This window comes from Cytobacillus kochii (assembly GCF_020171845.1).
GTDB lineage: Bacteria > Bacillota > Bacilli > Bacillales > Cytobacillaceae > Cytobacillus > Cytobacillus kochii.
On record NZ_JAIVAM010000009.1, the window covers coordinates 172,720 to 230,390 of the forward strand.

A 57,671-nucleotide genomic window follows, 5' to 3' on the forward strand; every position below is an offset into this window, starting at 1 on the left:
AGCCCCCTGTTCCCCCGAAGAAGGTCATTCCTGCTGCTGCCCAAATAAGGGCGATGATTCCTTCGCCAATCATTGCTCCGTAAAACACTTTTCTTCCATCAGACTCTTTCTTTAATGTTTTTGATACAATTGGACTTTGTGTGGCGTGGAAACCAGATATTGCTCCACATGAAATGGTAACCATTAATAGTGGCCAAATCGGCAATTCTTCAGGGTGTAAATTGCTAAAAGTTAAATTTGGAATAGGTTGGCCATTAAATAGTAAAGCGATACCAATGGACACAGCCATAAAGATTAAAATTGCACCGAATATCGGATAAATTCTACCAATAATTTGGTTAATCGGGAGAACCGCTGCAATAATGAAATAAGCAAATACAATCATTAAAGATACAGTAAAACTAAGTGGAGTAATAGAAGAAATCAATTGGGCTGGGCTTGCTGTAAAAGCAGCAGCTACCAAAATCATTAATATAATGGATAATATATTAATAAAAACCTTCATTCCATTCCCTAGATATCTACCAACGAGATTAGGAAATTGTTCTCCCTTATGTTTGAGTGAAAGCATTCCTGAAAAATAATCATGTACAGCTCCAGCGAAAATACAGCCAATAACAATCCATATAAACGCGACGGGCCCGTATAATGCCCCCATTAATGCGCCAAATATCGGACCGGTGCCGGCAATATTTAATAGTTGAATAAGATTTCCTTTCCACCAGCTCATTGGGACAAAGTCCATGCCGTCTGCCTCCGTATATGCTGGGGTTTTTCTGCTATCATCGATACTAAAAACTTTCTCTACGAATTTCGAATAAAACATATATCCAAGAATAAGTAATACAATTGCTACAAGGAATGTTACCATAGTTAAGTGCCTCCTGCTGATGTGAAATATTTCTGAAACTTTGGAATATATGATGTATTGTAAGTGCTTTTTCGCTGTAAAGCAATACTTTTTCAGAAAAATGTTATTTTTATATAATTTTCTAATAGATGAACTTATTATTGGCTATTATGAACCTCTGAACGGGGCAGAACATAATTTGGTATTATATGTTGTCAGAAGAAAAATAAATAAAGGGAGGTAAGTGTTTATGACCATTATTATTCAGTCACAGGAGAAGCCCCCTATTCATTCATTTAGTCCTATACAACAAGATATTTATAGAGCGCTTGATTCTTCACCACAGCAATTTTTTTATGATTCTGCTTTTGTTTTTGAATTTGAGCTACTATTAAGAGAAAAACTAATTCAAGCCGCTTACCAATTACATGAAAGTAAAGCAGAGTTCGCTCCATTTGATGTATCAAGATTTAATCCTCAGATTTGGACAAAAACGAAGTACGGTTATGTATTAAAACCATATATATTACCCTCGGATGCGATAATGGACGTGTTTCATAATAGCCACTTATATGCATTTGAATGTTCTACAGCTATTGTATTGTTATTTTATAAATCAGTATTGGATTCGATTTCGATTAGTCGATTTAACACGTTATTTCAAGGTCTTTTAGTTTGGGATTGGAATTATGATCAAGACTTAGGTATAGATACACGGATAGGAAGAGATTTCATACCAGGAGATGTTGTTTACTTTTATAATCCCGATTTCGAACATCCAATATGGACGGGAGAAAATGCAGTCTATTTAGGTAATGACCGATACTTTGGACACGGAGTAGGATTGGAAAGTGAGAGAGGGATGATAGAAGCATTGAATACGCTAAGAAAGCCAGGATCGACACAGGATGCGTATCTTATTTCACAACATAGTCGCTTAAGTTACAAATACCTTTCACAATTTGCACGTAGAGTACCACATCAGAATTACGATTCTTCTATTTTCCAATTACTTTAATAGTAATACTTAATATGTCTCATAAAGGCATATTTTTTTTGTTCGTGGGCATACAAAAAATAGTAACTTTATTGGTGCCTTAAGGAGTTTTTTATATGAAATTAATTGATGTATTTAACTTATTACAAACGGACTTAAAAGAAAGTGATCATGAACTAGTGAAAGGTTTAACAACAGATTCAAGGAAAGTAAAAGGAGGATATTTATTTATTGCCATTTCCGGTTTTGAAAAGGATGGGCATAAATATATAGAAGAAGCAATTAAAAATGGAGCGATTGCTGTGATAGGGGAAAAGCGATTATCGCTCACTGTTCCATATATTACAGTTCGGGATTCTAGAAAAACATTAGGCATTTTAGCAAGCATATTTTATGCGCACCCCAGCAAAAAACATCGCTTAATTGGGATAACGGGCACAAATGGTAAAACAACTACAGCTTATCTCATCCACCATCTCCTGAAAGAAGCAGGGTATTCTTGTGGAATGATAGGCACGATAGAAAATAATATTAATAACCAAACAAAAAAAGCTAAAAATACAACTCCAGACGCATTAGAACTACAATCTTTATTAGCCGAAAGTAGGGATGATTTTATCATACTAGAAATTTCATCCCATGCACTCCATCAACATCGTACAGAAGGATTACAGCTTGATATAGCTATTTTTACAAATTTAACTCATGACCATATGGATTATCATCATACGATTGAAGAGTATTACAGCGAGAAAAAGAAAATCTTTTCTCTACTAAAAGATGAAGGTGTTGGATTAGTAAACATTGAGGATACATGGGGAGCGAAAATAGCACTTGAGCAGGAGCATAATAAAATAAAAACAATTGGTACAACTGGGGATTATGAGTTGCAGCTCATGTTTAAAGATGCAAAATATCAGTTGAAATTATCAAATGTTAAAAGAGATACTATTGTAGCAGATTCACCATTACCGGGGAAACATAACCTTTATAATACAGCTATCGCTATTGCTGCTTGTCTTGAATCGGGCATATCAAAAGAGGTAATATCGCAAGGATTAATGAATTTTAGAGGAGTACCTGGTAGATGGGAGAGATTTCATAATAAGAAAGGGGCCGTATTTATTATTGATTATGCTCATACAGAAGATGCTCTCACCTACCTTCTTCAAACAGCTAAGGAAAATAGAGCAAAAAAAATATATATGGTTTTTGGATTTCGAGGGAAAAGGGATAAAAGCAAGAGAGTTAAAATGGTGAAGGTGGCATCTACTTATTGTCGGCAGTTTATCCTGACATCAGATGATATAAATGGGGAGAGTAAAACGGTTGTAGAAGAAGAGTTAAATAACTTAACAAAACCATTTACAAATGGGGAAGTCATTATGGATCGAACAATGGCTATAAAGAAAATGTGGGAAATAGGAGGAAGTGGTGATTGGATATTTGTTATTGGGAAGGGGCATGAGAATTACCAAGATATTTTTCACCTTCAAACGAAAAATGACATTGAAACCATCCAATATTTAATAGAATGGGAAAAAGGTGAAGATCGTTAATATTTATTCCTCACTTTGAGCTAATAACGATAAATGATCAGTGACAATTGCGTCAATATCCCAACACCTCACACTAGCGAATTGTTTTTTAGTATTAATTGTCCAGATAATTGTTCTTAATTGAGCTTGTTTCATTGCGGACATCACTTTTTTGTTTACCATTGTCCACTTCAAACTCACATAATTAAATTCCTGCGCTATTCTTTTTATGTCTTTAGTTTGAAGGGGGTAATTGACTAATAAGGCCAATTTCACCGAGGGCATGAGCGTTTTTATCTTCCTTAGTGAGTCGAGGTTGAAAGACTGAATTATGATTGAATCAGTAGAATATTGCATCAGTAAAGAATGTAGTAAGCTTTCAATGCCTGGGTTTTTTTCAGGCTTTTTTAATTCAATTAAAATACCTATCTGATTGTAATATTTATTCAATACATCTTTGAGTAATGGAATTTTTTCACCTTGGAAGGTTTGAGAGAACCAACTCCCGGCATCAAATTGGCATAACTCTTCATATGTATAATCAGATACTTTACCTGTCCCATTTGTTGTTCGATCAATTGTTGCATCATGTATGACAACGATTTGTCGGTCTTTAGTTAACTGGATATCTAATTCAATCATGTCAGCACCTAATTGAAGCGCACGCTCAAAAGCAATCATGGTATTCTCTGGACATGTTCCGGCAGCACCTCTATGAGCAATTTTTTGAAAGCTGGGATGAAAGAACTTGTTTTGTTTCTTAAACATTAATGCCAATTTAGCATTAATCGTATGATAAGCTCTTCTCACTTGTCTCATTCTGATGCCCCTTTCTCATGATTTTTGCTTATCGTAAATGACGATGACACCTGTTGTCAATCCCAGTCCTCATATTTAATTTTACCACCAGTCAATGCGATTGTTTGATGTTCCCCTTGATATATTAGCTTACCATCCTTCTTTACTACTAATTTTTCATAGGTAAACACTTTTTGCCCTGAAGGTAGTTGAACAACAATTTTCTCGCCATAATCAGTCTTAGGTGCTTCAATAACAATGATACTTCTACTATAAAAGTAAAGTGATGTAATAGCAGTAATCATAAGTGCTATGAGAAGAATCAGTATTTTATCTAAATTAAAATGTTGCTTTCTATTCCTTTCTTGACGTGTCAAACCGTTCCCTCCTATTCTATATTCAACATATTCAGATGGAAGAAAATCATGACAAATAATGAAAAATTTGAAACCAATCGCCCGCTCATTCGTATGTATGTTACAACCTATTTTTTTTACGAGGGGGAGTGTGAATTTGTGTGAAAGAAAGGAAAGTATAGAAAACAAGGATGATGATGATGGAAGTTTTTTTAAACCTATCCGTTGAAACACTGTATTTGTATGCGTTGATTATCTCAGGAGTACTAATTATTCTTTTATTCTTTTTTGGGGATGTATTAGGTGGAATAGAGGAGGCTAGCCCTTTTCTTAATCCAATATTAATACTTGCCTTTATCGTCTTTTTATCAGCAAGTGGTTATTTATTTGAAGTATTAACTTCGTTGAATAGTATTCCCATTGCATTAATCTCTGTAATTATTGCCTTTATTTTTTCCGTACTATTAAATGTGTTTATACTTGTTCCAATGTCATCTGCTGAAGAATCGCTTGTCTATTCAGAAGACTCGTTAAGGGGACGGGTAGGAGTTATTATCATACCAATCCCAGAAAAGGGCTATGGTGAAGTATTGATTGAGAGCTATTCAGGTAGAATTTCTAAAACAGCTGAAAGCCTTAATGGGCAGGCAATCGCTAATGGCGAAAAAGTATTAGTCATTGAGGTAAAAGAAAGTCGAGTCATTGTTACGACACATGAACAGATATAAAGGAGGAGAAACCTATGCTTTTAATATGGATTGTTATAGGAATTGTAGCGGTTTTAATTGTTGCGCTATTAGGAATTTTTGTTACGAAATATCGTACTGCTGGACCAGATGAAGCTTTAATTGTGACAGGTAGTTACTTGGGCAATAAGAATGTACATGTAGATGAAGCAGGTAATCGTATTAAAATTATTCGTGGTGGAGGAGCGTTTGTATTACCTGTTTTCCAGCAAGCAGAGCCTCTTAGCTTATTATCAAGCAAATTAGAAGTCTCAACTCCAGAAGTATATACAGAACAGGGTGTACCTGTTATGGCAGATGGAACGGCTATTATTAAGATTGGTGGCTCGATTGGTGAAATTGCGACTGCGGCAGAACAATTCTTAGGAAAAACGAAAGAAGATCGTGAAAATGAAGCGAAAGAAGTATTAGAAGGTCATTTACGCTCAATACTTGGTTCAATGACAGTAGAAGAAATTTACAAAAATCGTGATAAATTTTCACAAGAAGTTCAGCGCGTCGCTTCGCAAGACTTAGCGAAAATGGGTTTAATTATCGTTTCATTTACTATCAAAGATGTAAGAGATAAAAATGGCTATCTGGATTCATTAGGTAAACCGAGGATTGCCCAGGTAAGAAGAGATGCAGACATTGCTACGGCAGAAGCAGAAAAAGAAACGCGAATAAAGCGAGCAGAAGCCGATAAAGATGCACAAAAAGCAGAATTAGAAAGAGCGACGGAAATCGCTGAGGCTGAAAAAGAGAATCAAATGAAAATGGCGGATTATCGTCGTGATCAAGATATCGCTAAGGCACGAGCTGACCAAGCCTATGATTTAGAAACAGCGAGAGCAAAACAAGAAGTAACAGAGCAAGAAATGCAAATTAAAATTATTGAGAGACAGAAATCGATTGAATTAGAAGAAAAGGAAATACTACGAAGAGAAAGACAGTACGATTCCGAAGTCAAGAAAAAAGCAGACGCAGATCGTTATTCAGTGGAACAGTCAGCAGAAGCTGAAAAACGGAAACAAATTGCCCAAGCAGATGCGCATCAATATCGAATAGAATCAGAGGCGCGTGCAGAAGCAGAAAGAGTACGTGCAGATGGGTTAGCCAAAGCAGAAGCACAAAAGGCACAAGGTGAGTCAGAAGCTGAAATTATTCGCCTGAAAGGTTTAGCAGAAGCAGAAGCAAAAAGAAAAATCGCTGAGGCATTTGAGCAGTATGGGCATGCAGCGATTATGGATATGGTTATTCAAATGTTACCAGCATACGCGAAAGAAGTGGCAAGTCCACTATCTAATATTGATAAAATTACAGTTGTAGATACTGGTAGTGGAGCAAAAGGTGGAGCGAATAAAGTGACAGGCTATGCCACTGACCTAATGACAACAATGCAAGAATCTGTGAAGGCATCGTCAGGCTTGGATATTAAGGAATTAATTGAAAATTTCTCAGGCAAATCTAATATTAAACAAAGCATTGAGCAATTAGGCATGGATATTAAAACGGAAAATCATAAAAAGGAAGCGTAATAGTGGGTGAAAAAAACAGCAGTGAGCATTAACTCACTGCTGTTTTGTATTCATTTATTCAGCTGTTTTTAAATCTTCAATAGAATCAATATCCATATATTCAGGTACAACTATTCCTAATTTCGTTCCTTCTAAGTTAGAACCGAGATCTTCAAATTTACCTTCAAATTTATCATAATAATCAGCATGAGTTAAAGGTAACCATCCAGCAACATGGGCATCAAGACTACCTTCAGCAACACCAGTCCACATTGGACCCGCCTCAACTTGACTAAGAGTTACATCGTAACCTAAATCAGTTAAAACTTTACTGATAACATTTGTACTTGCGATTTCAGTATCCCAAGCAACATAGCCTAAGCTAAGTTTTTCACCATCAACGGATTCAACACCATCAGTCCATTCTGATACGAGGTCTTGGTTATTCTCAACCCATTCAGCTGCTGCTTCTGCAGGATCTTGTCCTTCCGAAATCTTCACCATCACATCATTCATGTGTTCTTCATCCCAATTGAAAGCATCTAATACTTGATAAGCGCTTGGCTTGTCTTCAGCTAGACCATTTCTAACGATTGTATGGATATTTTCCTCTTCTCCAAAAGTACCTTTAGGGTCTTCTAAATATTTTAGATCAAATTGTGAGAACATCCAATGTGGACTCCAGCCTGTAATAATAATAGGTTCTTCGGCATTATAAGCCTTTTTCAATGAAGCTGTCATTGCCGCACTAGAGCCTTCAACTAAAGTCCAATCACTTAATTCATATTCTTCAAGTGTTGAATTTGCCGCTTTCATAATGCCTGCACCAGGGTCGATACCAATAATTTCGTGATCAACCTGATCTCCTACAGTTGCATTTTCGTCTGTTTCATTTGATCCACATGCTGCTAGTCCTAATGCGACAGCTGGAACCATTAAGTAAGATAACCATTTTTTCTTCATGTTAGAGTCCTCCTAGTTTTTTTTCTTTCCTATATTTTGAGTAAGCCTGTCAAGGATAATAGCCATAACGACAATCGCAAGACCTGCTTCAAAACCTGTACCAATTTGAATCTGTGTTACTGCACGATAAACATCCGCACCTAAACCTGGCGCACCAACCATTGATGCGATAACAACCATTGATAAAGAAAGCATAATACTTTGGTTAATACCTGCCATAATCGTCGGTGTTGCTAACGGTAGTTGTACTTTTAGTAATCGTTGTTTTACAGTTGATCCAAAAGCTTCAGTTGCTTCAATAATATCGGTAGGGACTTGTTGAATCCCAAGAATGGTTAAACGGATAGTCGGTGGTACAGCAAAAATGACAGAGGCAACTACACCTGGTACAACCCCAATACTAAAGAAGAATATAGCTGGAATTAAATAAACGAATGCCGGCATAGTCTGCATAAAGTCAAGAATGGGTGTAACAATTTGTTGTACAGTTCTTTTTTGTGAAGCCCAAACACCTATTGGTAGTCCAATAATGACGGTAATAATAACCGATGTTAAGACAAGGGATAGAGTTTGTAACATACCTTCCCAATAGCCGAGATTTTGTATTAATAACAGTCCAATCAATGTGAAAAGAGCAATGCCCTTGCTAGCCAATTTCCACGCAAGTAATGCTAAAATAATGATTAAAATCAATGCTGGGATAACCATTAACACTGTATTCATACCATTTACAATCGCTTCAAGTGCAATCGTAATACCGTCAAATACAATCGCAAAAGTAACAGTCAGCCAATCTACAAAGGCATCTATCCAGCTTGCGACGGGAATTTTAGGAATAAAGCTTTCTTCCATGATTAGTACACCTCCTTAATAGATTGATCTTGAGTTGTACTCGTATCATGTTCAAAATCATTAATGGCATCGTTATTGCCTGCGAGTGCAGCAATTACCGCACCACGAACGAGAATACCGTTCAAGCGGCCATTTTCGTTTACCACAGCTACAGGAATGGAGGCAGTAGAAACAATATCAAAGAGATCTGTAAGTACGGTATCTTCCGTTACTGTTTGATAACTTGTATCTAATATCTCTTCGATTGTTTTTCCTGAATCAACTGCTTCTTTTGCTGCTGTTGCATGGACAATACCGCGAATATTTTTCTTTTTATCAACAGCATAAATACTTGAAATACCTAGTTTCTTCATTAATTGTAGGGCTACTCTTGGTCCTTTATCTACCTGCACAGTTTCCGCTCTCTTCATTACATGTTGAGCTGTAAGTACTTTCGATAAATCCACATCTTCAACGAATCTTTCAACATATTGATTAGATGGGTTCATCAAAATCTCTTCAGGTGTACCAATTTGTACAATGGCACCATCTTTCATCAATGCAATCCTATCCCCGATTCTTAGCGCTTCATCTAAGTCATGTGTAATGAAGACAATCGTTTTTGCCATCGAGCTTTGTAAATCAAGGAGTTCATCTTGCATATCTTTTCGAATTAACGGGTCAAGAGCGCTAAAAGCTTCATCCATTAATAAAATATCCGTATCATTTGCTAAAGCTCTTGCTAACCCAACACGCTGTTGCATACCACCACTTAGTTGATCAGGATATTGATTCTCATAACCTTCAAGTCCAACAAGTTTTAATGCATCAAGTGCTTTTTGTTTACGGGTATCCTTGGCCATTCCTTGAATTTCTAAGCCATATTCTGTATTTTCTAGAATGGTACGATGGGGGAGTAGGGCAAACTTTTGAAAAACCATGCTTATTTTCTTTCTTCGAGTTTCTCTTAGTTCGTCCTTGGACATTTTTGTAATGTTCTTTCCATCAATAAAAATGTCTCCAGTTGTTGGTTCGATGAGTCGGTTGAGGGTTCTTACTAATGTAGATTTACCACTACCAGAAAGTCCCATTATGACGAAAATTTCACTATCATAAACATCAAAATTGGCTTGGTTAACACCAATGGTTGCACCCGTCTGTTTAAGAATTTCATTTTTACTTTGGCCCTCATTTAAGAGTTGAGTGGCCTTTTTAGTGTTTTTGCCAAATATTTTTGATACTTGACTTACGCTAATTTTTTTTGCTCTCTCATCCATTGTTTCACCTCGTTTTAAACTTATATATGTTTGTTTTTACAGGATTTGGATCATATTCGAATGTAATGGTTTTTGTTATTAGGTACTTTTTGTATTTACCTACTTTGTGAAATATACGCAATCAAACCGTTATATTATTAATCATTTTGTAACAAAAACTACAAAATGAGACAATTTTCATCATTCTTAATTATGAATCCTCGTTCTATTTTCCTGTGAATTACGACCTCCTTAATTGTAGGAGTTTAGAGAAATAAGAGCAAAGTTCATATAGTAGCATATTCTATAATATAGTTTGTACAGTAAAAACTGTACGAACTGTATACAGTGAATTCTTATAAATGCTCTCGAATGCTCGATATTCCAATTGTTGTGCTTTCTTTACATAGGAGGAAAAAATGATAAGCTAAAATTATAAGTTTCTCGACATGACAGGTTTTAGTTAACTATAATGAACAATAATTAATATCAATGAAATAAAAATGGGTGTGATGATGTAACAATGTATGAAGAAAGGTTAGACAAAGCAAGAGAAAGAGTAATTGAAACCATTTCTCAAAATATGAATTTATACGGGATAACGCCATCTGTGGGTAGATTATATGGTTTATTATATTTTCAAGCAGTACCAATGACGTTAGATGAAATGAAAGAAGAATTAGGTATGAGTAAAACCAGTATGAGTACCTCTGTAAGAAATTTATTAGAATTAAAAATGGTGGAAAAAGTATGGAGAAAAGGGTCAAGAAAAGATCAGTATCAAGCGGAAGAAGATTGGCATCAAACATTTGTTGATCTTTTTACAACGAAGTGGAGACCGAGTATTTCCATGAATATTTCCGCAATCGAGAAATCATTAAAGGAAATCAATTTATTATTAGAAGAGGAAAATGCTCCAGAAGAGGTTTTAGCAGCAGCTCGTGAAGATGTAACAAAATTACACGAGGCGCTAAATTATTATGATTGGTTAGGGCGATTAGTGAATAGCTTTGAAACAGGTGAAATTTATCAACTTGTGCCAAAGGAAAGAAATTCTTAAATAACGTTTTTTATAATTACTAACCTATCAATATATGGTGTTGTTACGTAACAGAAACCACCAAATATATAACTAAAAAAGAAACAAAACCCCTTTTTCTTCAAATGAATTTTTGAAAAAGAAGTTTGTCTACACTCTGAAAGCCACAGCTCTAGTTGTTGTGGCTTTTAATGTTGGTTCACATAAAATGGTCTCAGTTACGGAGATAGAGGGGGTGGACAAAAAAGGAGTGTCTCAGTATGGAGAATCACCGTTCTCAGGAGAAAAGGAAGATAGCTTCATAGGTGCATACATAACTAATAACCATATATATATTGTTAGATTACATTAAACATGCGCTGCATTCAGGGGATGAGAATATTAGGAACGCCGAGCAGAATGGATTTGCGCGTATTCAGAAGGAAAACGATGAAAGAGAGGTACGGAAAAGGGGTTAGTAAGTCACTCGGAAGGAAATCGATGAGTGAGTGCTTCGCAAAAAGGATTAGCAAGTCACTCAGAAGGAAAACGATGAAAGAGAGGTACGGAAAAGGGATTAGCAAGTCACTCAGAAGGAAAACGATGAAAGAGAGCTACGGAAAAGGGGTTAGCAAGTCACTCAGAAGGAAATCGATGAAAGAGAGGTACGGAAAAGGGGTTAGCAAGTCACTCAGAAGGAAAACGATGAAAGAGTGCTTCGCAAAAGGGATTAGCAAGTCACTCAGAAGGAAAACGATGAAAGAGAGCTACGGAAAAGGGGTTAGCAAGTCACTCAGAAGGAAAACGATGAAAGAGAGCTACGGAAAAGGGATTAGCAAGTCACTCAGAAGGAAATCGATGAAAGAGAGCTACGGAAAAGGGGTTAGCAAGTCACTCAGAAGGAAAACGATGAATGAGTGCTTCGCAAAAAGAATTAGCAAGTCACTCAGAAGGAAACCGATGAGAGAGAGCTACAGAAAAGGGATTAGCAGTTCACTCAGTAGAAAATTGATAAATGAGTGCTTCACAAAGTAGGTTAGCAAGACATTCTTCAGAACGTAAACCAGAAAAGAAAGCCGAGCAATTTATATATAAACCGGTAAGAGTTGGATGAAGGGGTTCAAGAGACAGAATATACACTCCTCTTGGATAAGCCTATAGTTATTTGCCCTAAAAATGTGCATTTGACTATCGCACATATTAGGTTAGTTGAATAGGATATATAGAATCAAGATAAAGGAGGTTATTCAAATGTCAGAAGGATTTGGATACGGTGGAGGCTTTGCACTCCTAGTTGTTTTATTTATTTTGTTAGTGATTATTGGAGCTTCTTGGGGATACGGTGGCTACTGATAACCTAAAGGTTTTGGGATAAAGGGTAAATATAAAAAATAGGAGGAGATCTTTTTATGTATGGTTACGGTGGAGGCTGCGGTTATGGCGGTTACGGATACGGTGGCGGATGTGGCGGTTTCGGTGGCGGTTTTGCACTGATCGTTGTATTATTCATCCTTTTAATCATCGTTGGAGCTGCTTGTTTTAGATAATTGCTAAATAAAAAGAGGGGATGCCAATAAAGGCATCTCCCTCTTTTTATTTCATTTAGGCAAAATAATTAATCTATTGGTGCATTAATATAAAGTTTTCCTTCAGCGATTTCCGTTGCTTTATTGCCAAAGCTATCTTTAACAGTGACTTCAATTTCTGCACCAGGAGCTACAACATTAGAAGTTGCAGTATAATAACCAACATAGTGACCTGGAGATGTTTCCATAATTGGTAGGTCATTTACGTTTGTGGTTTGTGCACGTAAGTTTGTTAAAGGCATTTTTAATGCAAATGTTGCTTTTAAGCCTGGCTCGCTGTCAAATTCAATTTTCACTGTTTGACCAGCGGCTAATTCTTTATCTTCACCTGGTTGAAGATTTTCAATATCAAGGCTTGAGTATTTGGCTTCAATTGTTACAGTTTCAGTCGAAGAGTTACCCGCTTCGTCAGTAGCAACAACTGTAATTTCGTTTGTACCTTCATCTAATAAAATACGTTTTGAGAATGTACCATCAGATACATTTGCATTTTGGCCATTTACTGTAACAGTATCTAAGTGGTCATCAGAAACCGTTCCTTCTACAGTCACAGCTTCTTTATTTGTTTTCGAACCATCTTCAGGACTAGTAATAGCAAGTGATGGAGCTTCTTGATCTAATGTAATTGTCACTGGCTCTGAAGGATCCGTTTCACCAACCTCGCTTACACCTGTAGCAGTTAAGACATTTTCACCTTCATTTAATTCAACATCTAAGCTGAATTCACCCTCTGCACTAGCAGTTGTTGTTCCAGCTTCTTCATCACCATTGTACACTTTAACATCCACATTTGGTTGTGTTGAACCTTCCACAGTTACTGTTTCTTCATTAGTATAACTTCCATCAGCTGGGGAAGTAATAGTTGGTGATGTTAATTCATAGTTTACTACCGCACGAATCATATAGTTTCCTTCAGCAGCAGGTGAAGCTGACCAAGCGCCACCAACTAATTGGAAGCTTCGTCCAGCGTTATCTCCATTCTCATCTGTTCCTAATCCAGGAGCATTAGGGTTAGGGTCTGTTTGAATATAAACCATGAAGAAATCACCATCTACTGTTACACCTTCAGTGGCAAGATCGACATGTGTCCATTCACCATTTCTTAATGCTGTTGCATCAATAGGTCCAGCTAGTTTTTCACCAGGGGTACCATTGTCTGTTGCATCATAAATCGCAACTTGGAAATCTGTTCCACCAGGTGTTGGAAAAGATGTATCCCAGAATCGGAATAAACCGCCAGTAACCATTGCAGATTCTTGACCCTCTTCAAGACTCATACGAACACCCCAGCCATTGCCAGCATCATAGAATGCACGTGCGTTTTCAGCTGTACCATCATCATAGCCAATTTCACCTTCAAAACCGATGAATGGTTTTAGTTCGATATTTACTTCCACGTTTTCTTCATCAAGTGTAACCGTCACATCTTTACTTGAATAAGAGTTAGCCATTACACGTAGAGTGTATTCACCTTCATAAGCCGTAATTGAATAGTTACCATTTTCATCTGTTGTAACTGGTGTTACTTTTGCATCCTCAACAAGAAGGATAGTTGCTCCAGTAATTGGTTCACCTGTTCTTTCATTTGTTACTGAACCATTAATTGTCCCTTGAGGTAGTTCATCTAAGACGAAGTTTGCAACTGCTTCTCCATCTGCTTCAACATTTACGGTTTGCGTTTCTGAAGCAAATCCATATGTTTCTGCTAAAAGAGTAAATTCGCCAGCCGCGTGAACTAATTGGTAAGAACCATCAGCAGGGTTCGTATTTACAGATCTACCTGATTCAAGTACACTCACCTTTGCACCAAGTGGTAAAGACATAGGAGTTGCTTTTTTGTCAGATCCTTTTTCAACTGTAGCATTTTCCGTATTAGGTTGGATCTTATCAGCGTTTACTGGTTTCGCGTCTTTTTTTGCTTCAGTTTTCGTATCTTTCTTTTCTAATGTAACTTTTCCAGTTTTCGCAGTTTCAAGTGGTGTGTCTGTTAATGCAACATCATCAATGTACCAACCAGGTCTGGTTACAGAACCATCAGTTGTTAAGTTAAAGCCGATATAAACCCTTTGACCTGCATATTCACTTAAATCAACCTCGCCATCAACCCAATCATTTGAAAGATTAGTATATCTAGCAAGTTGAGTCCAATTTTCTTGGTCTGTTGAGACGAAAACATGGCCATAATCATAATTATTTTCGATGTTATACCATTGTTTAAATTGTAAAAAGCTATTTCCTTCTGGTAAATCGATAGGAGGCATAACAAGTGTCATGTTTGCATTACTTGCATATTGACTGTCTAAGCCAGTTGCAAATACTTTTTCTCCAGAGAAAGCACTTTCAGGACCTGTAGTCGGTACACCCCACTCCCAGTTATTAGCGGCGCCAGAAGAAGTCCAGCCAGCTGGTGTGGATTCAAAGTCTGTTGAATAGCCAACTGTAATACCAGGCAATACAGATACCTCATACATATCACTTTCAACAGTGTTTCCACCGAAGTCAGTCACAATGAATTTATAGGAGACAGAAGGTTCAGCAATGTCATCTCCTGGAATAACTGTACTATACGTGCCAGATTTGTAATCCCCGCTATCACGTGTAGCTGTAACTGTTTTTGTGCTTCCATCAGCAGCTGTATATTCAACGGTTACATTTGTTACACTTACATTGTCAGCAGCTGAAACTTCTAGTGGTAAATCCATACCAGCATAAGTTTCTTCAATTGCTTCATGTTCTAATGTTGGTGCTTCTTCATCTTCGCCATCTTTAGCGACAGTACCCTTAATTGTCCCCAATCCATCTAAGATAGAGTTAACAGCATCGTAAGCGTTTACTAATCCATTACCGAAGCCATTGTTAGGTACCTCTGTATATGTTTCATTTGTTAAAGGTATCGCAGTAGAAGAAATAATCTCTTCCATATCTTCAACAGTTAAACTTGCATTCACTTGTCTAAGAAGAGCTGCAACAGCTGCAACATGTGGACCTGCCATGGAAGTCCCGTTCCAGCCACCTTCATATCCACTGCCAGGTACCGATGAGCGGATATTTACACCAGGAGCTGAAATATCTGGTTTAATAATGCCTCCATAAGGGGAAGGTCCTAATAATGAAAAGCTTCCTAGGTTATCATTGATGTCCGTTGCTCCAGTTGTGTACGCTTCTGGTAAGTTACCAGGGTTCGCAACTGAACCAGGACCACCTGGATTAAATAAAGTTGTATTTCCTGCAGAGAATTCAGGGAAGATTTCAGCAGCACGCCATGCTTGAACTACTTCTCTATACCAATCATCGATTCCAGGACCGCCGCCCCAAGAATTGTTAACCACATCTGGCGCCATTGCTGGGTTTGGATTCCCTTCAGCATCTGTAGGGGCTAAAATCCACTCACCAGCTGCAATTAATTGAGCATCAGAACCGCTACCGCCAGCATCTAATGCTTTAGCAGCAATCCATTCTGCGCCAGGCGCAACACCGATTTGGTTGCCACCGTCTGGCTCAGACCCAACCATAGTACCCGTTACATGTGTACCGTGACCGTGGTCATCATAAGATTCTTCATTGCCACTTACAGCGTCAAAGAAATTGTACTCATGATTTGGTGATTCTGGATTAGCAGGATCAAACCCACGATATTTCTCTTTTAATGCTGGGTGATTCCATTGAACACCTGTGTCAATGGAAGCAACAACTGTACCTGAACCGTCTATGCCCATTTCCCACACAGCAGGTGCTCCGATATGATCAATATTCCATTCAATATTATTGATCTTACCAGCTTCTTCCGCTTTTGCTTGCTCTTCTACCGTTGGTGTATGTAGCTTTCTTGTTTCATTTGGTAGAATTTTTTCCACTTCAGGGAAAGTAGCGAGTTGTTCCATTACATCTTTAGTTGCTGTAACAGCAACCGCATTTACGATAAAGAAAGATTGAACTTCTTTTGCGTTCCCTTTCTTTTCTTGTTTTTCAAGGTAAGAAAGCACATTATCTTGTGATTCAATTGCCACTGTTCTCATATCTGAAACAATAGCTGAACGTTTCATATATTTTGCTTGAGCAGCAGACTGTTTTTGAGCAGCTGCAGCTTTTTCTGCTTTTTGTGCTGATTTTTGAGGATCAGCTTTCTCTTTGAATTTCACTAAAAATGTGACTTGTTCTTCTTTTTTAAATTCTTTCGTCAATGTTTTGCTTATTTTGTTTTCTGCTACTTCACTAGCTGACTTTGCTACAGAGGTACTTACCCCTTTATTACTAGCAGAGCTGATGCTAGGAAACATCATTGGCACGATTAAGAAAGCAATCATGGCAATACTTAGTAGACGAAACCAACCATTTTTTCTTTTACGCTTCAAGTAATTCCCCTCCTAAAAATGTTTTCATTATATTTGAATGATCCTTGTTATTCACCTCCTCATATATTGAAGGAGTGTTTACTTTTTAAAATAAAAGTAGCTCTCCTTATGATTAACACTCTAGCTAACGAAGGGCTTCGAAGTTGTCGGAAAATGTCGAATTTTTTTGTTCGTTTTTTAAAATGAGTTAATCGTAATAGCGAACAAATTAATAATTAGTACATTTGAATCCAATGCTATGAGAATTTTTGCCGATTCTTTGCTTGTTTTCTAAAAAAAGGACAGATAATTGATTAAATTTTTAGAAAATTAAGTAATTAGTAATTGTGTTGGAAAATCTTACAATTTTTTATAAGTCTTTTGATTGCGTTCATAAGTATAGGGTCGATAGTAAGTGGAGAGGAGTTTGATGTTCGTTCTATGGGTAAAAAGAAATAATTTTTTGTATATTCAATAATGGAAATAAATGTTGCAGGGTATGTTTCACTAAAAAGGAACTAAATAGAGAGAGTATAGGAAAATTAGTACGGAGGTTATGGAAAGTTTTTTGTATTAGGTAAATAGTTTCGTTTAAAACTGAAAGTAATCTTGTCTTATTTTCTAGAAAAAACTTGTCGCTTTTTTTAGAAAAGGAAAAGAAGGAAATTTCGAGTTTCTTTGGAATTGTAATATTAGGAAAGATAAAGAAAGGATGAAAAGGGGTTGGGATCAGACGGCCAATCATTTATTGAAATCTATCGTATTTATCATCATCAAATCTTTAGGTTTATTTATTCAATGATTGAGCAACAAGAAACAGCGGAAGATCTAACGCAAGAAACATTTATTAAAGCTTTTATATCAAAGAATCAGGTTGAGCACCAAGACAAAATCCATAGTTGGTTATTCAGTATTGCTAAAAATACGACGATTGATTTTATTAGAAAACAACAGAAGTTACAACAGGAGTTATATTTAAATAAAGCTTGGATAAAAAACCGTTCTATTCCAGAAGAACAATTTATTCAGGATGAGGGGGTTCATGCGTTATATCAGGCAATAAATCACTTGAAAACGAATTATCGAAATGTACTAGTGTTAAGAAAAATAAAAGAATGTACCATAAAAGAAACTGCAGAAATTTTAGGTTGGAGAGAAGACAAGGTGAGAATTACCACAACGAGAGCTATTAAATCATTAAAGAAAATTTGGAAAAACACATATGGGGATCATTACCATCTATTATGATAGATGGCTTATTTTTTGCCATTATTTTTGTAAAAGCGTATATCTTATTTCTCTAGAGAAGATAAGATATACGCTTTTAAATCACGTGGCGTTTTACTCCAATAATTGTTTGATTCTTTTCTTTAAGGATAGAAGTTCGGAACTTAAGATGATATCTTCATGTCTTGGGCGAGAGAAAGGGACGGTTAATTTTTCTTTAACCGTCGTTGGTTTGTTTGATAACACATAAATCGTATCGGATAAAAAGATCGCTTCTTCAATATGGTGAGTGATAAATACAATCGTCTTTCTATTCTGTTCCCATATATCGAGCAGCCATTTTTGTAAGCTTAATCTTGTGAATTCATCTAATGCAGCAAATGGTTCATCTAATAAAATGATTGGTTGAGGACTAAGTAATGCACGAATGAATGCCACTCTTTGTTTCATCCCTCCTGAGAGTTCATGAGGGAGTGCTTCAAGTTCATGAATCAACCCTGCCCGTTCCAGCATTTTAGTCGCTTGCACTTTATTGCCGATCTCCCCACTTAATTCTTGTCCTAACATCACGTTATGTAAGACTGTTCTCCATGGGAGTAGGGAGGGCGATTGAGGCATATAACTAACAGAACCTTTTTTATTTATAATAGGTTGTCCATTTAAAAGGATGACACCATTATCGGGTGGCATCATTCCACCGATTAAATTAAATAATGTACTTTTACCACTACCTGAAGGTCCGATAATTGAAACGAATTCACCTTCATTTACTGTCATAGAAATATCTTTTATTACATGATTTCTTGAATATCTTTTTTCAATAGATTTAAGTTGTAAAAGACTCATATTTCCTTCTCCTTTATATGCCAACGTACCAGTTTACTTTCGATGAGATGAATAAAGCCCAAAAGTATTAAGCTCATGATCATAATAATGATAATGGCCACAAAGACGCGATCTGTTCTGAAAGAAGAAGAAGCGAGCGTCATATACACACCTAGGCCATTTTTCGCACCTAGCCATTCAGAAATAACCGCGCCCATTACACTATATGTAGCAGAAATCTTAATCCCGGAAAATAAGGATGATAATGAAAAGGGGAGTTCTAGCTTCCAAAATAACTGCCATTTACTTGCACCAGCCATAAGCATATAATGTTTCAGGTTTTTAGGTGTATGCTCGAAACCGTTTAATGTGGCTATGACAATAGGAAAAAAACAAACAAGGGTGATCACGATTAATTTAGGTAATAAACCGAACCCAAACCAAATGACGAGTAATGGTGCTAACACAATAATTGGAATGTTTTGAGATAATATGAGTAAAGGGTAGATTGCTTCTTTTAAAAACGGAACTAGATGAAGCGTGATAGCAGTAAAAATTCCAATCGTAGTACCAATTACAAGTCCTATGGTGGTCAATTGTATGGTTGATAATAGGTGGGGGGTAAGGGAATCCCACCCGGCTATTGCTTCAGATAGAATACTTGTTGGAGCAGGAAGTAACCATGGTGGTATAGCAAATAGCATTACAGCGGTTTCCCACAAAATAATTAAAAGCAAGAGCACCAATAAAGCGCTCCAGCTTTTTATAAACTTCTGCAACATTAGCGGTACTTCTCAGTTAATGTATTTAAAGTGATGCCTTCTGGCTGGTAAAGAACTTTAATTTGAGAAATAACATTCGGACTTCCAAGCTCAACCATACGTTCATTCATTTTTGTTATGATAGGAAACAGTTCTGATAAATGACCTTCCATAGTCGTTTCTAAAGAGTTTACCTCATATGGAATACCAGCTTTATCAATAATCGAAATCGCTTCGTCTACAAGAGCGATAACGTCTAGTCCGTTAGCTGATTTTGGAATGATTTGTATACTTACTAAAGCTTTTGCCATTATTTATTCCCTCCATTTGGTAAAAATTGATTTGTAAATGCTTCCTCTGCATCTAATGGTTTATCTAATAGATTATATTCAAGCATCCAATCAGCATAATTCTCCCATACTGATAAGTCTTGTTCTCCCCATTTTGCTGCATCATCTTGATATCGCTCTGCTAGCCAGAATTGAGATGCCTTTACCAATTCTTCATCTAAATCAGGCGCAGCTGCAAGTAAAATGTTTGCAGCCTTTTCTGGTTGTTCAATTGCAAATGTGTACCCTTTGGAAACGGCTTTCATAAAGGCTTGAACAATATCAGCATTTTTATGAATCATCTTTTCATTCGTAGCAATAACGGGTGTATAGTAATCTAGTTTTTTGGAGTAATCAGTCAGATAAATCATGTTTAATTCCTCACCACGTAATTCCGCTTCTACTCCTGTCCACCCATAATAAATCCAAGAAAAATCAACATCTCGTTTAACAGCTGTAAAGAAGTCTGTGTCACCTATATTAAGAATGGAGACTTTATTAATATCTGCATGATCATTTTTCATTAAAGAATCAATCACTGATTTTTCAACAGGTGCACCGAACCCACCATACGTATGATCTTCAAAATCTTTCGGCGTGTGAATGTTTTTACTAACTGGTGAAGCAAACCCCGAGGTATTATGTTGGATGATGGCTGCAATCGAGACGATTGGCACATCTTGGACTCTAGCTTGCGTGATTGCTTCTTGTACACTTACGCCAAAATCTGCTTTTCCTGAAGCGATGAGCTGATCCGCCCCTGTTTCGCCTGGCATCATGATTTCAACTTCTAATCCTTCTTCTGCGAAGTAACCCTCTGCTGCTGCAACATAAATGCCCGTATGATTTGTATTTGGGGTCCAATCAAGTACAAAGTTTACTTTTTTTAATTCATTTTCTCCCATTTCTGTTTGTGCATCTTCACTGGAATTCCCGCACCCAGCTAATAGAAACACGCTGAAAAGAAGCAATATGAACCATCCTTTCATTCCATTTCCTCCTTTTTATTTTTTGAAGGAAATAAAAAACGCCCAAAGGATTCACCATGGGCGCATATCAAAAACATATGAATTGTTTTAAATATGTTCCCTACGCTGCTATGAGGCAGATCAGGTTCAAAGGGTCATCATCTAAAACGGATGAAATCTCAACCAGCAATTACTGGTCCCCCCACATTTTGGTTTATTTGCGTTTTTATTTCCACCATTATTATAGCAGAAGTTTATTATAATGCTAGTCTAAATTAAGATGGGAGAAATATCCTGATTACCCATGGAAAACATTGCGTTTGAAGTAGTCTTTCTATCCATGTTAGTCTTAATTTTGTTATTTTGATTTAAATGTATATTTGAATGGAGGAAAAAATATTGAAACTGATTGCAGTTATCTTTGCAGCGAGTACATTGTTTTTAGTCCATTTCATCCAATCTGCTGATTTACGCGTTTATGCTGAGACATTAGATGTTTATGATATATATGAGGTTAAAGGGAACGAAACAATTTCTTCCATTGCTGATCAATTAGAAGTGTCTGAGGAAGAATTAACAATGATGAATCACCTAGAAGATCGAACGGTTCAAAAAGGTGATAAGCTTATCGTTCCTAAAGTAGAGGAAAAAGAAAAGAAAGAAAAGAAGCCTGACATTTCGTTAACATCTGAGGAGAAGGATCTTTTAGCAAGACTTATCCATGCAGAAGCGAAAGGCGAACCGTTTGAAGGAAAGGTAGCTGTTGCAGAAGTTGTGATTAATCGAGTGCAGGACGAACGTTTTCCTGATACCATTCGTGGTGTTATTTATGAAAATAAGCAATTTCAACCTGTTGATAATGGTTCGATTAATAAGCCTGCAGATAAAGAAGCAAAAAAAGCAGTAAAGCAAGCAATGAAAAATCATGCATTGCCAGATGAAACGGTCTTTTTCCACAATCCAACAATCGTACCGCAATCTTGGTTGAATACGAGAGAAGTTGTTACAGAAATCGGTAATCACCGTTTTTCTATGTAAAGCAAACCCTTCTATCTTATTGAACGAAGATGAACTAATGATAAGGAGCCATGGGTGACATCAGTCACATGAGGCTCTTTTTATCGTGTTAAAAAGGATTGCTAATAAGGAATTTACTTGCCTTTATTTGGTGTTCAATTATAATGGGAATTGAAATATAAATAATCACCTTACGTTATGTCTTACATAAAGGAGTGATACTATGTTATCAAATATTGGTATACCAGGTCTCATTCTTATACTTGTACTGGCCCTCATTATTTTCGGGCCGAAGAAGTTACCTGAAATTGGACGAGCTGTGGGAGAGACGTTGAAAGAGTTTAAAAACTCTGCTAAAGGTTTAGCTAATGATGATGAGGACTCTAATGAGAAGAAGAAAAACAATTTAGAGAAGTAATTTCAACTAAAAGTTGGCATATCTTATGTCAGCTTTTTTGTTTGTAATGAAACTTGCATTTAAGCTTGGATGACAAGAGGATTATATATTGTGTATAAAACGTGCAAACTCATTGGTTATCTTTTTAAAGAAAATGCCATATATTGATTACGCATTGCAAAGTTTCTAATACAAGGATAAAATTGAGGGTACGCAGTAGCGACAGATAAGAATTTATACATGTTAGTGAGGAATTTTATTATGAGTACATTTAAAGACGAAGTATTATCGCGTCGAACATTTGCAATTATTTCCCACCCGGATGCTGGGAAAACAACCTTAACAGAAAAGCTTCTTTTATTCGGAGGGGCCATTCGTGATGCAGGGACTGTTAAAGGGAAAAAGACAGGGAAATATGCAACAAGTGACTGGATGGAAATAGAAAAACAACGTGGTATTTCGGTTACGTCTAGTGTTATGCAGTTTGAGTATAATCAAGCTAAAATCAATATCTTAGATACACCAGGACACCAAGATTTCAGTGAAGATACTTATCGTACATTAACAGCAGTGGATAGTGCAGTTATGATCATTGATTCAGCAAAGGGGATCGAGGATCAGACTTTAAAACTCTTTAAAGTTTGCCGTATGAGAGGTATCCCTATTTTTACATTTATCAATAAATTGGATCGACAAGGTAAGATGCCGTTAGAGCTTTTAGCTGAATTAGAAGAAGTAATGGGGATTGAATCATATCCGATGAATTGGCCAATAGGAATGGGGAAAGAGTTTTTAGGCATTTATGATCGTTTTAATAATCGTATTGAACAATTTAGGGTAGATGAAGAGGATCGTTTCCTTGAATTGAATGATGAAGGAGAAATTAACGAAGAACATGCTCTAAAACAATCAGGGCTTTATGAACAAACGTTAGAAGAAATTATGTTATTAAATGAAGCGGGTAATGAATTTTCGCGTGACCGCATTGCTTCAGGGGATTTAACACCTGTTTTCTTTGGCAGTGCTTTGACTAATTTTGGTGTGCAAACGTTTTTGGAATCTTATTTACAGTTTGCTCCTTCTCCTCAACCAAGAGAATCGACTGTTGGAGAAATCAATCCTTTAACAGAAGACTTCTCAGGGTTTATCTTTAAAATTCAAGCGAATATGAATCCTGCACATAGGGATAGAATCGCTTTTCTTAGAATTTGTTCAGGTAAATTTGAACGAGGGATGAGTGTAAATATTCCGCGTCTTGGTAAACAAGTGAAATTAGCACAATCGACACAATTTATGGCAGATGATCGTAGTACCGTTAACGAAGCTGTAAGTGGCGATATCATTGGGATTTATGATCCAGGAACATATCAGATTGGTGACACATTGACAAGTGATAAAAATGGTTTCCAATTTGAAAGACTACCTCAGTTCACCCCCGAATTATTTGTTCGTGTGACAGCAAAGAATGTAATGAAGCAAAAGCATTTTCATAAAGGGATTCAACAGCTAGTGCAAGAGGGGGCTATTCAGCTCTTTAAAACTGTGAAAACAGATGAGTATTTACTTGGAGCAGTTGGACAATTACAATTTGAAGTATTTGAACATCGGATGAAAAACGAATATAACACGGAAGTCTTAATGGAGAGGTTAGGCTCTAAAATTGCAAGATGGGTTGAAGGTGAGAACAATTACGATAACCTTTCTAGCTCGCGTAGTTTACTTGTGAAGGATCGATATGAACATCAAGTGTTTCTGTTTGAAAATGATTTTGCTCTTAGATGGTTCCAAGATAAAAACCCAGATGTACCATTATATAATCCGATGGATCAGCAGCAACAATAAATATAATTACAGGCACGCACAATTTTTGTGCGTGTTTTTTTATATATCATTATTTAAGCAATCAATTGTCCAACGCTGATATATTTGGCACGAACCTCATCTTGTTTTTTAAAGAAGGAGGTTGATACACAGACGAGTTTTAGCAACGGTAGTTGTCCGTAAAGTATAGGTTAAGATCAAATTATTTATATGAAAATAATGATTGACAGTAAATGAAATACAGATTATAGTATAAATACGTTATAAAAATACTTTAGTGCATAAAAGCGTTTAAGCAAAATAGTGTTCTTAGTTTTAATATAATTTAACCGGTAGTGCCAGTAGAGGATTTATGAACAGTTAAAGAGACTGAATGGTTGGTGAAAGTTCAGGTCATAAATTTTTCGAATTACACCTACTTATAAAGGTTAAAATAGATGAAGTGGACAAGTGTGGTGTCTTGTCAATTAGGGTGGTACCGCGGAGATCATTCGTCCCTAAATAAGGGATTTATGAGCTCTTTTTTTACGCTTTTAGAAATATTGGAGGTTAGTTTATTATGCAACAAGAACCAAGCATCAAAGTAAAAACATGGGAAGCTATACTTATCACAATTATTCTCCTTAGTGGTATAAGTTATTGTATGATTGCCCTTGAGGCACCACCACATATTCCCATTGTATTATCGATGATCTTTTTAATTAGTTATGGATTATGTAAAGGCGTTAAGTATAGAGAAATAGAACAAGGCATGATGGATGGGACAAAGTCAGGGCTTGGCGCTACATTTTTATTCTTTTTTATTGGTATGTTAATAAGTAGTTGGATGGCAAGCGGGACCATTCCAACCTTCATTTATTATTCTTTAGATATTGTAGGACCGAATTATTTTTATGCCATTTCTTTTGTTGTTACCGCTATTATTGGTATGAGTATTGGCAGTTCATTAACAACAGCAGCGACGATTGGTGTTGCATTTATGGGATTGAGTGGTGCATTAGATTTAAATCCGGCTATTACTGCAGGTGCAATTATCTCAGGCGCATTTTTTGGAGATAAAATGTCTCCACTGTCTGATACAACGAATTTAGCATCCATGACAGTTGGGGTTGATTTATTTGATCATATTAAAACAATGAGTATGACAACGATCCCTGTATTTATCTTATCCTTTATTATTTTTTTCCTAATCTCACCGAAGGGAATGGGAGAGGCCAGCTTAGTAAAAATTAATGAAATGCAGGATGGTTTATTAACGCTAGGGTTGGTGAAATGGTATGCAATCATTCCTTTTCTTGTATTAGTTGTATTAGCGATAAAGAAAATACCTGCTTTAATTACATTAGCATCTTCAATTGTTACTGCAATTATTGTTTCCTTCTTTGTGCAAAATGAAATGAATTTAGGTAAGCTTATTACTATTTTATTTAGTGGTTATACATCAAATAGTGGGATTGAGGATATCGACTCATTATTAACTAGAGGTGGAATAGAAAGTATGTTTTTCTCTATTTCACTTGTCCTGTTGGCTTTAGCAATGGGAGGGTTATTTATTAAATTAGGGATATTAGCAGCACTTATTCGTGGGATTACTGACTACTTATCTAAACGTGGCCCATTAATTTCAGCAACTGCTTCAACTGCAGTTGGTATCAATTTTATTGTAGGTGAGCAGTATTTATCTATCTTATTAACAGGTAATGCTTATAAAGAATCTTTTAATAAAGCGAATTTGCATCCTCGATATTTATCCAGGGTTTTAGAAGATGCTGGTACAGTGGTTAATCCTCTTGTACCGTGGAGTGTTTGTGGAATCTTTCTCACGACAGTGCTAGATGTTAATACATTAACCTACTTGCCATTTGCCTTATTTTGCTTAATAAGTCCATTAATGACTATTTTATATGGTTGGACTGGTTGGACAATGAAGAAGCAGTAATCATTTCAATTTGTATGATATAAGCCATTTTCTCTAATAGATGAAGAGAAAATTGGCTTTTTTTATTTCTTTAATAAAAAAGGATGTAAAATAATTGAAATAGGTTCATAAAATATTCTCGCTTTCGCCTTATTTTAGTAAAAGTAATCTTAGATCTCGATGACGTTTTAATATATTTTAATTTTTGATAACATTTTTTTAGTTATATTGCACAAGTATGAAAGTTGCACAACTTTTGTCATTATATTGTAGTGAATGTGGTATAAAAATATTCTTTACCCCTATAATTTTCTAATTTTACCCGTATATTTGTAAAGATAGGGTAATAAAGTTTGTGGCCAGTCTTCATGCACAATTCATCTAATTTTCCTGTGTTATAATTTGGGTGAATAAAGAGGTGAGTGCATGATTAAATCACTGTTTAGAGGCTTAAAGACACAACATAAAACCATTGAAGAAGAAGTTTATGCCATTCAAAATGGTGATCGACAATTAAGAGATGTGTTTATAGATAAATTTAGACCTTTTGTAGCTAAGTCGGTATCTTTAGTTTGCAGGAGGTTTATATATGATTCCGATGATGAATTTAGCGTGGGTTTAATCGCCTTTAATGATGCTATTAATAATTATAATCGAGCAAAAGGAACGAGTTTCGTTTCTTTTGCTGAGGTTGTTATTAAACGAAGAGTCATTGATTATATTAGACAGCAATCGAAACATCAAAACCTTAGTTTAGATGCAAGCCATCACTATGAGGACGGTTCGAATGAGCAAGCCAGTGCATTAATAGAATCAGAAATATCGATAAGGGGCTACTTAGAAATACAAGATCAACAGGCAAGGAAAGAAGAAATAATTAAGTTCACGAATGATTTATCTCATTTTGGTATTAGTTTCAAAGAGATTGTAAAATGCTCGCCAAAACATGCCGATGCAAGAAGGACAGCAATTGAAATTGCCCAATTAATTGCCAATGATGTGATGTTGAAAGACATGTTATATTCCACCAAGAAATTACCAATCAAGCATATGGAATCAAGAATAAAAGTAAGTAGAAAAACAATTGAAAGAAATCGTAAATACATTATTGCAATGACATTAGTTTTATGTAATGACTTTGTCTATTTAAAGGATTATTTGAAAGGGGTGTTAGAAACGTGAAAAGAGGAGTGATTGTCGCTATTGATGAACGTTTCTTAACACTTTTAACAAATGAAGGTGAATTTTATTTTAGCTATAAATACGAAGCAATATATGAAATAGGTCAAGAGATTGAGTTTGAGCCTGTGATGAAAAATCCTAAGGTAGGATCTGTTAAAAAACCGAAATATGTAAAAATGATTATGCTTGCTGCTGTATTTATTCTTTCCTTTTTAGGCTTATCCTTATGGCCTAATCATTCTGAACAGACAATCTATGCTTATATGACCATTGATATTAATCCAAGTATTGAATTAGCCGTAAATGAACAATTCGAAGTGATACAATTGAAGGGTTACAATGCAGATGGAAAAAAAATCATTCAAGAGATAGCGGGTTGGAAAAATAAACAATTTGATACCATATTTTCAGATATCCTTTCAATTTGTAAGAGTCAGGGATATATGCAAAAAGGAAAAGAATTAACGTTCGCCACAGTCGTCATGTCAGATCAATATTTAGAAGAAGAAAGATTAAGGAAACATACTGACTTTGTTACAAGGGAATTAAATGAAGAAGATGTAAGTTTGCATTTAATTAAAGGCTCTAAAACAGAACGAGAGTTAGCTCAAGAAAAAGGACTTACTCTAGGGGCATACATGGAGTTGAACGAGAAGACTGAATATGACAATACCGCAAAATCGAATGTAAATGAATCAGAGGAAGAAAAAAAGACTGAAAGTGATAAAGAAGAAAGTAAGGAAGATAACATAGAAAGTGAAATAAAAAAAGAAAAAGAAAAGGAAAATGAAACATCCATAGAAGTGAAGGAAGAGAAGGGGACAGTGCCTACTTCTGATGATAATGAAGCTATCGATCCAAATATAGAGGCAAATGAATCAATACCAAAAAAAGAGGTTGAAGAGAAGAAGTTTCGTTATAAGAAGCATGCTGATGATGAACACAATGACTCTTCGTCTGTCACTAATAAGGAGATTGAAAATTATAACTTTAAAGGGGAACATAAACATAAAAATAAGAATAAAAATGATGCTGAGAAAGAACAAAATGATACCGATAATTTCGATGTTCATGACGATAATGGATGGCGTGATAGGCATGATCAAGACAAGCACAATAACGAAAAAAGGGCTAAAAATAATGAAAGGAAAAAATATAATAAAGAATCACCATAATTGCAAGATTTATGGGTATAATAAAAAGTCCGAGTTGAACCTCGGACTTTTGCCATGTTATTTTTGTTTTCCGGAAAGTTCTGCTTGAGCTTGTTGGACTAATCTTTTTGTGATTTCTCCTCCGACTGAACCGTTAGATCTGGAAACAGTGTCCGAACCTAACTGTACGCCAAACTCTTGAGCGATTTCATATTTAACTTGATCTAAATATTGTTCAATTCCCGGTACTAAAAGTTTATTACTATTCTTTGGCATGATTACACATCTCCTAAAGATAATTTACAGTAATTGATATCACTGTATTTGTATTATGATGTATTGTGTTCATTTCATGAGTGGTAAATTAGCTGTTTGTATCCTTGTTTTGGCAAAGAAAGCATAATTAGCTTTCAAAACAGGGGTAGATTATATTATTATAGAGTGTAATTGAGTTTAGTTGAGGTGAAAAACGTTTGTTAAAAGATTTTAAAGGCTGGATAAATAGGCGTTCGCCAGCACAAATAATCACTGCATATTATTTCTTGTCGATTTCAATTTCTGTAGGACTCCTCTATTTACCAGGTGTGAATCAAAAAGGTGTAGAAGTTAGCTTTATAGATACTGTATTTACTGCTGTGACAGCTGTTAGTGTAACGGGATTAACCGTTGTTGATTTATCACAAACCTATAGTGTTTTTGGGTATTTTGTGATAATGATTATTATGCAATTTGGTGGAATTGGTATTATGGCATTAGGTACTTTCTTTTGGATGTTGTTAGGTAAGAAGATTGGATTGAAGAGTAGAAAACTAATTATGGTTGATCACAATCAGTATGCGCTTTCTGGGCTTGTTCAACTCGTGAAAGAAATAATTAAATTAATGATTCTTATCGAAGTAATAGGGATGTTTATACTTGGCTTTCATTTTTTAAAGTACTATCCTACGTGGGACGAAGCTTTTCTCCACGGAATATTTGCCTCTGTAAGTGCAACAACAAATGGGGGTTTAGATATAACAGGTTCATCAATGATTCCATATGCCCATGATTATTTCGTGCAGTTTATTACAATCATTTTAATCTCTTTAGGGGCAATTGGTTTTCCTGTTTTAATTGAAGTCAAAGCTTTTCTATTAAAACGTAAATGGGAAAACTCTCTCCCGTATCGTTTTTCTTTATTTACTAAAGTAACAACCGTTACATACGCTTTTTTACTCGTTTTTGGAACCATTATTATTTTAGTTATGGAGTTTCAACATTTTTTTAAAGGGCTATCATGGCATGAAAGTTTCTTTTATGCACTATTTCAGTCAGCGACGACAAGAAGTGGTGGGTTAGCAACAATGGATGTTAGTGAATTTACTTTGCCAACCCTATTGATCATGAGTATTATGATGTTTATAGGTGCTTCACCAAGTTCGGTTGGGGGAGGCATACGGACAACCACCTTTGCGTTAAATATTTTATTTATCTGGAATTTTGCCAAAGGAAATAAACATGTGAAAATCTTCCGCAGAGAAATTCACCAAGATGATATATTGAAATCATTGGTTATTACAATTTTAGCCACGCTTTTATGCTTTGTAGCAGTGCTGTTGATCAGCATTACAAATACCCATTTATCACTTATTTCCATAATATTTGAAGTTTGCTCCGCATTTGGAACGACTGGTCTTTCCATGGGGATAACAGCTGATTTAAGTAATACTGGAAAAATCGTCATTATGATACTAATGTTTGTCGGTAGAATAGGCTTAACCTCATTTTTATATATCATAGGTGGTAAAGAAGAAAAGCCACATTATCATTATCCAAAGGAAAGGATTATTATTGGATAAATAGATAGATACGAAAACCAAGCTTAACAAAAAGCTTGGTTTTCTAATCTGCTTTATAACCTGCATCTTTTGTTGGATGAGAGAAGGGGGCATCTGGTACTTCTTTTTCTTCTATCAGTGCGCGATTCTCAGGCGTATTAAAGCCAATATCGTTTGTTGGATGAACCCATTTGTCTCCAGCCATCACAGCTGGGTCTACTTCATCACTCCAATTCTCAAGTGGAGACTGCTCTGATACATAATTACTATCCCCAATTGTTACCCCAAATTCGTTTACAAAAGGTGGTTGTAGCTCCTTATGACTTTTTCGAAAGTCAGGTGAAGAAATTTGATGTGGTAAGCTTTCTATTTTGCTTCGCTCTTGCTTGTTTTGTCTTTTCACTTATCATCACTCCTCTTTTTATTTTTCTCTTCTGTTTGATCGTTTATGAGATGAAACATGAAGAAATAAAAGGTAAGCATAATGACCCTACATTAGGCGGAAAATATGTTTGTTCTTACGAAATATGAAGGAGGAGTCAGAAGATGAAGAGAAAAGCTAGCCATCGTGCTGTTGAAAAATATAGTAAGACACCAAAAGCCAATCAAGAAGATGTTGAATTTTCAACTGAATTTACTAGTGGTGAAAATGTAAATAAAGGTGCCAACCGCAATTCAAAACAAGGAAGAAAAGGGAGAAGCTAAATGTACCAGTTAAAAAATGAGCGGAAACAGAAACAGCCTCCTCAAGTGAATGTAGAGTTCGGGATGGAGTTTGGCGATATGAACGCTTCAAAGATTTATGAAGTTACAAGTAAAAAAGGCAAGGTTAATAAGAAATGAAAGTACAAGCCAGAAAAGTTTAAACTGCTTTTCTGGCTTGTTTTTACACACTATGATGCAAACACAGCTGCCTGTTCTTTGGCATAATATACAACCATCACTGATTCATCCATTTCAATGAAACCGGTCTGAATATATTTCTCAAGATTAAAGGGAAGCTTCTCTACAATGGAGTGCTTATATAGTTCTTTTTCGTTTAAAAGTAATAAAGCAAAGTCTTTGCTTACAGAACTTGGATCTTTTAGAAAATGTTGATAAAGCAAAGATCGTTCTTTTTTATCAATTGAGGATGGCCACCAAGGCTTTCTAGGTTTATATTTTTGATTAGATAGGTAATCATATTTCATTAAGCCTTCTATGACCTCTAAATTTTTCACCTGTGTATCCTCTAAGAAAGCAAATAATCGATGGAATAAATCTTCTAATTGGTGGCCAATTCTTGACCAGCCTTTCCCTTCCCAATAACTTCCGAACTCTTGGAAAAAATCAAAAGGGGTAGGGAAAATGTTTGTAACTAAGTATTCAATCGTATGATCCATCCGATGGTCATTCCAATATTTTTCTAATACATCTTCTACTTGTTTGATTCGGATAATATCTTGGAATGATAATACATTATTTCCAAGGATTTCATAAGGTGATTGATCCATATAAATATATTGATGATTGGCGGCACTTTGCCTTAACCCTGTACCCCTCAACATTTTTAAAAATCCTAGTTGTAATTCTTCTGGACGCAGAGCAAAAACATCATTGAACGTCTTCTTGAATGATGCATAATCCTCCTCAGGCAAACCAGCAATTAAATCAAGATGCTGATCAATCTTGCCACCTTCTTTTACCATTGTCACTGTTCGAGTCAACTTCTGAAAGTTTTGTTTTCGCTTCACTAATTCATTCGTATAATCATTAGTTGATTGTACGCCAATTTCAAACCGGAATAAACCGGCAGGTGCGTGATCGTTTAGAAATTGAATGACTTCTGGCCTCATAATATCAGCTGTTATTTCGAATTGAAAAACCACACCAGGCATATGTTCATCAATAAGAAATTGAAACATTTCTAACGCGTAACTGCGACTAATATTAAATGTCCGATCCACAAATTTTATCGTTTTCGCTCCGTTTCGCATTAAATAACGAATATCTTCTTTCACCTTTTCACGATCAAAATATCGAACACCAACTTCAATGGAAGAAAGACAGAATTGACAACTAAAAGGGCAGCCCCTACTCGTTTCAATATATGTAACCCTTTTGCCAAGCTCCCTCTTATCTTCTTCAAAGCGAAAAGGAGAGGGTAGTTCACGAAGGTTAAGTTTGTTGTTTTGTGGATTAACTTGCAATTTGCCATCTTCAAGATAAGCAATGCCGTTCACTTTGCGCCAATCCTTTTCACCATCTATTTGTTGAAGTAGTTGTTTAAAAGTTTCTTCTCCTTCACCTACAGCGATAAAATCAATCTCTGAAACATTCTCTAACCATTCAGGGACATCATAGGTCACTTCTGGTCCACCGAGTATAATTATTACATCCGCATTTATTTTTTTGATCATACGAATGACTTTAATTGTTTCTTCAATATTCCATATATAACAACTGAAACCTATGACATTCGGTTGCTTATTAATTAAATCAGTAACAATATTCATAACTGGGTCTTTAATTGTATATTCAGCAAGTTCAACGTTGAAATCAGGTTCAGCAAATGCTTTTAAGTACCGTATGGCAAGGTTAGTATGAATATATTTAGCGTTTAATGTTGACGCAATGACTTTCATTTTCTTCTCCTTTTATATGCAGTAAGAAAAAGCGGTCGAGACATAAAATACCCAACAGCTTCTTATCTTTAACTAACATGTTTTCTTGGCAATACATTTTATTTTATCATAATTTTTATTAAAATCCTAAAGTCAAAAATTAATAAGTTTTAACATTGACTTCATATTGTCTTTAAATTGGTAAGTTATGATTAACCTATCAAAGGAGGAGTGATAAGATGTTAATCGCAGCGATTATACAGTGGCACCGCTTTTGGTTTGTTGGTATAAACTATTTTTTAGAAGGTGATATTCCTGAGTGGTTATTTCACCGACTATTCTCGAAGTCTATGCATCATCAAGAAAAGCTTATCTTTTTCTTGAAGAAACAGAAGGTCACCTCACGCACAAGGAGAGCATCATTACATGGGTAGTATTGTTATAAATAATATAAAAAAATGGCTATAGACATATACTCATCAAAAGTATATTATCTATAGCCATTTTTTTATTCTTTACGATTGTTTTCTTCTTCTTCAATAACCCCATCATTTCCTTTATCAATACCAGTAGCCTGATTGACCATCATGGAGAAAAGGTTTAAGCCTTGATCCATTGGATCCATTTCATATTGTTTTTGGCCAATTTTTCGAGATTTTTCAATATCACTCATTAAAGGCACCTCCATGTTATAGGTTGCACTAGTTCATTTGGCACCATTCATAAATGAAAGAATTAATTTTTTTGGTTAAGGTAATGTTGTAAGCACATGGCACAAGTGATGGAATCTTTACTAATAAACTTTATCCGCCTTAAATCTGAACGATTAACTATTGTAAAGTAGTGATAAGTATAACCACATTCCGTTTTTTTTTGATTTTTAACAATATGAACTAAATTATCTTGTTTACTTACAATTGTTGGAAACATCATAAACGTTTAACTCCTTTTATACCTGGTACTAACACGTGATAATGTAATGATAATCTATTTTATGTTATTTGTGAAATGATAAAATAAGGTAATTGAAAGGGGGTTTAATACCCATTTAGGAAATAGCACCAATAGAAAAGTTTGCTAACATGGATTAAAGTTGAATAAGTGATGTTGTAAATTAACTAAAGATGGGGTAAATCCAGAGGGCTTGTACCCCTCTGAATCGAAAATTAAATTGCAGTGAATCTATTTACCTTTCCGCCACTATCCTGAACAATAGCTAGTCCTAATATTGCATTGATTAAATCTGGTATATTAATATCTTGTGCGTCTAAAATATAAGCAACAGTACCTCCACCTAACGGGAAACTATTACACCCAATGATATAAAGTTGACCTTGCTCTACTTGATATTCTTTTAGTGCAGGCGCTCCAGGACCTGGAAATGTACAGCTTGATTCAACAGTTTCACCTCCTGAGGTAAGAACAATAACATCACCTAAACCTGGAACAGGAACAGTAATAGCCATAAATATCAAACTTCCTTTCAAAACTAATTGCCAGCTGACTTTGTATCTTATGTTAATCAAATGTTATAGCTTGGATTTAAAACCTAAAGAAGTAAAAATGATATTAATGACCACTGTATATTAAACAAATAATCGGCTGAAGTTTTGCGCACATGAAGAGAATAACCTCCAAGACGAATTGATTGAATATGCTGATGGACTTCCTTTTATTCTGGATATCGTTCATGTAATATTTTTTGAAGACTTTGGCATGACCTACATTCTTTCTGAAGAATAAAGGGCGATCAATAGCGCCCCAATTTAGATACCTTTTCTCTCTCGTAGCAAAATTGGATAAGACGAAAAGCCCAATCACTTTTATAGAGTTAATCTCAGAATATATTGCCCTTGGTCAAATGATTGACTTCTTCTTTGAACAAATCGAAGAAGCATTCTATGTGAAAGATGTCATTAACCAGGAGAGGCAAAGTGAGATTTATTAATGGGAGGAAAATACAACAAGTACGGCAACCACAAATCAGTTGTTGATGGACATAAGTTCGATAGCAAAGCAGAAGCATTATATTATGGCCAATTAAAATGGTTGCTGCAAGCTAAACAGATTAAAGGGTTTAACATGCAACAAAGATACCTTCTTCCAGAGGGGTTTTAAGAGAACGGAAAGACATATAGAAAGATTGAATATATTGCTGATTTTGAAGAAGAAAAATTAGATGGAACAATCGAGATTATTGATATAAAGAACAGTCACCAAAAAATTTTCAATAAAAAGAAAACTATATGAGCGTCAATACATGGGTTCTATTAAGTTACTTAATATGACCGAGATAGGGCATTCGTGGAGGTAAATTAATGGCGAGAAAATCGTAGAAACGATTGCAGTTAGCTTTGATAGAAGAATGATCTAGGTGGTTGTCATCTACGAGAAAGTGGTATCGAAGCAGCAAATTAGAAATGAAAATCCATATAGCAAACGGCACATGGGTTACTTTCCCTAGTGCTGGCGCTTATGAAGTGAAAGGGGTAGATTACTGATTTTGTATTAAGTTCCCTACCGGCAGCTAGGAAAAATCCTAGCTAAGCCGATTGATTTTCTTGTTAATTTTAATCACAAAACTAATGAGAATGGCACTAAAGATACTGGAAAGGACAGCACTTCCAACACCCATCCACATAAGAGAAACCAGTTTCTTTTTGTATGCAGGAAACATAAGACACATCCTTTCTCTTTCTAAATTTAAGGTTGCCAATTTTATTGCAAATTATGTAAAACCGGAGGAATGAACGTGCCTGAGATAAAGTTATCAGGAAAAATAAAAAGAAGAGCCCAGGCAGTGGCTCTTCGAAGAAATGATAAAAAAGAGAAATCCATCTTATCCACTATATGATATGTGGGTAACGGATTAATGATTGGACGTTTAATAACTTTTGAATTATTAAGTTTACTAGATAAAGAAATGGTTTTTGAAAGAAGGAGCGCAAAGGCTCCACCGTTCATTTTTCAACTTAGAAACTTTGATCCAAAGAGAAAATAAAGAATCATTGAAGCACCTAAGAAGGAAGAGAAAAATAAAATTTGCTGTGGTTTTGATTGACTTTTAAGCCAGTTCCATCTTTTAGTCTCCATATCCAGCCAAAGGAAATCGACAATTAGTGCTATAAAAATAATTACAAGGAATGTAATCAAATTCATGAATTGCTTTCTCCTTTCTTGTACAATTAGGTTATAACATATTATGGAAAAACGGAAAGGTTATGACAAGTTTAACTTATTAATCAAACAAAAGAGTAAAAACGTTATTAAGAAGGCGTGAATTTATTTAAATTACTAGAAAGAATATTTAACCCAAAGTACGTTCAGTGCTTTAGTGATAAAAAGTACGATTTTGTTGATGATAAAGGACAACGAATTATTATAATGGCTAGTAATATTTTGAACGAGTAAAGAAATATAAGTCTGAATACGTGGCAGTTAGAATAGAAATGGATGGTTTTCCAGAAGCAGAAATCATTATTAATCCTATTGCTATTGCTGATTCAAGCTTGCGTATTATAAGGTATTATAAGAAACACTTATGATGAAGAGTAAACCATAAGCACGTAAAAGGTATTAAAATATAGGTTGTACTTTTGGCAGTGATATGAGTGAAATTGAAGAAAATTTATTTTTTTAGTAATGTCACTATCCTAATACGATGTGAAACAAATTGATAGGTCTGATTCTTAAGAAGAAGGACAAGGAATAAGAGGAAATTAAGTATTAGAAATAATTTCATTTTCCTTGTACCCATAATTTTTACATCTAATTATGTATATTTACCGAAGCCGATTAGGTGGTGACGGTGAATGCTTTCCTTCTATTTCTGAAAAAAGGTTCGAGTTTAAATCATTTTGTTGATTTGTTGATGGTTGTATTAAGTTACTGTTATTTAATTGTAGTAGAAGGTAGTTAAGTGTTTCTTGAACTTTTTCTACATCCTCTTTGGTGGCAAATTTCTTTTTATCAATGAGTAAGTAACCTAATTGTCCGCTGGGTTCAATTGTAGCCCATTGCACATCCTTTATGTTTTCTATACCATTTTGTCGTAATCTCATTTCGAGTTTATCAACAGATAGGCGCATTTTTCTTAAATTTTTTTCATCTAGTGTTCCATTATTAATTACAATTTTTGAACGACCGGTGAATAAAGTCTCAGTAAAGTCCCATTTTAGTTGAATGTATTCAAGTAACATCAAAGTAACTATCAGTATGGCAGCAATCAAAAAAGTAGTCCAAATATTTTTACCACTAACTGGTTGAATTAGGAGTGTCCCAATAGAAATCATAATGACAGTTTGTGAAATTGTCAGCTGAGAGATAGATCTTCTACCTGAAATACGAATTAATAATATACCAAAAATAATGATTAACATCGATTTCCAAATCCAGGATATATCCATTATTTTCTACCACCATTCATTAGTTGTGCAATTAGTTGGATTTTATAAACTTTAATAAGAATTTACTGGTATCAATGTACATGTAGGTAATTGAGTATTAGTTTTTGTAGGAATTGAAAAAATATACAATTTGGAGAACTAAAGGTAGGAGGAGTTAAGTTGGAGAAAAACACATGCTTTGATAAATACAAAATGAATGGGTGCAGGTAGAATACATGGGATCGTTTCAATTCTCTAAAGAAATAGAACCTTCACCAATGATTGGAGGTCATCCAGGAGGAGTTATTGCCTACCCAGAGGCAGTTGTGAAATTATCGAACGAGCTTATGGAAAATTGGAGCAAATGGGGGTAGAAACACAAGATAGAAGGAATTAATTTTCTTGACTGAGTATTAATTTTAGAAGTGAAATATATTCATCTATTAACGGAGGTATCATGATGTGGGTGTCTTAACTTTAAATCGATTAAATATTGTAGATCTTTAATAACTATTTCTCTCCCAATAAATCAATCTCGACTACGTCCCCTAAAAAAACATACACTCTAATGGTAGCCATTCATAAAAATAACAAACCATATTTTTATATAGGAGTATTAATTTTTTCGATATTTCTGTTATTTAAATAATTGAATTTAGTAAAGAAAGATAAGGAGTTTATTAAATGAAAATGACGAATTGTAGCGTATGTTTTGCTGTTCTTCGAGTGAAACAATAGTCTGGGAACATAAACGAATTTGTCGCACATGTCGCAGTAAGCAATAAAAAAGCCAGGAATCATCGGCACCCAATTATATTTTAACATAGGGGGTTCCTGAAAGAAGCTGCCATTAAAGCTATCAATAAAACTTTGGATAGCATAAATAATAATACAACTTGGATTAAGCGCGCCTTAATAGGTGCCATAATTACAGCGGTTTGCTCCGACTAAATTGTGGGGGCAATCGCTCTTTTTTATAACGTGATAGAAGGATGAATAAATTGAAAATGGACAAAGGTACCATATTTAGAACAGGCAGCAGTGTTCTTAGCGGCGGTTATCAATCAATTTTTTGGTGACAACAGGTTTAAATTCAATTCCAGGTAGTGAACAACTATGGGGTGAAGTTTTAAGCACAGGATTACTGGTGCCGCGGATGTAGGTTTATGACTTGCAAAAGCAACAGATGAGTACATTTAGCATTGATGGAATCTTATCAGTACAAAACCAAAAAGACAATGAGGTCTCAATTATGCGTAGACATAAAGAGAAGTGTTAGAAACATTAGAGGAATATGTTGTAACTAATCAATATCCATCTTCATATAGAGAATTAGGGAGTATGGTAGGAATAACATGGTGCACTCGGATATGGACTTATACAAATTATGCTAATACTTCTTAAGGTCTTAAAGGAAATTGGAAGTGCGATTTAGTGATAAAAAAATCCAAAAAATCTATTCCGACCCCAAACCGACCCCAAATAAGAATTTGTATATGAATTTATAAAACATAAAAACAAAAATAAAAGGTCGATAACCCCTTTAATACCAAGGGTTATCGACCTTTTATAATTAGCGTCCCAGATAGGAATCGAACCTACGACCTACAGCTTAGGAGGCTGTTGCTCTATCCTGCTGAGCTACTGGGACATATATTGTTTTTTTCTTTTGACAATATAAAATTATATACCTATATAAATGAACGGTCAATAATAAAGCCTTTGAAAATGTTTAATGATTTTCATTGTTTTTATAATAATGGGAAAAGAGCGTCCATAGATGTTTAAATGATAAAGGCAGTAGTTACATAGCACTGTAACTACTGCCTTACCTTACCTATTTAACCAATTCGGTATTTTCTACGATAATATCGAAAGATCGTTCTAATTTGTCTCTTTAGTTGTTTAAACCGTGCAGTGCTTAACTCAATCAGCGGCTGAGTCACTGCGGTGACCCATTTGCTTGATAATAGCAAAGTAAGCACTAAGGCGAGACCTGCTAACAAGAGAAAACTTCTCGCATCATTAAAGAAATCTTGCACTTCACTTTCTCTAAATACTCGTACGAAAAACCCGTGAAGAAGATAAACATATAATGTGTTTTTACCTAGCTTTGTAAATGAGTAATGTCTATTAGGCACAAAGGCAAAGAAACATGCCATCATCATCACACTGAGTAAATAGAAACCTAATCTAGTTAACATGGACGAAATAGATGCATCATCAACAACGGAATATGGCTTTGACCCAAGTAACCATTCATAGTTGATGTTTGGATTAAAGTAGAATAACACAAAAACAGCTACAAAAATACCAATCGCACCGATGCGAACCGATGGTCTAAATAAAACTTGGAAATGCTCTTTCTTCATTAAATAACCTAGTAAGAAGAATGGGAAAAACACAAAAGTTCTAGATAAACTCAAATAGTTTGTAACCCAATCAGCATATCCTACAGCTAGCCCAATCGCAAAAGAGAGGATAATGGCTACACTTGGTTTGAATTTGGCAAATATCAATAACAATAGATGCCAGAAAAATAAAGAAATTAAGAACCATAACGACCAATGTGGATTTAGCGGATCCACGTTAAAGGCTGCACCTTGATGTAAGAAATAATAAAAGATCGAATAGATTAGTTGGAAAATAAGGTATGGCAAAATCAATTTTTTAGCTATTTTTTGAATATATCCCTTTTGATAATACCCTTTTGCAAAAAAGCCTGAAACTAATATAAATGCAGGCATATGAAATGTATAAATAACTTTGTAAAGCGTATAAATTGTTTCACTATCTTCAATAAAAGAGCGAATCAAATGTCCGAATACCACAAAGAAAATAAGAATAAACTTTGCGTTATCAAAAAAGTAATCACGCTGTCTCATAAATCCTCCTTTATTAAAGACCCCCTAAAACATCACTTATTATATACCCATTATGTAAGAAAATAAATCAATTCAAACATGTGAACGAGTGGATAAAAATCCAAAACATGGACATGTAAAGGTAATATGGCATTGAAATGTATAGGTATATATAACTATTTATAGTTAAAATACTACTTCAATATCCCCTTTTTATCGATTATAATGTTAGCAGAATCTAGTCTAATAGAATCATTATTTTCGAAAGGGATACATTTTTTAAAAGGAGGAATTATATTGAAATTACTGAAAAAATGGCGTTTAAAACAAAGTAGCATCCCCTTTTTAAATGCGATATTATTACGGGTGTCGAAGTCAGATAAATGGAGAAAGTTAAAAATCGGTCAAAAGTATGGGGTAGCTTTGTGGCTTACTTTAGGCGTATTCACTCTATCAACGATCTTGTCTTTTATTATGCTTGTCTACAGTACCTTTAAACTTAATGAAGCAGAGAAGGCAAGTGAAAGAGCACTAGAAATCGCTGATATAGGCACAGATTTCTACTTAAAAGGCGGAACAATTGGGAATTATATTATTGATTCTAATCCAAAACATTTAAATACATATGAAGATTTAGAAACAGATATAAAGAATAAACAACAAGAAATACAAGCAATGATTCAATCAGAAACAGCACAAGAAATGTTTGTAAAAATCAATGAATATGATAAAGAAGTGAATCAATTATTTTATGATGAAATCGCACCAAATGTGAAGTTGCAACATGTACGCGAATACCGTTTAGGGAAGTTGCAGGTGGATAATTACATCGAGCAGACAATGAATACTTTAGATGAATTAACATCTATTATTAAGGAAGAGCAGGAATCCGCCATTAACCAAGCGAGTTGGATGATGATCGTTTCACTTGTTATCTTGGTACTGTCACTAGTACTATCAGCAATTTTCGGATTTTTTAGTCATAGAATCGTGAATAAACAATTAGCGTATCGTCTTACAATGGTTGTGACAGCTTCTAAGGAAATCACAAAAGGAAACTTAAAAGCTAATGATATTCATTCGAATAATCAAGATGAAATTACAGAAATCGCAGACGCTTTTAACCAAATGAAACACCAGTTGCGCCAAATGATTCAAGAAATGCTTACAGTTTCACAAAGTTTAAATGAGAGAAGTGTTCACCTTGGTACCGTTTCATCTGAAGTTGCAGCTGCTAGTCAAGAAATATCGGCGACAATGGAGGAACTATCGGGAGGAGCAGAAGAGCAAGCAAGTGCAAGTGCGGATTTATCAAAAATTATGGAAGATTACTTATTTAAAGTGGAAAATGCAGAAACGAAAAGTGTTTCTATGCGTGAAGCAGCCTCAAATGTGAAGGATATGACATTAGCAGGAAATGAATTGATGGAAAATTCTAAAGAGCAAATGAATAGAATAGATGAAATTATTAATGATTCGATGCATCGAGTGAAAGGGTTAGATCAAGAAACGAAACAAGTAAATAAGTTAATATCTGTGATACATGAGATCGCTAACCAAACGAATTTATTAGCATTAAATGCGGCAATTGAAGCTGCGAGAGCAGGAGAGCATGGCAAGGGCTTTGCTGTTGTTGCGGAGGAAGTAAGAAAACTTGCTGAAAAAGTCTCCTATTCAATAAGTGATATCACTTCAATCGTCAATAAAATTCAGTCAGAGTCTGTTGGAGTCGTGGAATCGTTACAAGCTGGCTATGAGCAAGTAGAGATCGGTAGTAATAAAATCCATCAAACAGCCAATACCTTCAACAGTATAGCAACTGCCATTACTGGTATCCATGGAGATATCGAACATATTTCGTCAAGTATGGTAGAAATGCTAGATAATTCGGTTGGGATGAGCGAATCTATAGAAAATATCGCTGCTGTTTCTCAACAATCAGCAGCTGCAGTAGAAGAGACGAGTAACTCTGTTACACATACAAATGATTCAATGGAAAACATCCAGCTATATGTACAAAAGTTAGCTGAAATGGCTCATACATTAAGTAAACTTATAGAAAAATTTAAATTATAATGGGGAAAACAAGTATGCTGCTAGTTTAAGCGGATACTTGTTTTTTTATTATGAATAAAAAGGATTATGGCGATTTTTGTAGAATAACCTCGTGGTAGAATAATTTGTTTTAGGGGGTAAGGTAGTTTGCCAACATCGAATAGTTCTTTTGAAAGACAAAAGTTGTTAGAAAAGCTCTCAAATGATGAAGGAATCTATTCAGAGCTCTTTATGGAAGCCATAGATGGAATCATCCTATGGGAGGATGGTGGTCATATTGTACATGCGAATAAATCAGCGTGTCGAATATTTGAGACTTCATATAATGAAATTACAAAATGTAAGATTGAAGATTTTGTTGTCGATAAAGATAAAAAGTACAAGGAAATCCTAAATGTATTATATAAAAGAGGGGCAATACGAGATGAAATTCTATTCTTTATGCCAAACGGACAATCTAAGATTTTAGAATTTACAATGAAATTACAATCTTATACTGGTTTTCATATGGGTATTTTTCGTAATGTGAGTGAGCGAAACCAAATGGAACAAGAGTTAAGAAAGAGTGAATTGAAGTTTAGAAGAGTATTCGAAGGTACACTTGAAGGTATCATTTTATGGGATAACGAGGGAGTGGTACAAGACGTTAATCCTTCTGGGGAAAAAATTTTAGGGGCTAGTCGTGAAGAATTAATCGGAAAGTCGTTAAAACATATGATAGCTAGATTTTCTGGGAATTTAGATGAAATGAGAGAGATCATCACACAAATAACAATGAACGGTTCTTATGAAGGAAGGATACAACTACAAGGAAAGGGAAATGAGAATAAATTATTCGAGTATTTAGTCAACTATAATTTGTACTCAGAGTTTACAATTTCTACATTTAAGGATATAACGGATAAAGTCGAAATGGAAGAAAGATTAAGAAAGTCCGATACACTGAACGTATTAGGACAACTTGCTGCGGGTATTGCTCATGAGGTGCGCAATCCAATGACTGCAGTAAAAGGATTTATACAATTGCTTGAGAACTCATTAAATAAAGAATCTGATCATGATATGTATTTTAATATTATTTCAACGGAACTCGCAAGAATCGATTCTATTATTAATGAATTTCTTTTTTTAGCAAAGCCACAGGCCGTGAGATATATGGAGAATGACATAATTAACATTATGCGCGAAACGGTTAAGTTATTAAATGCTCAGGCCCTACTGAATAATATCCAATTCCGTACTTATTATGAATATGGTTTACCAAAAATGATGTGCGAAGGAAACCAACTAAAAAAAGTTTTTATAAATATTATAAAGAATGCAATTGAAGTCATGCCGGATGGTGGATATATCACAATTACCATTAAACGTCTTGATGATCAAACTGTAAGAATTTCTATTCAGGATGAGGGTGGAGGAATACCACAGGATAAGTTAGAAAAGCTAGGACAGCCATTTTATACTACAAAAGAAAGGGGAAATGGTCTTGGATTAATGGTTTCATATAAAATTGTTGATGAACATAATGGGGCAGTTCAAGTGGAAAGTAGTGAGGGAGTTGGTACAACTTTTCATATTATTCTTCCTATGAGTAATTAATTTTTTTTTTAAAATATAAGTAGGGAGAATGTAATTTATGTATTAAAATTAGATGTATATCTAATTAGATATATGTTAAAATTGATTTATTCATACTGTTGTTAAGAAAAGGAGTGAAGGATTATGCAATTAAACCGCATTGTTGCTTTTCATAAAACCATGGGCGATCCAACGAGAATAAGAATTGTTTATTTGTTATCAAAAGGGCCATTGCACGGACAAGCCATAGCAGGAAAGTTAGGTTTAACACCACCAACGATTACTCACCACCTTCATAAATTAAGAGATATTAATTTAGTTTATACAAGAAGAGAAAAAAATACGGTCTATTATTATTTAAACGAAAAGATTATTCTTCATCAAGCTGTTACATTAGAGAAAATTATTAGTCAAAAGGAGGAGTTAGAAGAAATGGAGCAAGACAACGCATATAGAAAGAAAGTACTAGACGCTTTTATTCAAACTGATGGAAAATTAAAATCTATTCCTGCTCAAAGAAAGAAAAAGCTTATCATTTTTGAACATATGGTAAAAGGGTTGAAAAAAGGTGTGAAATATGAAGAGAAAGAGATAAATGAATATATTAAAAATTTTCATGATGACTTTGCCACAATTAGAAGAGAGTTTATTACGAATCAATATATGTATCGTGAGAATGGGATCTATGAAGTAAATCCTCCAGAAATGTGGGCGAAAATAGAATAATAGTAGTTGGCCTACTGTAGACGGCAAAATCCACTGCTGTGAGTGCTGGTTGGCCATTCATTATAAAGAAGCTGCGAATCTAATTTGGCTCTAAATAGACGAGCAAATGCTGACAGATATATAACAGTATTTGCTCGTATTTGATTTTAGCTAATCATGTATAAAATTCAGGTTTGCGATCATCGAAAACAGGGATGGTTTTCCTGACACGATCAACCTCCGAAAGATCAATCGTTGCTGTGACAATTTCCTCTTCTTCGGTACCACTTTTGAGAACTTCCCCCCAAGGATCAATGATCATCGAATGTCCAGCGAATCTATTATTAGGATCCTGCCCTACACGGTTACAAGCAATCACATAACATTGGTTTTCAATCGCTCTTGCCCTTAATAATGTTTGCCAATGATCGACTCTTGGTTTTGGCCATTCTGCCACAACAAAAATAGCTTTGGTCCCGTTTAATGTATGTGCTCGAAACCATTCCGGAAAACGAATATCGTAACAAATCATACCGGCTACTTTCTCACCATTAATGTTAAAGCTGCCTTTTTCTTCTCCGGCAGATAAAAATTTATGTTCATCCATTAATTTAAATAAGTGCATTTTATGATATTCTTGTAGCAATTCACCATTTTTATCAATTGAAATCATCGTATTAAAGTATTCCTCATCACGCTTAGTGGCAACTGATCCGCCTACGATATGGACTTGATATTGTTTCGCTAAGTTTGTTAAGAAGGCAATTGTTTTTTCACCTTTAACATCAGCAGTGGATGACAAATTATCTAGATCATATCCAGTTGTCCACATTTCGGGTAGTACAATAATATCTGGATATGGTTGAACTTCACAAGCTTCCTTTACCTTTATTTCTACATGCTTATAGTTTTCTTCAGGATGGCCAAATTGTATATCCATTTGTATACAGGCAATATGTAATTTCATGGTTAAAACTCCCTTATTTCAATCTTATTTATACTTTAAATATATACGATTTTTAAAAAGTTTACTACTGCTAATGATCTTAAATGTTTTGTCGAAAAGTAATGCAAACTATTCTTGGGAAGTGTCGAATCATGTTGATATAAAAAAAGATTGTCTTATTTTGCGAATCTATTTACTTTTATAAAAATTCTTGTAATAATTTCTCAAGTAGGCAAAAAATAATCGAAAGCAGGACAATTTTAGGAGGAGAAAAGTTGAAGTTAAATCAAAGGGAATTATTGGACAAGATTCAAATGAAAAGAGAAATTATGATGAAATGTGCGTGGAAAGCAGGTATTAATGACAAATTAACTATCCAGCATAGTCAGGAACTAGACATGCTTATATATGAATATCAGAAAGCAAAAATAAACTTCGAGCCCCGTAGGACCCGAGAATTTAAATTAAATATTAAACAATACCATGTAAATATAAAAACCAAAGCTGTATGAAATTAAAAAAGTTCAATTAATAAGATCATGAAAAGTAAACCAATGATAAAAGAATAGGTAGATGTTCTTTCATGACCATCTCCATGGCTCTCTGGGATTAATTCCTTATAAATAATAAATAGCATGGCTCCTGCGGCAAATGAAAGCCCATAAGGGACAAGTGAAGCAACATAAGAGGTTAAATAAAATCCTAATAAGCCTGTGAAAATTTCAATTGTTCCTGTTAACGTGGCAACGATAAATGCTTTGAATCTACTGATTTTTTGGTTGACCAAAAATAAAGCAACTAAGAATCCTTCAGGTGCATTTTGCAAACCAATGGCAAATGCAATTAAATTACCAGTGTCTCCTCCGTTTTCGGACGCATAACTAACACCAACAGAAAGTCCTTCCGGAATGTTATGAAGTGTAATAGCAGCAACAATTAACATCGCTTTTTCATCAAATTCAATCCCTTTTTTGTTATGAGCGATGTCAATATGTGGAATGTTTTTTTCTAGCAATGTTAAAGTTAAAACCCCTAGAAAAATTCCTACGACTAATGGTAAAAACCCTCCTGCATTTAATGCCTCTGGAATAAGACTCATTGTTGAAGCAGCCATCATAATACCTGCAGTAAATGCGAGTAATATATCACGCCATTTATGTGTCATTGATTGGCCAATAAACAAAATAATCAATGCACCAAGTCCTGTAGACATAGCTGAAAGGATTGTTCCATATAGCACTTCTGTCATTTTATAACTCACCTCTTTAGAATCATCCCTGATTTTTATCAATAAGATGCAGATAGTCATTTAGCCTAGTATATGCATAATCAAGGAAAGAGGTCATATAAAAAATGTGACCTCTTCTTTAATGTCAATTATGAATAGTAACATCCATTAATCATTCATTCCATTCAGCAATTTTTTGATCTGATGGTAACAAAAGAGTGAGGAACCCGATTAAAGGAAGTAACCCAGTGAACATCATCGTCTGGTTTATACCAACCCAGTCACTTAAATAACCTAATGCAATCGATCCAATTGCACCCATTCCAAATGCAAATCCAACTGTTAAGCCAGACATCATACCGATTTTACCAGGTACTAATTCTTGTGCATAGACAACTGTTACAGAAAAGCTAAGCATCAGTATAAAACCTGTAAGTGCCAAAAAAACAAACGCAACACTAGCTGGTACAAATGGAATGAGGATGGAAAATGGACAAGAAAGCGCCAATGATAAAAATATAACTGTCTTACGACCAAATTTATCTGCTAAAGGTCCTCCGAAGAAGGTACCAATAGCACCAGCTAATAAAAATACAAATAGCATTGTTTGTGCGCCGCTGATAGAGAAAGCATAATTCTCAATTGCATAAAAGGCATAAAAGTTTGTCATCCCTGAAACATACCAAGATCGGGCAAAAATAAGAATGAGCACAATAGCTAATGCTATTTTTACTGATTTGGTAAGTGGTTTATGTGCAGCTACCTTTTTCTTTGCCTTTTTATTAGCTGCTTGCAATCTTAGATTTTTAGCATACCAAATGGCAATATAGGCGAGAAAACAAACGGCTAAAAAAGCGGCAATAGTAAACCATAAAGCGCCTTTTTGCCCAAAAGGAACGAGTACCATGGCCGTAATTAATGGGGCTAGCGATTGACCGCTATTTCCACCAACTTGATAAATGGATTGAGCTAATCCTCTTCTTGGTCCAGCGGCCATGTATGCAACTCTTGAGCCCTCAGGATGAAAAATAGCAGATCCTAATCCTATAAATATGACGGAAATGATAATCCATTCATACTTAGGCGCAAAAGCCAATCCAATGATACCGAATAAAGTAATGGTTAAACCAATTGGTAAGGCAAAAGGCATTGGTTTTTTGTCTGTCATGTTGCCAATAACAGGTTGAAGAACAGACGAAACAATATTTAATGCAAAAGCAATCATCCCTAACTGGGTGAAACTTAGTCCCATTGATCTTTCTAAAATAGGAAACATTGCGGGGATGATTGCCTGAATGGCGTCATTTAACAAATGACAAAGCCCAATGATAAATAAAATACGATAGCTAGTATTTCCTTGTTTAGGAAGGGCTTTAAGAGAAATAGCTTGGCTCATAGGGAAGGACTCCTTTTATGTAAGAATAATTCAATATACGAAATAATTATTGAAGTTAAATGAACAAAAATCAAGTCTTTCTTTTAAAAAATTGAAATATTCAAAAAGACATCCTTTTCAGTTACCACTTGTTCTTCAATCCTCAAACATTAGTTGTAATTGGATTTCAACGATTCTTCATCCTTTTTTTATTTCTTATTGCTCGAAAGACTATGTATATTAGAACTTAGTCCGATTCTATGCCATTTAGGTAACATATAGAAAAAATAGTAGTAAATGAAAAAAATGAAGGTCGATTCCTTTGTTATTAGCCTTTCCAGCAGAAGGAAACATATCCATCTTATAAGGGAAGCAAATCTTTTATAAGGCTTCCCCTATGATTGATATGTTTAAGCATCAAATGAATGAGAATCTAGCGGTAAAATGATTGTCACAACTGTACCGTTAGAAGCACTACTTTCGATTGTGATTTCTCCCTTATTTGCTTCGACAATCCTTTTGCATACAACAAGTCCAAGGCCTGTACCATAATCTTTAGAAGTATAAAATGGTTCAAAGATTCTGTCCATCTCTTTCTTTGGTATACCTACTCCAGTATCCTTAATGGTGAGATAACAATGATGAGCGCTTGTTGTGAGAAATATTGACAAATATCCATTACTACTCATTGACTCAAGAGCATTTTTAGCGATATTTAAAAACACTTGCTTCATTTGATCTTTGTTGCAATATATTCCTACGGGTTCTTCTGGTAAAGAATCTTCATAGTGAATATTGGCTAAGTTGGCTTCAGATTTAATAAGTGGTTCAAGTTCACGTATAATATCTTGTACATAAATATGTTCTTTCTTTTCAATTGTCGGCTTCCCAAGAATTAGAAACTCACTGACGATTTCATTGATACGACTGATTTCATTATTTATAATAGAGAAATAATACTGATCTTCTTCTTGTTTATGTTTCTCTGATAATAATTGAATCAATCCTTTCACACCAGTAAGTGGATTCCTGATTTCATGGGCTGTACTTGCAGCTAAATTTCCGACTAGCTCTAGTTTCTGTATTTCATTTTCTTTCTCAGCGTTTTTGGCATGTTTTTTTAACATGAAATATTTTATAAAGAAAAAGAAAATATGAAGCAAAATAAAAAGGGGAAAGAAGAAGATTGCAGTACGCTTAAGTAAATTACCGTTAGCGACATCTGAAACACTCACTTCAATATTCCAAGGCAGACGATCAATTGGTAAAGTATAAACTTGATCATTCTTACCTATACCACCATTCATATTCATTATTTGCTTTCCACTAGAGTTCGTAATGGAGATGGAAGCATCAGGAGTAAGCATTTTCATAATATTTTGCATGTAATCTACTCTTAAATGCGCACCTACTATTCTTTCTAGTTGGAAATTAACATCAAGAATAGGGTTTGCAATCCCGATGACTTGTTGTTCAGGTGTTAATGTTTCCACTTCTTCAGATATAATTAAATCATTCGTGCGCATAATTTCTTGAATATATGGATCATTATTAAAGTCATGATCCTTTAATAATTCTGATGTTCCTGTTTCCAAAGTACCTGTTGCGTCCAGTAGAAACATGCTGCCATATCTCATGTCAGTTAATTGTGTGCTTCTTACTACTTCTCGAACAGCTTCCATATCATCTTGAGCGTCAATTGATAATGCTAAAATATCTAATGTGGTAACTGTTTCAGAGATGAATTGATTCCAGTTTTTTTGATGAATGGTTGCAATCCACTTTGCGTCATTTAATCTTTCTGTTTCTTCACGGTCTGTTACATAATGATAAATAGTAAGCATTCCTAAAATAGACGGCATAATAACTATAATTACATATAGGAAATAATTATTCTTTCTTTTCATTTTCTTTTTCTTCTCCATAAAAATCGGATCCATGAGTATTTTTTAGTAAAAATATAGAAATTGACAGTAGGCTGTTCGTTACTTATAATTAGTTTGAATTCAATAATCTCTATTTTAAATTATTTTAGGAGGATTGGAGACATGACAGAATCTAGCCAATCACTCAAACTATATATTGTGCTTTCAAGAGCGAATAGAGCGATTAATGAAATTGTTAATCGTAAAATTCAAACCTATGGATTAAATCCAACTGAATTTGCTGTACTAGAATTACTATATCATAAAGGTAATCAACCTTTACAGCAAATAGGTGGTAAAATTTTGCTTGCTAGTGGAAGTATTACGTATGTAGTTGACAAATTAGAAAGTAAAGGGTATTTGCGAAGAGTTGCATGCCCGAATGATCGAAGAGTGACTTATGCTGAAATATCAGAAGATGGTAAGGCGTTTATTGAAAACGTATTTCCAGGCCATGAAGAGTACATTCATGAATTAATGAGTGAATTAGATGCAGAAGAAAAAGAGACAGCTATAGAATTAATAAAAAAACTCGGGTTATCTATTAGTAATCGATAAAAACGGTTCATACAGAATCGTTTTTTTCTTTTATTGTAGAATGGTGAACTATAGTGAAGTATTTCTATGTTAAAAGTTAATTGAAAACTTCTAATTAAATTTAATCATTATTAGTTCCTACTTAAGTCCTGAGCATTATTTAATGATAAATATGCAGGATTTTATAATCTATTATAGAAAGAGTTAACTTAATTAAATTTTTTTCTTCATGAAATACATACAAATTAGCGATTATTACTTGGAGGTGTAGGGGGATGAAATTTCCTGATTATGAATACAAAAGGCCACAAATGGACAAAGCAAAAGTTCAGTTTGATGCTGCACTACTGGCATTTAAACAAGCAAAAACAGCCGAGGAACAAATAGAAGCGATGAAGAAGATTAATCGTATACGAAATAAATTGTATACGATGTTAAATTTAGTTATGATTAGGCACTCGATTGATACGAATGATGAATTTTATCAACAAGAACAAGATTATACAGATGAAATAGGCCCAGAGATTGAAGGACTTAGTACACAATTTTATGAAGCACTAGTGCAATCTAAGTTTCGCGAAGAGCTCGAAAACAAATGGGGCAAACAGCTATTTGCTTTAGCAGATAGTGAATTGAAAACTTTCAAGCCGGTAATTGTACCATTATTGCAAAAGGAAAATAAACTGACAAGTGATTATAATAAGTTAATCGCTTCCGCAAAAATAAATTTTGATGGCAAAGAATTAACATTAGCACAGCTAGATCCATACATAGAATCGAAAGACCGCCAACTAAGAAAAGAAGCGAGTGCGGCTAAATTCCGATTTTTGGAAGATAACGAACATAAACTAGACCAGATCTATGATGACTTAGTTAAAATAAGAACTGAGATTGCACATCAATTAGGGTATGAAAACTTTGTTGAACTAGGGTATTATCGAATGCTTAGAATTGGATATGATGCCAAGATGGTTGCAAAGTTTAGAAAACAAGTGGAAGAGTTTATTGTCCCGATGGTCGCTAAATTAAAAGAAAGACAGCGCCTAAGAATCGACGTGGATTCCTTAAAGTACTATGATGAACCGTTTAATTTTCTTTCTGGAAATGCAATCCCTAAAGGCTCCCCCGATTGGATTATTAATAAAGGACAAACGATGTATCAAGAACTTTCACCAGAAACAGGCGAATTTTTTGATTTCATGATTGATAATGAATTAATGGACTTACTCGCGAAGAAGGGGAAAGAAAGTGGAGGCTATTGTACGTTTATTGAGGATTATCAAGCACCATTTATCTTTTCTAATTTTAATGGGACATCAGGGGATATTGATGTTTTAACACATGAAGCAGGTCACGCTTTTCAAGTTTACGCAAGCAAAGGTTTTGAGATTCCTGAATATATATGGCCAACACATGAAGCGGCAGAGATACATTCAATGAGTATGGAGTTTTTCACTTGGCCATGGATGGATACGTTTTTTAAAGAAGATGGAGACAAATATCGCTTTGCCCATTTAAGCAGTGCCCTAATTTTCTTGCCTTATGGCGTAGCTGTTGATGAATTTCAGCATTGGGTTTATGAAAACTATCAAGCTACTCCAGCGGAAAGAAAAGCAGCATGGAGAAAGATTGAGAAAAAGTATATGCCTTATAAAGATTATGAAGACAACGACTATCTAGAAAGAGGCGGTTATTGGCAAAGACAGGGCCATATTTATAGCTCGCCATTTTATTATATAGATTACACGTTAGCGCAAATTTGTGCCTTTCAATTTTGGCAAAAATCACAAGAGAATCATGAAGAAGCTTGGAATGATTATCTTCATTTATGTAAACTTGGCGGTAGCCAATCATTTACAGGATTAGTATCTGAAGCAAATCTGATTTCTCCTTTTGAAGATGGTTGTGTAGAATCCGTTGTTGGATCAATTGAGAAGTGGCTAAATCAAGTCGATGATAAAAAACTTTAAAGAATGAGTGGAAAAAGGAGAGGCAAAACCTCTCCTTTTTTGATGAAATTATCTTCTTTTTTATCGAATGACAATATTATCTTCTACTAAAACTGCGGTTAATTCGCTTTGTTCTTCCTCATCAATAATTTTGTCTGCAATCTTATCTTCTAATTGTTCCTGAATGACCCTTCTGAGAGGGCGGGCACCGAATGCAGGGTGATAACCTAATTGTGCCAATTTTGCTTTTACCTCATCTGTCACACTTAGGTGTATATTAGATTGTGCTAAGATTAAATTCAATTCTTCTAATAGTAAATCAGTGATAATAAGAAGATGCTCTTTGGTTAATGATTTAAATTCAACAATATTGTCAACCCTGTTTAGAAATTCAGGTTTAAAGAATTGTCCTAATGAGTCGAGTATACTTGCTTCATTCCAAGCGTTATTATCCGTTGCAAAGCCGACTTGGACTTCTTTTGTTTGAACACCGGCGTTACTTGTCATAATAATAACGGTTTCGTTAAAGTATACAGTCCTACCTTGACTATCTGTTAAGCGACCATCTTCAAGTATTTGTAGAAAAAGGTGCTGCACATCGGGATGTGCTTTCTCAATCTCATCTAATAGGATAATGCTATACGGATTTCTACGTACTTTCTCTGTTAATTGTCCTGCTTCTTCATGGCCAACATAACCTGGAGGAGAACCAATAATTTTCGCTACACTATGTTTTTCCATATATTCACTCATATCAAGTCTTATCATAGATTCTTTTGTACCGAATAATTCTTCAGATAATGTTTTCGTTAATTCTGTTTTACCAACACCTGTTGGTCCAACAAATAAAAACGATCCGATAGGTCGATGTTTAGATTTAAGACCTGCACGACTTCTTCTAATAGCTTTTGCTACTTTTTCGACTGCTACTTCTTGGCCAATAACTTTATGGTTTAGATTTTCTTGTAAATGTTTCATCTTAGATTGTTCATCTGTCATTAATTTTCCGATTGGTATACCGGTTTTATCTTCAATGATTTTTTGGATATGTTCGACTTCTACTTTCGCTCTTTCTCTTTTGTTTGAACCAAGAGCCTTCTCCAATTCTGTTTCTTTATCTCTTAATTGAGCTGCTTCTTCATACCTTTCTTCTTTAAGCAACTGTTCTTTTTGCTTTGCTATTTCTTTTAAACGCAATTCAATATCCTCATCAGAAGAAACACCTAATGTTAGGTTTAATTTTGAGCCAGCTTCATCCATAAGGTCAATTGCTTTATCGGGTAAGAAGCGGTCTTGAATATATCTTGACGATAGTTCTACGCAAGCTGTGATGGCTTCGTCTGTATAAATAACATCATGGAAGGTTTCATAACTGTCTTTTAATCCTTCGAGGATATGTCTAGCTTCCTCTAAACTTGGTTCTTTGACGTGAACTGGTTGGAATCGTCTTTCTAATGCTGCATCTTTTTCTATTTTTCTATATTCAGAAAGAGTAGTTGCCCCAATTAATTGCATCTCACCGCGTGCTAGTGCAGGTTTTAAAATATTGCTAGCATCCATCGATCCTTCAGCTGAACCCGCACCAACTAATAAATGGATTTCATCAATAAAAAGGATTATGTTTTTTCGTGTTTGTACTTCATTTATTAGTTGTTTCATTCTTTCTTCAAATTGACCTCTAATACCTGTATTCGAAACAAGAGAGGCCACATCTAACAAATAAACTTCTTTATTGAGTAATTTCTTTGGTACATCACTATTAGCTATTTTTAGTGCAAATCCCTCAGCGATAGCTGTTTTTCCAACACCGGGTTCACCGATTAATACCGGATTGTTTTTACTTCGTCTATTTAGTATTTCAATTACCCGTGCTATTTCTTTATCTCGACCAATCACGGGATCAATGAGCCCCGCTCTAGCCATTTGCGTTAAGTTTTTAGCGAATTGATCAATGAATCCACCACTACCATTTTGTTTTCTTTGAGATGGTTCATTCGGTTGTTGTTGACTTTGATGATGAGCATCTTGCCCATTTGTCAATTGTTTAAAAAGATCATCGAATGGTATAAAACCTGAGAAACCATTCATCGTTGGACCAAAGGCAGGAAGAGATTGTTTTTCTTTCTCGTAACAGCTTTGACAAAGACGAATGGTTGTCTCCTTACCGTTAATCGCATATCTCATATTGACATTCGCTTCATTTTGTTTGCATGCTTGACATTTCATTAAAGTTTCCTCCTTTTGACTTTGACTAACTTTGACCTTATGGATACAGTATACTTTGACCTTATTTGACTTTCAAGTATTTTGATTAAGTTTTTTATTTAAATTAGAAAAAAGGTATTCAGTAAGAAAAAGCTCGTCTTTGTTTGTCCTTCTTTACATATATTGTGGAGAAGGAGGAGATCGACTTGACGAAAATTAATTGGGGAGCTTCCTTTCAAATCGCAGCAGTCTATGTAGGGACTGTTGTTGGCGCAGGGTTTGCAACTGGCAGGGAAATCGTCGAATTCTTTTCGAGATTTGGTTTTATTGGTTTAATTGGGATTTTAATGAGTGGATATATATTTGTGTTTTTAGGATCAAAACTAATGATCATTGCTGCAAAAATAAATGCAAAATCTTTTCAAGAGTTAAATACACATTTGTTTGGAAAGCATTTTGGTTTAATTATCAATGGATTAATGCTCATCATGTTATTAGGTGTCTGTGCTGTTATGCTTTCAGGTGCAGGTGCTGTGTTTGAAGAACAACTAGGATTATCTAAATCAATTGGTGTGGTATTTACAATTGCTTTATCAATTATAACAATGCTTGTAGGTATAAAAGGATTATTTGCTGTAAACGTGGTTGTCGTTCCTATGATGATCAGTTTTAGTTTTATCTTATTGTTTTTCTCTATTCAACAGCCGTTCTTTTTAGAAAATATCTTATATATTCCTTTTGCTGAGGATGGTTGGAAATCAGTTGTATCTCCATTTACGTATGCCGCATTCAATTTAATGTTAGCGCAAGCTGTGTTAGTTCCAGTTGCTTCGGATATTAAAGATATACATACGATTAAATGGGGAGGATATTTTGGTGGGATTGCACTGACAATGATTTTAGTTTCTAGTCATTTGTCATTGGTGAATATTCCTAATTTAGAAAGTTATGAAATTCCTATGGCTGCTATTATGAAGTCACTTGCGTCCTCAATATATTGGATATTCGTATTTGTTATTTATGGTGAAATCTTTACTTCAGTGATTGGAAACGTTTTTGGAGTGGAAAGGCAAATTCGGCAATATTTTAATATTCCTACGGTTGTAACAGTGATTGGGATTTTTACCGTCTGCTATTTCGGTTCATTCATTGAGTATGGAGAACTGCTTTCCTATTTATATCCTTTATTTGGTTATATTAGTTTAACATTTATTATCTTATTATGGATGAAAAAAGAGACTGACAGCTAGGACTAACGGGTTCGGTTATTGGGGAGAAAACAATAAATAACTGCCTAATTGGGGACACAATTCACATATGAATGGGTGTCTCCATTTTTGTTGTTATATCAATATTTTGATGGTTCTAACATACTAAATAGCAGATTAATTCACATATAAATTGGAAACACCACATAAATTTATGCGGTGTTGCTAAATGCTGTGCTAAAACTGTTGCGAATTGGATATAAGGAACATCCAATCACAAATCAATAAAACGCAATCCAGACCCAACAAGTGTAACAGGTGATGCAGTATTGGGCTGTTACACTTCTACTCTTTCCAATTGGTCTATTGCACAAGAATTACAACGATTGGTCCGCATCAACTCTGTTCTAGATAAAGAAGAGGAATATGAATTTCATAAAGAGGGCTGCATCGCAGAAGAGATAACACCGTTCAATGAACCAAATGGATTTTATAAACAAGGAAAAAGCAGACTAGGTACTCAAAGGTTTCAGTGCAAAATTTGTAAAAAGAAAACATCTCTCACTCCTAAAAGGGACAACTCAATCACTTACAATCAAAAACGAAGTGATGTCCACCACCTTTTTGCTAAGTTGCTATTAAGTCGTACACCTGTGACAAGGACCTGTGAGATTTTAGAGATAGGCAGAGGAACTTATTATGATAAATTAGAGTTGCTTTATCGAAGGTGTTTAGAATTCCTAAAACGACACGAAGTTAAACCTCTTCAAAGATTAGAGTTTAAAGAAATGTGGCTGAACACCGATAAGATGACCTATTATTTAAATAATGTTCGTGAGAAAGGGATGGGTGGTAGCCGATACGATGATGTTGAAGAAAATCAATTCCCTACTCACGTTTTGGTATCGGCTGATGTATTATCTAGGTATGTATTTCGAAGTGATGTGGCATATGATTGGGAAATTACACTGGGGGATATTGCCCTAGATACCGTTCTATTGAAAGAGGACCATTTGAATGAATTTGCTAAAAAGTATGTTCAGTATCCTAAATATTCACATTATCCGCAACCTTCTTCTGCTAATGATACACAATCTAAAAGTGAATATTATAAAGAGTTGGTATTAGTAGAACGTAGAATGAAATATATAGATGGATTAAACGTCAGTTCGACTTATACCACAGTTGCACATCTTTGGTTAATCAAACAGATTGTAAAAGCTCCTGAATGGCGTTTTGTGACAGACGAGGACAATTCCCTTATGACTTCTATAAATCGTGTCTTCTCGAAGGAAATCAGGCTTTCTGATGCACATCATTTTCTTTGCCAAACAGATAAGACTAAAACGAGAAAACAGGCTCGTGAGGAGTTTGTTCAAGCGAGAGTAGATTTAATTGATTGGGGAACAATGCGTGGTTATGGAACAAGGTCATTGAGAAAATTAGCGTACTTGCAGATGGCAGAATTGTTTGAACACCACGAGTTTCATAAAGAGATCGTAACCGCCGTTGGAACGCATCTAGAATATGCCGATAATCCAATTTTGCATCCACTTGCCACGATTGATAGAGGACTTCGTTCGGTAGATTGTACAACAAATCTCTTTTCTCTCGTACCAAAAGAAATTGCTGCTTTTATACTAAATGTGAATGACAATGCAACAAATACTTTTATCCAACACATTCGGAGAAGGTTGTCTATCTTAGAAAGACCTTTAACGACTGCTCGTGGGGATGGCAAAAGTTATATTTATTTCCAATTTCAATCCAAAGTATGCTCAAATGGTTCTTACAATTCTTCGCACTTATTACAACTTCTGTCTAGCTTATAAAACAAAAGATGAAACAGCGGCACCTGCACAAAGATTGGGATTACAGATAAGCAGTTTTCATTAAAAGATATAATTTATTTGAGATAACACCGCC

The 57,671-nt window shown here is 35.0% G+C and carries 52 protein-coding genes, 1 tRNA gene, 3 pseudogenes and 1 riboswitch (1 of these 57 running past the window's edge); of the genes and pseudogenes, 31 read left to right on the top strand and 25 right to left on the bottom strand.

Annotated features, from left to right (window positions below; genetic code table 11):
- A protein-coding gene (locus LCM23_RS15615; RefSeq protein ID WP_224937782.1) for a carbon starvation CstA family protein crosses the window boundary here: on the bottom strand, positions 1-871 show its 5' portion. Its footprint begins 560 nt before the window's first position; the window shows 871 of its 1,431 coding nt (coding positions 1-871); its start codon is at positions 869-871; the stop codon falls past the left edge of the window.
- A 229-nt stretch (positions 872-1,100) separates the two neighbouring features.
- Here LCM23_RS15615 and LCM23_RS15620 point away from each other — a divergent pair, with 229 nt between their 5' ends.
- Positions 1,101-1,868, top strand: coding sequence for a protein-glutamine gamma-glutamyltransferase (locus LCM23_RS15620; RefSeq protein WP_224937783.1), 768 nt, complete (start codon positions 1,101-1,103; stop codon positions 1,866-1,868).
- A gap of 95 nt (positions 1,869-1,963) precedes the next feature.
- Positions 1,964-3,406: a UDP-N-acetylmuramoyl-L-alanyl-D-glutamate--2,6-diaminopimelate ligase gene (locus LCM23_RS15625; RefSeq protein ID WP_224937784.1), complete on the top strand. Its 1,443-nt coding sequence runs from the start codon at positions 1,964-1,966 to the stop codon at positions 3,404-3,406.
- Between the two features lie 3 nt (positions 3,407-3,409).
- Here LCM23_RS15625 and LCM23_RS15630 read toward each other — a convergent pair whose 3' ends face one another.
- Together LCM23_RS15630 and LCM23_RS15635 are read right to left on the bottom strand one after the other, a co-directional pair.
- The gene (locus LCM23_RS15630) at positions 3,410-4,204 is read right to left on the bottom strand and encodes a glycerophosphodiester phosphodiesterase (protein WP_224937785.1); all 795 of its coding nucleotides are present in this window, start codon (positions 4,202-4,204) and stop codon (positions 3,410-3,412) included.
- Between the two features lie 56 nt (positions 4,205-4,260).
- Positions 4,261-4,560 (bottom strand): hypothetical protein, encoded by a 300-nt coding sequence (locus tag LCM23_RS15635; protein ID WP_224937786.1) that lies wholly within the window; start codon positions 4,558-4,560, stop codon positions 4,261-4,263.
- Positions 4,561-4,739: 179 nt separating this feature from the next.
- On the opposite strand from LCM23_RS15635, the gene LCM23_RS15640 reads away from it, so the two are divergent.
- Positions 4,740-5,267 carry an NfeD family protein gene (locus LCM23_RS15640; RefSeq protein WP_224937787.1) on the top strand — a complete coding sequence of 176 codons (528 nt, stop codon included), beginning with the start codon at positions 4,740-4,742 and terminating at the stop codon, positions 5,265-5,267.
- A gap of 14 nt (positions 5,268-5,281) precedes the next feature.
- A complete protein-coding gene (locus LCM23_RS15645; protein WP_224937788.1) occupies positions 5,282-6,802 on the top strand; it encodes a flotillin family protein in 1,521 nt (506 codons plus the stop codon).
- Between the two features lie 54 nt (positions 6,803-6,856).
- Here LCM23_RS15645 and LCM23_RS15650 read toward each other — a convergent pair whose 3' ends face one another.
- From LCM23_RS15650 to LCM23_RS15660, 3 genes are read right to left on the bottom strand one after another with little or no spacing between them, the layout of a single operon-like run.
- Complete coding sequence (locus LCM23_RS15650; protein WP_224937789.1) at positions 6,857-7,744, bottom strand: glycine betaine ABC transporter substrate-binding protein; 888 nt, start codon at positions 7,742-7,744, stop codon at positions 6,857-6,859.
- Positions 7,745-7,756: 12 nt separating this feature from the next.
- Positions 7,757-8,596, bottom strand: a complete 840-nt coding sequence (locus tag LCM23_RS15655; RefSeq protein ID WP_224937790.1) for an ABC transporter permease — start codon at positions 8,594-8,596, stop codon at positions 7,757-7,759.
- Between the two features lie 2 nt (positions 8,597-8,598).
- Complete coding sequence (locus tag LCM23_RS15660) at positions 8,599-9,852, bottom strand: quaternary amine ABC transporter ATP-binding protein (RefSeq protein WP_224937791.1); 1,254 nt, start codon at positions 9,850-9,852, stop codon at positions 8,599-8,601.
- 502 nt (positions 9,853-10,354) lie between these two features.
- On the opposite strand from LCM23_RS15660, the gene LCM23_RS15665 reads away from it, so the two are divergent.
- The 4 genes and pseudogenes from LCM23_RS15665 to LCM23_RS15680 all read left to right on the top strand — a co-directional run.
- Positions 10,355-10,891, top strand: a complete 537-nt coding sequence (locus LCM23_RS15665) for a GbsR/MarR family transcriptional regulator (protein ID WP_224937792.1) — start codon at positions 10,355-10,357, stop codon at positions 10,889-10,891.
- Between the two features lie 408 nt (positions 10,892-11,299).
- Entirely contained in the window at positions 11,300-11,884 is a 585-nt protein-coding gene (locus LCM23_RS15670; protein WP_224937793.1) for a hypothetical protein, read from the top strand.
- A 216-nt stretch (positions 11,885-12,100) separates the two neighbouring features.
- Positions 12,101-12,202 (top strand): YjcZ family sporulation protein, encoded by a 102-nt coding sequence (locus LCM23_RS15675; RefSeq protein WP_224937794.1) that lies wholly within the window; start codon positions 12,101-12,103, stop codon positions 12,200-12,202.
- Between the two features lie 113 nt (positions 12,203-12,315).
- Positions 12,316-12,396, top strand: a pseudogene (locus tag LCM23_RS15680) (YjcZ family sporulation protein); the annotation flags it as partial.
- Between the two features lie 68 nt (positions 12,397-12,464).
- On the opposite strand, the gene LCM23_RS15685 reads toward LCM23_RS15680, so the two are convergent.
- The gene (locus LCM23_RS15685) at positions 12,465-16,787 is read right to left on the bottom strand and encodes a S8 family peptidase (protein WP_224937795.1); all 4,323 of its coding nucleotides are present in this window, start codon (positions 16,785-16,787) and stop codon (positions 12,465-12,467) included.
- Between the two features lie 702 nt (positions 16,788-17,489).
- Here LCM23_RS15685 and LCM23_RS15690 point away from each other — a divergent pair.
- Positions 17,490-18,014, top strand: a complete 525-nt coding sequence (locus tag LCM23_RS15690; protein WP_224937796.1) for an RNA polymerase sigma factor — start codon at positions 17,490-17,492, stop codon at positions 18,012-18,014.
- 93 nt (positions 18,015-18,107) lie between these two features.
- On the opposite strand, the gene LCM23_RS15695 is transcribed toward LCM23_RS15690, so the two are convergent.
- From LCM23_RS15695 to LCM23_RS15710, 4 genes are read right to left on the bottom strand one after another with little or no spacing between them, the layout of a single operon-like run.
- Positions 18,108-18,839: an ABC transporter ATP-binding protein gene (locus LCM23_RS15695; RefSeq protein ID WP_224937797.1), complete on the bottom strand. Its 732-nt coding sequence runs from the start codon at positions 18,837-18,839 to the stop codon at positions 18,108-18,110.
- The gene (locus tag LCM23_RS15700; protein WP_224937798.1) at positions 18,836-19,600 is read right to left on the bottom strand and encodes an ABC transporter permease; all 765 of its coding nucleotides are present in this window, start codon (positions 19,598-19,600) and stop codon (positions 18,836-18,838) included. Before LCM23_RS15700 ends, LCM23_RS15695 begins: the two co-directional genes overlap by 4 nt.
- Positions 19,600-19,890 (bottom strand): thiamine-binding protein, encoded by a 291-nt coding sequence (locus LCM23_RS15705; protein ID WP_224937799.1) that lies wholly within the window; start codon positions 19,888-19,890, stop codon positions 19,600-19,602. The genes LCM23_RS15700 and LCM23_RS15705 overlap by 1 nt, the downstream gene beginning before the upstream one ends.
- Positions 19,890-20,897, bottom strand: a complete 1,008-nt coding sequence (locus LCM23_RS15710) for an ABC transporter substrate-binding protein (protein ID WP_224937800.1) — start codon at positions 20,895-20,897, stop codon at positions 19,890-19,892. The genes LCM23_RS15705 and LCM23_RS15710 overlap by 1 nt, the downstream gene beginning before the upstream one ends.
- Before the next feature lie 80 nt (positions 20,898-20,977).
- A riboswitch (TPP riboswitch) is annotated at positions 20,978-21,090 on the bottom strand.
- Between the two features lie 185 nt (positions 21,091-21,275).
- On the opposite strand from LCM23_RS15710, the gene LCM23_RS15715 reads away from it, so the two are divergent.
- The 6 genes from LCM23_RS15715 to LCM23_RS15740 all read left to right on the top strand — a co-directional run bounded on the left by LCM23_RS15715 (position 21,276) and on the right by LCM23_RS15740 (position 28,386).
- A complete protein-coding gene (locus tag LCM23_RS15715) occupies positions 21,276-21,914 on the top strand; it encodes a cell wall hydrolase (RefSeq protein WP_224937801.1) in 639 nt (212 codons plus the stop codon).
- 202 nt (positions 21,915-22,116) lie between these two features.
- Positions 22,117-22,311 (top strand): twin-arginine translocase TatA/TatE family subunit, encoded by a 195-nt coding sequence (locus LCM23_RS15720; protein ID WP_095369736.1) that lies wholly within the window; start codon positions 22,117-22,119, stop codon positions 22,309-22,311.
- A gap of 240 nt (positions 22,312-22,551) precedes the next feature.
- Positions 22,552-24,132, top strand: coding sequence for a peptide chain release factor 3 (locus LCM23_RS15725; protein ID WP_224937802.1), 1,581 nt, complete (start codon positions 22,552-22,554; stop codon positions 24,130-24,132).
- A 538-nt stretch (positions 24,133-24,670) separates the two neighbouring features.
- The gene (gene nhaC, locus LCM23_RS15730; RefSeq protein ID WP_224937803.1) at positions 24,671-26,050 is read left to right on the top strand and encodes a Na+/H+ antiporter NhaC; all 1,380 of its coding nucleotides are present in this window, start codon (positions 24,671-24,673) and stop codon (positions 26,048-26,050) included.
- A gap of 405 nt (positions 26,051-26,455) precedes the next feature.
- On the top strand, positions 26,456-27,211 hold the full coding sequence (sigI, locus tag LCM23_RS15735; protein ID WP_224937804.1) for an RNA polymerase sigma-I factor: 756 nt from the start codon (positions 26,456-26,458) through the stop codon (positions 27,209-27,211).
- Complete coding sequence (locus tag LCM23_RS15740) at positions 27,208-28,386, top strand: anti-sigma factor domain-containing protein (protein WP_224937805.1); 1,179 nt, start codon at positions 27,208-27,210, stop codon at positions 28,384-28,386. The genes sigI and LCM23_RS15740 overlap by 4 nt, the downstream gene beginning before the upstream one ends.
- Before the next feature lie 57 nt (positions 28,387-28,443).
- Here the strand turns inward: LCM23_RS15740 and LCM23_RS15745 are convergent, their stop codons facing one another.
- The gene (locus LCM23_RS15745; RefSeq protein ID WP_095369732.1) at positions 28,444-28,641 is read right to left on the bottom strand and encodes an alpha/beta-type small acid-soluble spore protein; all 198 of its coding nucleotides are present in this window, start codon (positions 28,639-28,641) and stop codon (positions 28,444-28,446) included.
- A 197-nt stretch (positions 28,642-28,838) separates the two neighbouring features.
- Here LCM23_RS15745 and LCM23_RS15750 point away from each other — a divergent pair, with 197 nt between their 5' ends.
- On the top strand, positions 28,839-30,203 hold the full coding sequence (locus LCM23_RS15750; RefSeq protein WP_224937806.1) for a TrkH family potassium uptake protein: 1,365 nt from the start codon (positions 28,839-28,841) through the stop codon (positions 30,201-30,203).
- A gap of 43 nt (positions 30,204-30,246) precedes the next feature.
- Here LCM23_RS15750 and LCM23_RS15755 read toward each other — a convergent pair whose 3' ends face one another.
- Positions 30,247-30,585, bottom strand: coding sequence for a DUF3905 domain-containing protein (locus LCM23_RS15755; RefSeq protein WP_224937807.1), 339 nt, complete (start codon positions 30,583-30,585; stop codon positions 30,247-30,249).
- A 143-nt stretch (positions 30,586-30,728) separates the two neighbouring features.
- On the opposite strand from LCM23_RS15755, the gene LCM23_RS15760 reads away from it, so the two are divergent.
- Positions 30,729-30,887 (top strand): hypothetical protein, encoded by a 159-nt coding sequence (locus LCM23_RS15760; protein ID WP_224937808.1) that lies wholly within the window; start codon positions 30,729-30,731, stop codon positions 30,885-30,887.
- Positions 30,888-31,025, top strand: coding sequence for a hypothetical protein (locus LCM23_RS15765; protein WP_224937809.1), 138 nt, complete (start codon positions 30,888-30,890; stop codon positions 31,023-31,025).
- Between the two features lie 50 nt (positions 31,026-31,075).
- Here the strand turns inward: LCM23_RS15765 and LCM23_RS15770 are convergent, their stop codons facing one another.
- Positions 31,076-32,806 (bottom strand): B12-binding domain-containing radical SAM protein, encoded by a 1,731-nt coding sequence (locus tag LCM23_RS15770; RefSeq protein ID WP_224937810.1) that lies wholly within the window; start codon positions 32,804-32,806, stop codon positions 31,076-31,078.
- A gap of 218 nt (positions 32,807-33,024) precedes the next feature.
- Between LCM23_RS15770 and LCM23_RS15775 the strand changes: the two genes are divergently transcribed.
- Positions 33,025-33,219 carry a hypothetical protein gene (locus tag LCM23_RS15775; protein ID WP_224937811.1) on the top strand — a complete coding sequence of 65 codons (195 nt, stop codon included), beginning with the start codon at positions 33,025-33,027 and terminating at the stop codon, positions 33,217-33,219.
- Between the two features lie 74 nt (positions 33,220-33,293).
- Here the strand turns inward: LCM23_RS15775 and LCM23_RS15780 are convergent, their stop codons facing one another.
- Both LCM23_RS15780 and LCM23_RS15785 read right to left on the bottom strand, forming a co-directional pair.
- Positions 33,294-33,458, bottom strand: coding sequence for a hypothetical protein (locus LCM23_RS15780; RefSeq protein WP_224937812.1), 165 nt, complete (start codon positions 33,456-33,458; stop codon positions 33,294-33,296).
- 493 nt (positions 33,459-33,951) lie between these two features.
- Positions 33,952-34,251 (bottom strand): hypothetical protein, encoded by a 300-nt coding sequence (locus tag LCM23_RS15785; RefSeq protein ID WP_224937813.1) that lies wholly within the window; start codon positions 34,249-34,251, stop codon positions 33,952-33,954.
- 287 nt (positions 34,252-34,538) lie between these two features.
- Between LCM23_RS15785 and LCM23_RS15790 the strand changes: the two genes are divergently transcribed.
- Positions 34,539-34,733, top strand: coding sequence for a dUTP diphosphatase (locus tag LCM23_RS15790; RefSeq protein ID WP_224937906.1), 195 nt, complete (start codon positions 34,539-34,541; stop codon positions 34,731-34,733).
- Positions 34,733-35,099 (top strand): annotated as a pseudogene (locus LCM23_RS15795) (DUF1064 domain-containing protein). The gene LCM23_RS15790 and the pseudogene LCM23_RS15795 overlap by 1 nt, the downstream one beginning before the upstream one ends.
- 653 nt (positions 35,100-35,752) lie before the next feature.
- On the opposite strand, the gene LCM23_RS15800 reads toward LCM23_RS15795, so the two are convergent.
- Complete coding sequence (locus tag LCM23_RS15800) at positions 35,753-35,944, bottom strand: hypothetical protein (RefSeq protein WP_224937814.1); 192 nt, start codon at positions 35,942-35,944, stop codon at positions 35,753-35,755.
- A gap of 623 nt (positions 35,945-36,567) precedes the next feature.
- Positions 36,568-37,191, bottom strand: coding sequence for a DUF421 domain-containing protein (locus LCM23_RS15805; protein ID WP_224937815.1), 624 nt, complete (start codon positions 37,189-37,191; stop codon positions 36,568-36,570).
- Positions 37,192-37,406: 215 nt separating this feature from the next.
- Between LCM23_RS15805 and LCM23_RS15810 the strand changes: the two genes are divergently transcribed.
- Together LCM23_RS15810 and LCM23_RS15815 are read left to right on the top strand one after the other, a co-directional pair.
- Complete coding sequence (locus LCM23_RS15810) at positions 37,407-37,544, top strand: hypothetical protein (protein WP_224937816.1); 138 nt, start codon at positions 37,407-37,409, stop codon at positions 37,542-37,544.
- 475 nt (positions 37,545-38,019) lie between these two features.
- On the top strand, positions 38,020-38,121 hold the full coding sequence (locus LCM23_RS15815) for a hemolysin XhlA family protein (protein ID WP_224937907.1): 102 nt from the start codon (positions 38,020-38,022) through the stop codon (positions 38,119-38,121).
- 626 nt (positions 38,122-38,747) lie between these two features.
- Here the strand turns inward: LCM23_RS15815 and LCM23_RS15820 are convergent.
- Together LCM23_RS15820 and LCM23_RS15825 are read right to left on the bottom strand one after the other, a co-directional pair.
- Positions 38,748-38,821, bottom strand: a tRNA-Arg gene (locus tag LCM23_RS15820).
- 190 nt (positions 38,822-39,011) lie between these two features.
- Entirely contained in the window at positions 39,012-40,055 is a 1,044-nt protein-coding gene (locus LCM23_RS15825) for an acyltransferase family protein (protein WP_224937817.1), read from the bottom strand.
- Between the two features lie 276 nt (positions 40,056-40,331).
- On the opposite strand from LCM23_RS15825, the gene LCM23_RS15830 reads away from it, so the two are divergent.
- The 3 genes from LCM23_RS15830 to LCM23_RS15840 all read left to right on the top strand — a co-directional run bounded on the left by LCM23_RS15830 (position 40,332) and on the right by LCM23_RS15840 (position 44,393).
- Positions 40,332-42,110: a methyl-accepting chemotaxis protein gene (locus LCM23_RS15830; protein WP_224937818.1), complete on the top strand. Its 1,779-nt coding sequence runs from the start codon at positions 40,332-40,334 to the stop codon at positions 42,108-42,110.
- A 126-nt stretch (positions 42,111-42,236) separates the two neighbouring features.
- Positions 42,237-43,688: a PAS domain-containing sensor histidine kinase gene (locus tag LCM23_RS15835; RefSeq protein WP_224937819.1), complete on the top strand. Its 1,452-nt coding sequence runs from the start codon at positions 42,237-42,239 to the stop codon at positions 43,686-43,688.
- Between the two features lie 123 nt (positions 43,689-43,811).
- Positions 43,812-44,393: a DUF2087 domain-containing protein gene (locus tag LCM23_RS15840; protein ID WP_224937820.1), complete on the top strand. Its 582-nt coding sequence runs from the start codon at positions 43,812-43,814 to the stop codon at positions 44,391-44,393.
- A gap of 154 nt (positions 44,394-44,547) precedes the next feature.
- On the opposite strand, the gene LCM23_RS15845 is transcribed toward LCM23_RS15840, so the two are convergent.
- A complete protein-coding gene (locus tag LCM23_RS15845) occupies positions 44,548-45,339 on the bottom strand; it encodes a carbon-nitrogen family hydrolase (RefSeq protein ID WP_224937821.1) in 792 nt (263 codons plus the stop codon).
- 254 nt (positions 45,340-45,593) lie between these two features.
- Between LCM23_RS15845 and LCM23_RS15850 the strand changes: the two genes are divergently transcribed.
- Complete coding sequence (locus LCM23_RS15850) at positions 45,594-45,830, top strand: aspartyl-phosphate phosphatase Spo0E family protein (RefSeq protein WP_224937822.1); 237 nt, start codon at positions 45,594-45,596, stop codon at positions 45,828-45,830.
- 2 nt (positions 45,831-45,832) lie between these two features.
- On the opposite strand, the gene LCM23_RS15855 is transcribed toward LCM23_RS15850, so the two are convergent.
- From LCM23_RS15855 to LCM23_RS15865, 3 genes are all read right to left on the bottom strand, one after another.
- Complete coding sequence (locus LCM23_RS15855) at positions 45,833-46,567, bottom strand: ZIP family metal transporter (RefSeq protein ID WP_224937823.1); 735 nt, start codon at positions 46,565-46,567, stop codon at positions 45,833-45,835.
- A gap of 151 nt (positions 46,568-46,718) precedes the next feature.
- Complete coding sequence (locus tag LCM23_RS15860; RefSeq protein ID WP_224937824.1) at positions 46,719-47,942, bottom strand: MFS transporter; 1,224 nt, start codon at positions 47,940-47,942, stop codon at positions 46,719-46,721.
- Between the two features lie 389 nt (positions 47,943-48,331).
- Positions 48,332-49,828: an ATP-binding protein gene (locus tag LCM23_RS15865; RefSeq protein ID WP_224937825.1), complete on the bottom strand. Its 1,497-nt coding sequence runs from the start codon at positions 49,826-49,828 to the stop codon at positions 48,332-48,334.
- A gap of 141 nt (positions 49,829-49,969) precedes the next feature.
- Here LCM23_RS15865 and LCM23_RS15870 point away from each other — a divergent pair, with 141 nt between their 5' ends.
- Entirely contained in the window at positions 49,970-50,404 is a 435-nt protein-coding gene (locus LCM23_RS15870; protein ID WP_224937826.1) for a MarR family winged helix-turn-helix transcriptional regulator, read from the top strand.
- Positions 50,405-50,658: 254 nt separating this feature from the next.
- Positions 50,659-52,353 carry a M3 family oligoendopeptidase gene (locus tag LCM23_RS15875; RefSeq protein ID WP_224937827.1) on the top strand — a complete coding sequence of 565 codons (1,695 nt, stop codon included), beginning with the start codon at positions 50,659-50,661 and terminating at the stop codon, positions 52,351-52,353.
- 60 nt (positions 52,354-52,413) lie between these two features.
- Here the strand turns inward: LCM23_RS15875 and LCM23_RS15880 are convergent, their stop codons facing one another.
- Positions 52,414-54,558: an ATP-dependent Clp protease ATP-binding subunit gene (locus LCM23_RS15880; RefSeq protein WP_224937828.1), complete on the bottom strand. Its 2,145-nt coding sequence runs from the start codon at positions 54,556-54,558 to the stop codon at positions 52,414-52,416.
- Positions 54,559-54,743: 185 nt separating this feature from the next.
- Here LCM23_RS15880 and LCM23_RS15885 point away from each other — a divergent pair, with 185 nt between their 5' ends.
- Entirely contained in the window at positions 54,744-55,787 is a 1,044-nt protein-coding gene (locus LCM23_RS15885) for a YkvI family membrane protein (RefSeq protein WP_224937829.1), read from the top strand.
- 1,565 nt (positions 55,788-57,352) lie between these two features.
- Positions 57,353-57,664, top strand: a pseudogene (locus LCM23_RS26315) (insertion element protein); the annotation flags it as partial.
- Positions 57,665-57,671: the final 7 nt, after the last annotated feature.

Bases quoted from the DNA above. Each gene is read 5' to 3' on its own strand.
- LCM23_RS15665 (WP_224937792.1), top strand. From the start codon at position 10,355: ATGTATGAAGAAAGGTTAGACAAAGCAAGAGAAAGAGTAATTGAAACC.
- LCM23_RS15880 (WP_224937828.1), bottom strand. From the start codon at position 54,558: ATGAAATGTCAAGCATGCAAACAAAATGAAGCGAATGTCAATATGAGA.
- LCM23_RS15865 (WP_224937825.1), bottom strand. From the start codon at position 49,828: ATGAAAAGAAAGAATAATTATTTCCTATATGTAATTATAGTTATTATG.
- LCM23_RS15720 (WP_095369736.1), top strand. From the start codon at position 22,117: ATGTTATCAAATATTGGTATACCAGGTCTCATTCTTATACTTGTACTG.
- LCM23_RS15745 (WP_095369732.1), bottom strand. From the start codon at position 28,641: ATGCCAAAGAATAGTAATAAACTTTTAGTACCGGGAATTGAACAATAT.
- LCM23_RS15675 (WP_224937794.1), top strand. From the start codon at position 12,101: ATGTCAGAAGGATTTGGATACGGTGGAGGCTTTGCACTCCTAGTTGTT.
- LCM23_RS15870 (WP_224937826.1), top strand. From the start codon at position 49,970: ATGACAGAATCTAGCCAATCACTCAAACTATATATTGTGCTTTCAAGA.
- LCM23_RS15875 (WP_224937827.1), top strand. From the start codon at position 50,659: ATGAAATTTCCTGATTATGAATACAAAAGGCCACAAATGGACAAAGCA.
- LCM23_RS15710 (WP_224937800.1), bottom strand. From the start codon at position 20,897: ATGAAAGGATGGTTCATATTGCTTCTTTTCAGCGTGTTTCTATTAGCT.
- LCM23_RS15840 (WP_224937820.1), top strand. From the start codon at position 43,812: ATGCAATTAAACCGCATTGTTGCTTTTCATAAAACCATGGGCGATCCA.
- sigI (WP_224937804.1), top strand. From the start codon at position 26,456: ATGATTAAATCACTGTTTAGAGGCTTAAAGACACAACATAAAACCATT.
- LCM23_RS15700 (WP_224937798.1), bottom strand. From the start codon at position 19,600: ATGTTGCAGAAGTTTATAAAAAGCTGGAGCGCTTTATTGGTGCTCTTG.
- LCM23_RS15800 (WP_224937814.1), bottom strand. From the start codon at position 35,944: ATGAATTTGATTACATTCCTTGTAATTATTTTTATAGCACTAATTGTC.
- LCM23_RS15630 (WP_224937785.1), bottom strand. From the start codon at position 4,204: ATGAGACAAGTGAGAAGAGCTTATCATACGATTAATGCTAAATTGGCA.
- LCM23_RS15695 (WP_224937797.1), bottom strand. From the start codon at position 18,839: ATGAGTCTTTTACAACTTAAATCTATTGAAAAAAGATATTCAAGAAAT.
- LCM23_RS15780 (WP_224937812.1), bottom strand. From the start codon at position 33,458: ATGAGTGATATTGAAAAATCTCGAAAAATTGGCCAAAAACAATATGAA.
- LCM23_RS15660 (WP_224937791.1), bottom strand. From the start codon at position 9,852: ATGGATGAGAGAGCAAAAAAAATTAGCGTAAGTCAAGTATCAAAAATA.
- LCM23_RS15655 (WP_224937790.1), bottom strand. From the start codon at position 8,596: ATGGAAGAAAGCTTTATTCCTAAAATTCCCGTCGCAAGCTGGATAGAT.
- LCM23_RS15860 (WP_224937824.1), bottom strand. From the start codon at position 47,942: ATGAGCCAAGCTATTTCTCTTAAAGCCCTTCCTAAACAAGGAAATACT.
- LCM23_RS15650 (WP_224937789.1), bottom strand. From the start codon at position 7,744: ATGAAGAAAAAATGGTTATCTTACTTAATGGTTCCAGCTGTCGCATTA.
- LCM23_RS15770 (WP_224937810.1), bottom strand. From the start codon at position 32,806: ATGAAAGTCATTGCGTCAACATTAAACGCTAAATATATTCATACTAAC.
- LCM23_RS15705 (WP_224937799.1), bottom strand. From the start codon at position 19,890: ATGGCAAAAGCTTTAGTAAGTATACAAATCATTCCAAAATCAGCTAAC.
- LCM23_RS15645 (WP_224937788.1), top strand. From the start codon at position 5,282: ATGCTTTTAATATGGATTGTTATAGGAATTGTAGCGGTTTTAATTGTT.
- LCM23_RS15765 (WP_224937809.1), top strand. From the start codon at position 30,888: ATGTACCAGTTAAAAAATGAGCGGAAACAGAAACAGCCTCCTCAAGTG.
- LCM23_RS15760 (WP_224937808.1), top strand. From the start codon at position 30,729: ATGAAGAGAAAAGCTAGCCATCGTGCTGTTGAAAAATATAGTAAGACA.
- LCM23_RS15855 (WP_224937823.1), bottom strand. From the start codon at position 46,567: ATGACAGAAGTGCTATATGGAACAATCCTTTCAGCTATGTCTACAGGA.
- LCM23_RS15620 (WP_224937783.1), top strand. From the start codon at position 1,101: ATGACCATTATTATTCAGTCACAGGAGAAGCCCCCTATTCATTCATTT.
- LCM23_RS15785 (WP_224937813.1), bottom strand. From the start codon at position 34,251: ATGGCTATTACTGTTCCTGTTCCAGGTTTAGGTGATGTTATTGTTCTT.
- LCM23_RS15845 (WP_224937821.1), bottom strand. From the start codon at position 45,339: ATGAAATTACATATTGCCTGTATACAAATGGATATACAATTTGGCCAT.
- LCM23_RS15670 (WP_224937793.1), top strand. From the start codon at position 11,300: ATGAAAGAGAGGTACGGAAAAGGGGTTAGTAAGTCACTCGGAAGGAAA.
- LCM23_RS15640 (WP_224937787.1), top strand. From the start codon at position 4,740: ATGGAAGTTTTTTTAAACCTATCCGTTGAAACACTGTATTTGTATGCG.
- LCM23_RS15810 (WP_224937816.1), top strand. From the start codon at position 37,407: ATGGGATCGTTTCAATTCTCTAAAGAAATAGAACCTTCACCAATGATT.
- LCM23_RS15825 (WP_224937817.1), bottom strand. From the start codon at position 40,055: ATGAGACAGCGTGATTACTTTTTTGATAACGCAAAGTTTATTCTTATT.
- LCM23_RS15725 (WP_224937802.1), top strand. From the start codon at position 22,552: ATGAGTACATTTAAAGACGAAGTATTATCGCGTCGAACATTTGCAATT.
- LCM23_RS15625 (WP_224937784.1), top strand. From the start codon at position 1,964: ATGAAATTAATTGATGTATTTAACTTATTACAAACGGACTTAAAAGAA.
- LCM23_RS15805 (WP_224937815.1), bottom strand. From the start codon at position 37,191: ATGGATATATCCTGGATTTGGAAATCGATGTTAATCATTATTTTTGGT.
- LCM23_RS15775 (WP_224937811.1), top strand. From the start codon at position 33,025: ATGTTAATCGCAGCGATTATACAGTGGCACCGCTTTTGGTTTGTTGGT.
- nhaC (WP_224937803.1), top strand. From the start codon at position 24,671: ATGCAACAAGAACCAAGCATCAAAGTAAAAACATGGGAAGCTATACTT.